This window comes from Cobetia sp. 2AS, from assembly GCF_029846355.1.
Lineage (GTDB): Bacteria > Pseudomonadota > Gammaproteobacteria > Pseudomonadales > Halomonadaceae > Cobetia > Cobetia amphilecti.
The window spans coordinates 288,358-346,028 of the sequence record NZ_JARWKQ010000001.1 but is presented as its reverse complement, the minus strand read 5'-3'; the positions used below and the strand labels follow the sequence as shown (position 1 = coordinate 346,028).

The 57,671-nt window shown below is 64.0% G+C and carries 49 protein-coding genes (2 of these 49 only partly in view); 9 read left to right on the top strand and 40 right to left on the bottom strand.

All coding sequences use genetic code 11. The features are described 5' to 3' along the window. The 4 genes from msbA to QD356_RS01495 form a co-directional block, all read right to left on the bottom strand. Window positions 1-1,521 carry the 5' portion of a lipid A export permease/ATP-binding protein MsbA gene (msbA, locus tag QD356_RS01510; protein WP_279876594.1) on the bottom strand. It extends 228 nt beyond the left edge of the window, so only the first 1,521 of its 1,749 coding nucleotides appear in the window; its start codon is at window positions 1,519-1,521; its stop codon lies off the left edge, out of view. 28 nt (window positions 1,522-1,549) lie between these two features. Continuing rightward, window positions 1,550-1,975: a biopolymer transporter ExbD gene (locus tag QD356_RS01505; protein ID WP_153635253.1), complete on the bottom strand. Its 426-nt coding sequence runs from the start codon at window positions 1,973-1,975 to the stop codon at window positions 1,550-1,552. Continuing rightward, window positions 1,972-2,751, bottom strand: a complete 780-nt coding sequence (locus QD356_RS01500; RefSeq protein ID WP_082388116.1) for a MotA/TolQ/ExbB proton channel family protein — start codon at window positions 2,749-2,751, stop codon at window positions 1,972-1,974. Before QD356_RS01500 ends, QD356_RS01505 begins: the two co-directional genes overlap by 4 nt. A gap of 107 nt (window positions 2,752-2,858) precedes the next feature. After that, entirely contained in the window at window positions 2,859-5,753 is a 2,895-nt protein-coding gene (locus QD356_RS01495; RefSeq protein WP_192838419.1) for a ComEC/Rec2 family competence protein, read from the bottom strand. Between the two features lie 201 nt (window positions 5,754-5,954). On the opposite strand from QD356_RS01495, the gene QD356_RS01490 reads away from it, so the two are divergent. Further along, complete coding sequence (locus QD356_RS01490) at window positions 5,955-6,536, top strand: DUF2062 domain-containing protein (RefSeq protein ID WP_043331907.1); 582 nt, start codon at window positions 5,955-5,957, stop codon at window positions 6,534-6,536. Window positions 6,537-6,631: 95 nt separating this feature from the next. Here QD356_RS01490 and QD356_RS01485 read toward each other — a convergent pair whose 3' ends face one another. Together QD356_RS01485 and QD356_RS01480 are read right to left on the bottom strand one after the other, a co-directional pair. Then, window positions 6,632-7,354 carry an ATP-binding cassette domain-containing protein gene (locus QD356_RS01485; RefSeq protein ID WP_054555014.1) on the bottom strand — a complete coding sequence of 241 codons (723 nt, stop codon included), beginning with the start codon at window positions 7,352-7,354 and terminating at the stop codon, window positions 6,632-6,634. 52 nt (window positions 7,355-7,406) lie between these two features. Next, window positions 7,407-8,651, bottom strand: a complete 1,245-nt coding sequence (locus QD356_RS01480) for a lipoprotein-releasing ABC transporter permease subunit (RefSeq protein ID WP_043332064.1) — start codon at window positions 8,649-8,651, stop codon at window positions 7,407-7,409. A 253-nt stretch (window positions 8,652-8,904) separates the two neighbouring features. Here QD356_RS01480 and QD356_RS01475 point away from each other — a divergent pair, with 253 nt between their 5' ends. The 3 genes from QD356_RS01475 to QD356_RS01465 all read left to right on the top strand — a co-directional run bounded on the left by QD356_RS01475 (window position 8,905) and on the right by QD356_RS01465 (window position 12,047). Further along, window positions 8,905-9,966: an agmatine deiminase family protein gene (locus QD356_RS01475; protein WP_192838418.1), complete on the top strand. Its 1,062-nt coding sequence runs from the start codon at window positions 8,905-8,907 to the stop codon at window positions 9,964-9,966. Beyond that, the gene (locus QD356_RS01470; protein WP_054555016.1) at window positions 9,966-10,886 is read left to right on the top strand and encodes a carbon-nitrogen hydrolase; all 921 of its coding nucleotides are present in this window, start codon (window positions 9,966-9,968) and stop codon (window positions 10,884-10,886) included. The genes QD356_RS01475 and QD356_RS01470 overlap by 1 nt, the downstream gene beginning before the upstream one ends. Window positions 10,887-11,177: 291 nt before the next feature. Then, window positions 11,178-12,047: a DNA replication terminus site-binding protein gene (locus tag QD356_RS01465; RefSeq protein WP_192838417.1), complete on the top strand. Its 870-nt coding sequence runs from the start codon at window positions 11,178-11,180 to the stop codon at window positions 12,045-12,047. Window positions 12,048-12,096: 49 nt separating this feature from the next. Here QD356_RS01465 and QD356_RS01460 read toward each other — a convergent pair whose 3' ends face one another. From QD356_RS01460 to QD356_RS01410, 11 genes are all read right to left on the bottom strand, one after another. Further along, on the bottom strand, window positions 12,097-12,429 hold the full coding sequence (locus tag QD356_RS01460) for a YrhK family protein (RefSeq protein WP_192838416.1): 333 nt from the start codon (window positions 12,427-12,429) through the stop codon (window positions 12,097-12,099). 129 nt (window positions 12,430-12,558) lie between these two features. After that, window positions 12,559-13,950, bottom strand: coding sequence for a Si-specific NAD(P)(+) transhydrogenase (gene sthA, locus QD356_RS01455; RefSeq protein WP_043331912.1), 1,392 nt, complete (start codon window positions 13,948-13,950; stop codon window positions 12,559-12,561). A 132-nt stretch (window positions 13,951-14,082) separates the two neighbouring features. Beyond that, window positions 14,083-14,334, bottom strand: coding sequence for a (Na+)-NQR maturation NqrM (gene nqrM, locus QD356_RS01450; protein ID WP_043331913.1), 252 nt, complete (start codon window positions 14,332-14,334; stop codon window positions 14,083-14,085). Window positions 14,335-14,585: 251 nt separating this feature from the next. Next, window positions 14,586-15,659, bottom strand: a complete 1,074-nt coding sequence (locus tag QD356_RS01445) for an FAD:protein FMN transferase (protein ID WP_225996470.1) — start codon at window positions 15,657-15,659, stop codon at window positions 14,586-14,588. A gap of 3 nt (window positions 15,660-15,662) precedes the next feature. Then, a complete protein-coding gene (gene nqrF / locus QD356_RS01440; RefSeq protein WP_043331915.1) occupies window positions 15,663-16,895 on the bottom strand; it encodes an NADH:ubiquinone reductase (Na(+)-transporting) subunit F in 1,233 nt (410 codons plus the stop codon). A 25-nt stretch (window positions 16,896-16,920) separates the two neighbouring features. Further along, a complete protein-coding gene (nqrE, locus tag QD356_RS01435) occupies window positions 16,921-17,541 on the bottom strand; it encodes an NADH:ubiquinone reductase (Na(+)-transporting) subunit E (protein ID WP_043331916.1) in 621 nt (206 codons plus the stop codon). Window position 17,542: 1 nt separating this feature from the next. Continuing rightward, window positions 17,543-18,211 (bottom strand): NADH:ubiquinone reductase (Na(+)-transporting) subunit D, encoded by a 669-nt coding sequence (locus QD356_RS01430; RefSeq protein ID WP_043331917.1) that lies wholly within the window; start codon window positions 18,209-18,211, stop codon window positions 17,543-17,545. 2 nt (window positions 18,212-18,213) lie between these two features. Continuing rightward, window positions 18,214-18,996 carry a Na(+)-translocating NADH-quinone reductase subunit C gene (locus QD356_RS01425; protein ID WP_043331918.1) on the bottom strand — a complete coding sequence of 261 codons (783 nt, stop codon included), beginning with the start codon at window positions 18,994-18,996 and terminating at the stop codon, window positions 18,214-18,216. A 1-nt stretch (window position 18,997) separates the two neighbouring features. Continuing rightward, on the bottom strand, window positions 18,998-20,230 hold the full coding sequence (locus QD356_RS01420; protein WP_043331920.1) for an NADH:ubiquinone reductase (Na(+)-transporting) subunit B: 1,233 nt from the start codon (window positions 20,228-20,230) through the stop codon (window positions 18,998-19,000). Next, entirely contained in the window at window positions 20,230-21,579 is a 1,350-nt protein-coding gene (locus QD356_RS01415; RefSeq protein ID WP_192838415.1) for a Na(+)-translocating NADH-quinone reductase subunit A, read from the bottom strand. Before QD356_RS01415 ends, QD356_RS01420 begins: the two co-directional genes overlap by 1 nt. A gap of 341 nt (window positions 21,580-21,920) precedes the next feature. Then, window positions 21,921-23,369: a glyceraldehyde-3-phosphate dehydrogenase gene (locus QD356_RS01410; RefSeq protein ID WP_043331922.1), complete on the bottom strand. Its 1,449-nt coding sequence runs from the start codon at window positions 23,367-23,369 to the stop codon at window positions 21,921-21,923. Between the two features lie 555 nt (window positions 23,370-23,924). On the opposite strand from QD356_RS01410, the gene mfd reads away from it, so the two are divergent. Then, window positions 23,925-27,452 (top strand): transcription-repair coupling factor, encoded by a 3,528-nt coding sequence (mfd, locus tag QD356_RS01405; protein ID WP_192838414.1) that lies wholly within the window; start codon window positions 23,925-23,927, stop codon window positions 27,450-27,452. A 220-nt stretch (window positions 27,453-27,672) separates the two neighbouring features. Here the strand turns inward: mfd and QD356_RS01400 are convergent, their stop codons facing one another. The 6 genes from QD356_RS01400 to QD356_RS01375 form a co-directional block, all read right to left on the bottom strand. Then, window positions 27,673-28,410 (bottom strand): S-methyl-5'-thioinosine phosphorylase, encoded by a 738-nt coding sequence (locus tag QD356_RS01400; protein ID WP_192838413.1) that lies wholly within the window; start codon window positions 28,408-28,410, stop codon window positions 27,673-27,675. Window positions 28,411-28,632: 222 nt separating this feature from the next. Further along, complete coding sequence (locus tag QD356_RS01395; protein WP_043331927.1) at window positions 28,633-29,214, bottom strand: hypoxanthine-guanine phosphoribosyltransferase; 582 nt, start codon at window positions 29,212-29,214, stop codon at window positions 28,633-28,635. Next, window positions 29,195-30,541: a mechanosensitive ion channel family protein gene (locus QD356_RS01390; protein WP_225996469.1), complete on the bottom strand. Its 1,347-nt coding sequence runs from the start codon at window positions 30,539-30,541 to the stop codon at window positions 29,195-29,197. Before QD356_RS01390 ends, QD356_RS01395 begins: the two co-directional genes overlap by 20 nt. 48 nt (window positions 30,542-30,589) lie before the next feature. Then, window positions 30,590-31,744 (bottom strand): beta-N-acetylhexosaminidase, encoded by a 1,155-nt coding sequence (gene nagZ / locus QD356_RS01385; RefSeq protein WP_192838412.1) that lies wholly within the window; start codon window positions 31,742-31,744, stop codon window positions 30,590-30,592. 259 nt (window positions 31,745-32,003) lie between these two features. Further along, entirely contained in the window at window positions 32,004-32,546 is a 543-nt protein-coding gene (locus QD356_RS01380; RefSeq protein WP_192838411.1) for a L,D-transpeptidase, read from the bottom strand. Then, entirely contained in the window at window positions 32,546-33,223 is a 678-nt protein-coding gene (locus tag QD356_RS01375; protein WP_043331928.1) for a TetR/AcrR family transcriptional regulator, read from the bottom strand. The genes QD356_RS01380 and QD356_RS01375 overlap by 1 nt, the downstream gene beginning before the upstream one ends. A 566-nt stretch (window positions 33,224-33,789) precedes the next feature. Between QD356_RS01375 and lexA the strand changes: the two genes are divergently transcribed. After that, a complete protein-coding gene (gene lexA, locus QD356_RS01370) occupies window positions 33,790-34,419 on the top strand; it encodes a transcriptional repressor LexA (protein ID WP_043332079.1) in 630 nt (209 codons plus the stop codon). Window positions 34,420-34,536: 117 nt separating this feature from the next. Here the strand turns inward: lexA and QD356_RS01365 are convergent, their stop codons facing one another. The 3 genes from QD356_RS01365 to topA all read right to left on the bottom strand — a co-directional run bounded on the left by QD356_RS01365 (window position 34,537) and on the right by topA (window position 38,150). Beyond that, complete coding sequence (locus QD356_RS01365; RefSeq protein WP_052384340.1) at window positions 34,537-34,776, bottom strand: hypothetical protein; 240 nt, start codon at window positions 34,774-34,776, stop codon at window positions 34,537-34,539. 252 nt (window positions 34,777-35,028) lie between these two features. Then, window positions 35,029-35,508 carry a DUF6586 family protein gene (locus tag QD356_RS01360; protein WP_192838410.1) on the bottom strand — a complete coding sequence of 160 codons (480 nt, stop codon included), beginning with the start codon at window positions 35,506-35,508 and terminating at the stop codon, window positions 35,029-35,031. Next, complete coding sequence (gene topA, locus QD356_RS01355; RefSeq protein WP_107335351.1) at window positions 35,508-38,150, bottom strand: type I DNA topoisomerase; 2,643 nt, start codon at window positions 38,148-38,150, stop codon at window positions 35,508-35,510. Before topA ends, QD356_RS01360 begins: the two co-directional genes overlap by 1 nt. 772 nt (window positions 38,151-38,922) lie before the next feature. Between topA and pyk the strand changes: the two genes are divergently transcribed. Continuing rightward, on the top strand, window positions 38,923-40,392 hold the full coding sequence (gene pyk, locus QD356_RS01350; RefSeq protein WP_043331933.1) for a pyruvate kinase: 1,470 nt from the start codon (window positions 38,923-38,925) through the stop codon (window positions 40,390-40,392). A gap of 79 nt (window positions 40,393-40,471) precedes the next feature. Then, the gene (locus QD356_RS01345) at window positions 40,472-40,945 is read left to right on the top strand and encodes a methylglyoxal synthase (RefSeq protein ID WP_054555025.1); all 474 of its coding nucleotides are present in this window, start codon (window positions 40,472-40,474) and stop codon (window positions 40,943-40,945) included. A gap of 318 nt (window positions 40,946-41,263) precedes the next feature. On the opposite strand, the gene QD356_RS01340 is transcribed toward QD356_RS01345, so the two are convergent. The 6 genes from QD356_RS01340 to QD356_RS01315 all read right to left on the bottom strand — a co-directional run bounded on the left by QD356_RS01340 (window position 41,264) and on the right by QD356_RS01315 (window position 47,935). Next, window positions 41,264-42,118, bottom strand: coding sequence for an isochorismatase family protein (locus QD356_RS01340; RefSeq protein ID WP_192838409.1), 855 nt, complete (start codon window positions 42,116-42,118; stop codon window positions 41,264-41,266). Between the two features lie 64 nt (window positions 42,119-42,182). Next, window positions 42,183-42,890 (bottom strand): prephenate dehydratase domain-containing protein, encoded by a 708-nt coding sequence (locus QD356_RS01335; protein WP_192838408.1) that lies wholly within the window; start codon window positions 42,888-42,890, stop codon window positions 42,183-42,185. A 95-nt stretch (window positions 42,891-42,985) separates the two neighbouring features. Next, window positions 42,986-43,738 (bottom strand): SDR family oxidoreductase, encoded by a 753-nt coding sequence (locus tag QD356_RS01330; RefSeq protein WP_192838407.1) that lies wholly within the window; start codon window positions 43,736-43,738, stop codon window positions 42,986-42,988. Window positions 43,739-43,933: 195 nt separating this feature from the next. After that, a complete protein-coding gene (gloA, locus tag QD356_RS01325; RefSeq protein WP_166019255.1) occupies window positions 43,934-44,485 on the bottom strand; it encodes a lactoylglutathione lyase in 552 nt (183 codons plus the stop codon). A gap of 118 nt (window positions 44,486-44,603) precedes the next feature. Further along, a complete protein-coding gene (gene oadA / locus QD356_RS01320) occupies window positions 44,604-46,436 on the bottom strand; it encodes a sodium-extruding oxaloacetate decarboxylase subunit alpha (RefSeq protein WP_192838406.1) in 1,833 nt (610 codons plus the stop codon). 83 nt (window positions 46,437-46,519) lie between these two features. After that, on the bottom strand, window positions 46,520-47,935 hold the full coding sequence (locus QD356_RS01315; protein ID WP_043331944.1) for an acetyl-CoA carboxylase biotin carboxylase subunit: 1,416 nt from the start codon (window positions 47,933-47,935) through the stop codon (window positions 46,520-46,522). Between the two features lie 193 nt (window positions 47,936-48,128). Between QD356_RS01315 and QD356_RS01310 the strand changes: the two genes are divergently transcribed. Next, window positions 48,129-49,118, top strand: coding sequence for a LysR family transcriptional regulator (locus QD356_RS01310; protein WP_043331946.1), 990 nt, complete (start codon window positions 48,129-48,131; stop codon window positions 49,116-49,118). Window positions 49,119-49,222: 104 nt separating this feature from the next. On the opposite strand, the gene lipA is transcribed toward QD356_RS01310, so the two are convergent. The 8 genes from lipA to mrdA all read right to left on the bottom strand — a co-directional run. Continuing rightward, complete coding sequence (gene lipA / locus QD356_RS01305) at window positions 49,223-50,215, bottom strand: lipoyl synthase (protein WP_052384342.1); 993 nt, start codon at window positions 50,213-50,215, stop codon at window positions 49,223-49,225. Further along, on the bottom strand, window positions 50,215-50,940 hold the full coding sequence (gene lipB, locus QD356_RS01300; protein ID WP_082388119.1) for a lipoyl(octanoyl) transferase LipB: 726 nt from the start codon (window positions 50,938-50,940) through the stop codon (window positions 50,215-50,217). The genes lipA and lipB overlap by 1 nt, the downstream gene beginning before the upstream one ends. A gap of 57 nt (window positions 50,941-50,997) precedes the next feature. Next, the gene (locus QD356_RS01295) at window positions 50,998-51,285 is read right to left on the bottom strand and encodes a DUF493 domain-containing protein (protein WP_043331948.1); all 288 of its coding nucleotides are present in this window, start codon (window positions 51,283-51,285) and stop codon (window positions 50,998-51,000) included. 196 nt (window positions 51,286-51,481) lie between these two features. Next, on the bottom strand, window positions 51,482-52,684 hold the full coding sequence (locus tag QD356_RS01290) for a D-alanyl-D-alanine carboxypeptidase family protein (protein ID WP_054555032.1): 1,203 nt from the start codon (window positions 52,682-52,684) through the stop codon (window positions 51,482-51,484). 102 nt (window positions 52,685-52,786) lie between these two features. After that, entirely contained in the window at window positions 52,787-53,818 is a 1,032-nt protein-coding gene (locus QD356_RS01285) for a septal ring lytic transglycosylase RlpA family protein (RefSeq protein WP_192838405.1), read from the bottom strand. Beyond that, window positions 53,815-54,858: a lytic murein transglycosylase B gene (gene mltB / locus QD356_RS01280; protein ID WP_043331956.1), complete on the bottom strand. Its 1,044-nt coding sequence runs from the start codon at window positions 54,856-54,858 to the stop codon at window positions 53,815-53,817. Before mltB ends, QD356_RS01285 begins: the two co-directional genes overlap by 4 nt. A gap of 71 nt (window positions 54,859-54,929) precedes the next feature. Then, window positions 54,930-56,078, bottom strand: a complete 1,149-nt coding sequence (gene rodA / locus QD356_RS01275) for a rod shape-determining protein RodA (protein ID WP_043331958.1) — start codon at window positions 56,076-56,078, stop codon at window positions 54,930-54,932. Then, window positions 56,068-57,671, bottom strand: the 3' portion of a protein-coding gene (gene mrdA, locus QD356_RS01270; protein ID WP_192838404.1) for a penicillin-binding protein 2. It continues 343 nt past the right edge of the window; 1,604 of the gene's 1,947 nt are visible here — the last part of the coding sequence; its start codon lies beyond the right edge, outside the window; the stop codon is at window positions 56,068-56,070. The genes rodA and mrdA overlap by 11 nt, the downstream gene beginning before the upstream one ends.

The window sequence follows — 57,671 nt, the reverse complement described above, 5'->3', positions numbered from 1 at the left end:
CAGCGCCGAGGTGGCCTCATCCAGCACCAGGATCGGCGAGTCCTTGTAGATGGCACGAGCGATGGCGATACGCTGGCGCTGACCACCGGAGAGCATCACGCCATTGTCGCCGACGATGGTGTCGTAGCCTTCGCTCATGCGCTCGATGAATTCGTGGGCATAGGCCGCGCGCGCCGCCTCTTCCACCCGTGCCTTGTCGACCTCACCGGTGCCATAGGCGATGTTGGCGGTCAGGTCGGCATTGAACAGGGTGACATTCTGCGAGACCAGCGCGATCTGCTGACGCATCGGGCGCAGCTTGAAGTCCTCGATGGCGACATCGTCGATCAGGATGCGGCCGGTGGTCGGTGCGTAGAAGCGCGGCAACAGGCTCATCAATGTCGACTTGCCCGACCCCGAACGCCCGACGATGGCGACCATCTGCCCCGGCTTCACCTCCAGATCGATGCCCTTGAGCACCTCCGGCTGATGGTCTGCATAGCGGAAGTGGACATTGTCGAAGCGCACACGGCCCTCGAGGCGACCCTCGGGTACCAAAGTGCCGTTGTCCGGCTCTGCCGGCGTATCCAGCAGGCCGAACAGTTCTTCCGAGGCCGCCATGCCCTTCTGGATCTCGCCATTGACTTCGGTCAACTGACGCACCGGCTTGGCCATCATCGAAGCGGCGGTGATGAAGCCGACGAACTCACCGGCACTCATGCCGGCCATCAGTTCCGGCGCCATCGCCAGCCACACCAGCGTGGCCAGTGCCACGGCGATCAACAGCTGGATGACCGGCGTGGCGGTGGCCTTGGTCAGCGCTTCCTTCATCTTCTGCTCGCGGTTGTACTCACTGACCGCCGCGAAGCGTGCCTTCTCGTAATCCTCGGCACCGTGGGTACGCACGACACGATGGCCGGACAGCGCCTCGGAGGCCACGTGGGTCACCTCGCCCATCGAGCCCTGGATACGCTTGGAGAGCTTGCGGAAACGCTTGCTGGCATAGCTGACCACCCAGCCGATCAGCGGCGTGACCGCGATGAACACCAGCGTCAGCTTCCAGTTGGTCCAGAACAGATAGCCCAGCAGGCCGAGCACGAAGAAGCCTTCGCGCAGGATGATGGTCAGCGCCTTGGTGGCCGCGCCGGTGATCTGCTCGACATGGTAGGTGACGCGCGTGATGAGATGGCCGGTGGAGTTCTCGTCGAAATAGCGCCCCGGCAAGTGCAGCATGTGGTTGAACACCGTGGTGCGCAGGGTGTGGACCACGTTGCGCGCCACATCACTCATGCAGTAGGTGCCCAGGAAGGTGCCGACGCCGCGCACGGCGAACATGCCGATCACGAACAGCGGCAGGAACAGTCTGAACTGGGCGTCAGGATTCTGAATGCCGTCGATCAGGCGCTTCATCATCTCGGCCAGCGCCGTACTCGAGGCACCGTAGATGATGTAGCCGACGACGGCGGCCAGAAACATCTTCCAGTACGGGCGAACATAGCCGAGCAAGCGGCGGTAATGAATCCAGGTGGAGTCGCGACTCACGGGGTCTCCATAGACTTGGGCGGCGCCCTCATGGGGCATCCGGTGATGATGATTCCGTCCCGATACGCGTACTGATGCGCACACGGGTGATACCCACTTCAGCGGCGGCGTCCAGCGCCGTGACCACCTTGGCGTGGGGCGTGCGGCCATCGGCTTCGAGGATCAACCCGAAGCGATCTGCCTGGTCCTTGTACTGCGCAAGTTGCGCTCCCAGTTCATCCTCGCCGAGGCTTGCCTCGCCGAGCGTAAAATCACCTGCCGCCCCGATGCTCAGGATCAAGGGCGCCTGCTCTACCGCGCTGGCCTGACTGGACTGCGGCAGGATGAGGTCCAGCGCTCGACGGCTATCGAAGGTCGTCGAGACCATGAAGAAGATCAGCAGCAGAAACACCACGTCGATCAGCGGGGTGAGATTGACCTCCACCGACTCACGCTGGCGACGCGGAAACCTCATGACGGCCTCCCGGCACCTGCCCCCTTGCCATCATCGCCACCATAGGGGTCATCGGCGTCACGACGCATGTAGGCCGGCAGGTCTTCCGGCAGGCGCTCATGGGGCTCCGGCACCTGGCCGGGGCGCTGGCCCGGGCGACGGTCGATGCCGTCATGGCTCTCGGCCAGCCCGAGCTCGCCCTGATGGTGCGAGATATACTCCACCACCTGCCCTGCCTGCTCCTCCATGTTGACGGTGATGTCCTCGACACAGCGCTGGAAATAGCGATGGAACATCAGTGCCGGAATCGCCACCGTCAAGCCGGACGCCGTCGTCACCAGCGCCTGGGAAATCCCGCCGGCCAGCTCCTGGGCGCGCTCGGCGCTGCCCGCATCGACGATCACGGCGAAGACGTCGATCATGCCGACCACCGTGCCCAGCAGCCCCAAAAGCGGCGTGATGGCGGCGATGGTGCCCAGCGGGCTCAGGAAGCGTTCCATGTCATGGATGACGGCCACGGCCGATTCCTGCATGCGCGCGCGTACCTGCTCATTGCCCAGGCGCGCATTGCGCAGTCCCGCCGCCAGCACGTTGCCCAGCGGCGAATGACTCTCCAGCCAGTAGACATTGACCTGTCCCTGGCTGATCAGTTCACACACCTGCTGTCCCAGACCCTTCGGCGCGATGCGTCGACGACGCAGCGTCCACAGGCGCTCGAGGATGATGGCCAGTGCCACGACGGAACATCCGAGGATGGGGAGCATCAAGACTCCCCCTGCGTACAAGGCTTCCAGCATGTGACCTCTCCCTTGGTCTCGATGCCTCTGCGGGCACCATTGTTGTCGTGTCAGATGTCACGCGCCATCCCTGTCGCGCAGGCCGTATGAATCCGCCATGCATCTGATCATTCAGCGGATTTTACCCCAAGGCACCTCACTCCGATACCGCCAGCCCTGCGCGCTGGTTGCAGCCGCTCCCCCTGCGGCCACCACTCCCAGTGCAAGGCACCATCCAGCCCGACATGCCAGAGACACTCGACATGACGCGCCAGACGCTCCACCACGTCCGGATGCGGATGACCATGCGGATTGTAGCGACCGGCGCTGACAATCGCGTGACGCGCCGCCAGGCTCTCAAGCCAGGCATCACCACTGCTGGAGCGGCTGCCGTGATGTGCGACCACCAGCAACGGCAAGCCGCGCCCGGCCAGGCGCTGGCGCAGCGTCGCCTGCAACTCACGCTCCTGCTGCTGGCCGATATCGCCGGTCAGCAACGCCAGCGGGCGCGCGCCATGTGCTATCAAGACCACACAGGAGTGCGCGTTGTCACGTCGGGCCTTCAACCCTGCTGGCGGCCACAGCATCTCAAGGCGCACGGGCTGGCCCTGCAGCTGACCGAGGGTGATGCTGCGCCCGGCGACACACTCCCGCATTGCCACCTCATCGAGCCAGCTTACCTGACGCTCCAGTCGCGCCCGCTGCCCGGCCGGCACCCACAAGGCGGCGGTCTCCTCGGCAGACAGGGCCTGCAGTCCACCGGCGTGATCGCCATCCCCGTGACTCATGATCACGCCGATAGGCTCTCCCGCCACGGATGGCGCCCCCGGCAAGCGGGCGCTGGCATTGCGCGACGCCGCCCCCAGGTCGTAACGCCAGTGCCTCGGCACCTGCCGTGACGCGCCTGTCGAGTCACTCGCACTCGACGCCAGATGACTGTGCAGCGACAGCGCCAGCCCCTGCCCGACATCGTGCACCGTCAGACTGAGCGCGGGCGCCCGGGGCGAGAACGAGGCGGATTCTGTCGCGCGCGTGCCGGCGTCCCGCCCGACGGTGGCCAGCGCAGTCGGTGACCACGGCAAGGCCAGCGCCGCCAGCGACAACCCCCAGCAGAGTGCCACGCTGCCACACAGGCGCTTCAGACGGCCATCAAGGCCCGGCACCCCCTCCGCCAGCCAGGCACCCAGCAGGGCCATCAGCGCGAGCGTCAGGATCAAGGCCGAAGGAGTGGCGTTTGACAGACCCGCCGCCATTGGCGCCTGCGGCCAGCGCCCCTGCGTCGACGCCAGCGAAGACAAGGTCTCCATCGTCTGCGCCATGCCCTGTGCCAGCAGCTGCCATAGACCGCCGCTGAACACACCATCGGCGAGCATCGCCGCGGGCCGTGACGGGACGAGCCCCGTAAACAGCAACAGCTGCTCGAGTCCCGCAAGCCCCCAGCCCAGCATGCCAAGCGGCACGATCAATAGCGTCACCAAGGGCGCCATCAGCAGATTCATCGGCAGCGACAACCAGGACAGCTGGCCGCGCGAAAGCAGCAGGGCCGCGCCCATGACCAGCGTCAGCAACCACTGGCTGCGCAACGTGGCCAGACACCAGCCGCGCATTCCCCGCGGTCGCGAGCGGCCCTGCCAGGCCAGCAACAACACCGCCACGGCGATGAACGACAACCAGGTGCCCGGGCGCCACAGCGCCAGCGGGTCCAGCCCCAGCACCAGAATCAGCGCCAGCATCCAGACCTGCCAGACACCCAGCCCGCTGCGGCCACTCGCCATCCAAAGCCCGACCGTCACCATCAAGGCGGCGCGCAGGGCCGGAGGCGCCAGGCCTGCCAGCAAGGCGAAACTCCAGGCCGCCAGACAGGCAAGCCACCAGGGCGCGACGCTGAATCGCCATCCGCCCGGGCGCCAGAGACGCAGCACGCCGAAACTCAGCCCCAGCACCAGGCTTGCCATCAATCCGACATGCAGCCCCGACACCACCGCCAGATGCGTCAGCCCGGTGGCGTTCAGCGTGTCCCAGTCGTCATGGGTCAGTGCCGAGACCTTGCCCAGCGTCAATGCTGCCAGCCAGCGACAGGGCGAACCCGGCCAGTCGACCAGTGCCTCGCCCTCGCCTTCGCCGCAGCGCTGCCACAGAGCCTGCTCGGCATGCAGGCGCAGTGCTGCCAGCCCGCCTGGTGGCGCCAAGCGCTGCGCCAGGGACAGTTGGCGCACGTAACCCGTGGCAACGATGCCTTCGCGCCATAGCCAGGCGACACGATCAAACTCCGCTGGGCTCGCTGAGCGCCCGAAGGCCGGGTTGCTGGTGCCATGAGGCGGCACCAGACGCACGACCATGCGCCAGCGCTCACCGGCCTGCCAGGGAGTCGCCAGCGCCTCGCGTGTCGCTACATCGCGGGGCAGCTTGCGTGGCCAGTAGCGCCGAAGCTGGACTCGCTGATCCAGCAGCCGCTGACAGGCGGCCTGACGCCCGGCATCCGCGCCGGGGGCCTCCGTCGGCTGGAAGAGATCACAGCGCGAGACACGCAGCACCAGGCGCACCGAGTCATCAGGGGTCGGCAGTGCGCGATTGACCTGCTCGACCCGGCCTTCCAGCCATAGCTCCTGGCGCGTCAGCGCCTCCACCATCACGAGCGGCTGCTGCAGAAGGCCGATCACCAGCCCAACCCCCAGCGCTGTCGAGAGCCGCAGGCTCAAGGCCCCGAGCCGAGAACGGCGTGACTCAGCGTCGGGAGCAGGGCGCGGGAAAGCACGGGCAGGAATGGCGGCCAAGGCCCCCGCCACCATCAGCCAGCAGAGCAGCAAGGCGGCCAACAGCAGGTTGTCGCTCAGCGTCATGAAGGCGGCCCAGCCATGCGCCCCACCCTCTTGCGCGCCGAGCCCTGCCGATGAGCGTGACTGCCAATCCGCGTCCCACTCGCCCTGGCGTGACAGCCAGATGCCCACCACCAGTCCCGCCAGCAGCTGGGCCAGCGAGGCCGGTGACAGCCAGAATCGAGCGGGATGGGACGATTTATTCACGGTGGCGCCTGACATGTTGCTGGCCTCTTGCAAGGTCACCCATGGCGCAGCCCGTCAGGCATGGCGCGGGCTTTGCTGTGCTCAGTGCCGAATCGAGACACGCGGGTTGCAGATCACGAACCGGATAACTGCGCAGTCAGCATGGCAGTCCTGTAGCCATGTATGGATAATGGCCGGCGTTGAATGCCAAATGGCCAAGTCATGCCTCGTCGTCTACTCAAGCGGCTCATGCCGGAACCGGATGCCCTCAAGCGCAAGAAGTCGCTGCGCTTCATGCATCACCTGATCGCCGATCCCGCACTGTGGGCGTTGTCGCGACGCACTGTGGCCAATGCCTGCATGGTGGGGCTGTTCTGTGCGCTGCTGCCGATTCCCTTCCAGATGGTGGTGGCCGCCTTCGGTGCCTGGGCACTGCGCTGCAACCTCGCGCTGTCGGTGGGCCTGGTGTGGGTGACCAACCCGCTGACCATGCCGGTGGTCTACTACGCGACTTACCGCGTAGGTGCCTGGATGCTGGACACGCCCGCACGCGTAATGCCGGACCAGGTCTCCGCGGCCTGGTTCGCCAACCAGCTGGAAGACATCCTGCCCGCCCTGGCGCTGGGTTCGCTAGTCAGCGCCGTCGTCCTCGCGCTGCTGGCCAACATGCTGGTCCGCCTCTTGTGGCGCTATCAGGTGGTGCGCAACTGGCGCAGCCGCCGCAAGGCGCGCCTGGCCGCCAGACGTTGCAGCAAGGAGCAATCGTCACGCCAGAACGCTGAGCAGGACACCGACAAGCTCTGAACGCTGCCGACAGACACGCATGAAAAACGCCCCGCCACCTCTCGATGGCGGGGCGTTTGGCTTTCTGGCTAGCGTGAATCAGTCAGCGGCTCGACTCAGTCCTCGTGCAGCTTGCCGCCGTCCAGGCGCAGCACACGGTGCTGGTGCGCGGCCAGACCGTTGTCGTGGGTCACGATGATGAAGGCTGCCTGCGCTTCGCGCGCGATGTCATCCATCAGCTCGAGAATGCGCGCCGCCGTGGTCTGATCCAGGTTGCCGGTCGGCTCGTCCATCAGCACCAGGCTCGGGTCGGTCACCAGCGCACGCGCGATGGCGACGCGCTGGCGCTCGCCTCCGGACAGCTCGCCCGGCTTGTGATCGGCACGCGGTGCCATGCCGACCCGCTCCAGCAGCTTGCGCGCCTTGACGGCGGCCTCGGCGCGCTTGTGGCCACGGATGATCAACGGCATCGCCACGTTCTCTTCGGCACTGAATTCCGCCAGCAGATGGTGGAACTGATACACGAAGCCGATGTGCTGATTGCGGAAGCTGCCCAGCGCCGACTCGCTGAGTTCGGACAGGCGCTGGCCGGCTACCTTCACGATGCCCTGGCTGGGATGGTCCAGCCCGCCGAGCAGGTTGAGCAGCGTGGTCTTGCCGGAGCCGGAGCTGCCAACGACGGCGACTCGCTCACCGGCATGCACGCGCAGCTCCAGCTCGTCGAGCACCTGCACCTCTTGCGGGCCCTCATCATAACTGCGACTCAGGCGCTCACAGATCAGCATCGGCTTGCCGTGGGCCTGACCCGGCGCGTGAGTGTCAGAAGCCGGCGTCGGCATGGCGGTGTCTCCAGCAGCGGAACGGATGGATGCATCAGACGGTGTCGACGGATTACTCATAGCGCAGCACCTCCGCCGGCTGGATGCGCGAGGCGCGCCAGGCCGGATACAGCGTCGACAGGAAGCTCAGCACCAGCGCGGAGCCGATGATGATGCCCATGTCGCTCATCTCGAGGCGCGACGGCAGATAGCTGATGAAGTAGACGTTGGGGTCCAGGAACTGGATACCGAAGGTCGACTGCACCCAGGCGATGATGTCGGAGACGCTCAGCGCCAGCGCCACACCGGCGATAGCGCCGATGATGATGCCCATCACGCCGATGGTCAGCCCCTGCACGATGAAGATGCCCATGATGGAACCGGGCCTGGCCCCGAGGGTACGCAGGATGGCGATGTCAGCGTGCTTGTCCGTCACCATCATCACCAGCGTCGAGACGATGTTGAAGGCCGCAACGGCGACGATCACCATCAGCAGCAGGCCGATCATGTTCTTCTCCATCTGGATGGCGGCGAACAGGTTGCCGTGGGTACGCTTCCAGTCCATGCCGCGATACTGCGGCCCCAGCTGACTGACGATGTCGCGGGTGACCTGATCGGCGCTGAACAGGTCATCGAGCTTCAGGCGCACCCCCTGGACGTCGCCTTCCTTGAAGCGCGCCAGCTTGGCCATGTCCGAGATATCGGTGTAGGCAAGGCTGGCATCGACGTCCGCGCCTACCTTGAAGATACCGGTCACCGTGAAGCGCTTGAGGCGCGGGAAGATGCCCCCGGGCGTGATGGAGGCCTCGGGCACCAATAGCGTGACGCGATCCCCCACGCCGACGCCCAGGTTGCGCGCCAGCAGCTCGCCCATCACGATGCCCCAGCTGCCAGGCGTGAGATCCGCCAAGCTGCCCTGCACCATGTGCTCGCTGATGATCGAGACCTGGTCCTCCGCGGACGGATCGATGCCGGTGACCAACGCACCCTTGTTACGGCCGTTGGTGGTGAACATGCCCTGTTGCTCGATATAGGGCGCCGCACCGACGACATGCGGCTTCTCGCGCAGCTTGCCGGCCAGCGTCTCCCAGTCGGTGACGCTGTCACGCGCCTCGACGCGCACATGCGGCACCATGCCCAGCACGCGGGTGCGCAGCTCGTGGTCGAAGCCGTTCATCACCGACAGCACCAGAATCAGCACGGCGACGCCCAGCGACAGCCCCAGCATCGAGGTCAAGGAAATGAAGGAAATGAAATGGTTACGGCGCTTGGCGCGGGTATAGCGCAGGCCGATCAGAAAGGGTAGGCGATCCAGCAGCATCGAAGTCGATTCCTTGGGTCAGGGTCGCGGGCCATGATACGCATTCCGCAGGCTCGGCGCATGGAGCCATATTCGAACGCAGTTTGCCAGCCTTCGTCTGTGGCCAACATGAACCGCCAGCATGGCAAGACATGTGTAAGTCAGACACCACAGGGCTAGCGTCGGCGCATGGCTCTGCTATCATCGCGCGCCGAGTCCGCGGCATTGCGGCTTGCGCCTTTATCGTTACCTCTTCATCAGGGAGATGCCCATGGCCACCCGTCTGCTCGCCGAATGGCACCCGCAGGACGCCATCCAGCTCAGCTGGCCCAGCCCGCACAGTGACTGGAGCGAGATGCTCGAGAGCATCGAAGCCACCTGCGAGGCCATGGTGATCGCCATCAGCCGCTATCAGCACGTGCTGATCAGCGTCAGCGATGAGGCCACCCGGGAGCGCCTTGCCGCGCGCTTCGCCGGTTTCGGCGTGCCCGCCGAGCGCCTGCATCTTTTCGTGGCGCCGCTGGATGACACCTGGACGCGCGACCATGGCCCCATCACCGTCGAACGTGATGGCCAGCCGGTGCTGCTCGACTACACCTTCACCGGCTGGGGCGGCAAGTTCGAGGCCGCCCGCGACAACGCCCTGACCCGCGCCCTCGCCGCGCAGGGGGCCTACGCAAGCCCGGTGGAAAGCCGCGACTTCATCCTGGAAGGCGGCGGCATCGAGAGCGACGGCCAGGGCACCCTGCTGACCACCGAGGCCTGCCTGCTCAACGACAACCGCAATGCCGGCCTGAGCCGCGCCCAGGTCGAGGCGCAACTCAAGGCCGATTTCGGGGTCAAACGCGTGCTGTGGCTCGCCAATGGTCATCTGGAAGGCGATGACACCGACAGCCATGTCGACACCCTGGCGCGCTTCTGCGACCCGCGCACCATCGCCTATGTCCGCTGCGATGATCGCGACGACCCGCATTACCCGGCGCTCAAGGCGATGGAAGCCGAGCTTGAAGCACTGCGCGATGCCAATGGCGACCCCTACTTCCTGGTGCCGCTGCCGTGGCCGGATGCCTGCTTCGATCCGGACGACAGCCATCGTCTGCCGGCGACCTACGCCAACTTCCTGATCATCAACGGGGCCGTGCTGGTGCCGACCTACGCCGATCGTCACGACATGATCGCCCTCAAGGCCCTCGCCAGCGCCTTCCCCAAGCGTGACATCATTCCGGTCGATTGCCGCGCCGTGATTCGCCAGCATGGCAGCCTGCACTGCATGACCATGCAACTGCCCAAGGGCACGCTGGCCACCTCGAACACCTCTCAAGGAGCACTGTGATGACTGCTTCCCGCCGTACACTCAAGGTCGGTGTCGTCCAGCAACAGGGCTGGCCCGACAAGGACACAAGCCTGGCGGCCAGCGAAGCCGCCATTCGTCGCCTTGCCGCCGATGGCGCTGAGCTGGTGATGCTGCAGGAGCTGCATGCCAGCCACTACTTCTGCCAGACCGAAGACACCGAGATCTTCGATCTCGCCGAACCCCTCGAAGGCCCGACCACCCAGCGTCTGGCCGGCCTGGCCGCCGAACTCGGCCTGGTGATCGTCGGCTCCATCTTCGAGCGCCGCGCGGCGGGCGTGTATCACAACACCGCCGTGGTGCTCGACAAGGCCGCTGGCCTGGTCGGCACCTTCCGCAAGATGCACATCCCGGATGATCCCGGCTTCTACGAGAAGTTCTACTTCACGCCGGGCGATGCACCCAGCGCACAGTCCCCGCGCCGTGGCTTCGAGCCCATCGACACCTCGGTCGGCCGTCTGGGCGTGCAGGTCTGCTGGGACCAGTGGTACCCCGAAGGCGCACGCCTGATGGCGCTGGCCGGTGCCGAGATGCTGCTCTACCCCACCGCCATCGGCTGGGACCCGCGCGACGATGAAGCCGAGCAGACGCGCCAGAAGGATGCCTGGACCCTGATCCAGCGCAGCCACGGCGTCGCCAATGGCGTGCCGGTGATCGTCGCCAACCGGGTCGGCCATGAAGCGGACCCGACGCCTGCCAGCGAAGGCATCCAGTTCTGGGGCGGCAGCTTCATCTGCGGCCCACAAGGCGAGCTGCTGGCGCATGGCGGCACCGAGCCCGAGGAGCTGCTGGTCGAGGTGGACCTGGCGCGCGGCGAGGACGTGCGCCGCATCTGGCCTTACCTGCGCGATCGTCGCATCGATGCCTATGGTGATCTCACCGAGCGCTATCGCGACCGCTGAGCCCATCGGGCTTTTGCAGGTGCCGGCCTGACAACAGCGCCCTGTCGAGATCACACAGACCCCCGCAGAGACAGGAGGGCGCCCAGCGTGGCGCCCTCTTCCATTTCAGTCTGTCTGCACCGGCGCAGCCGGCCTATCCCGTCACTCCATCCCGGGTGATTGATTCTCTCGGAACCCCTCTTCTGTCCGCGCATGCCGCCATGGTCTGACTTGCCATCCCGGTCACGCTAGGCTAAACAAGATAACGCGATAAAAAATCACGTCTCCCTTGCTGCAATCAGGACGCAGAGCATGCCCGAATACCAGTTGATGGCCAGAATAGAAGCGGCCTTCGATACGCAGATCAGTGCCGCCGATCAGGTCATCACCGCGGTCAGAGAAGAGAATTCGCCACTCTGGCGACTGGATGGCGTCAGTGCCGATAGCGAATGGCTCAGCCAGGCGTTGCAGGACGTGTGGTATCAGGATGGCCAGGACGGCCGAGTCACCCGCCCCTATCTGGGCGTGGTCGCCGCAGGCCCAACGGTGATCGAGCGCGTCGCGGCGCTCAACGCGGCCAAGGAGCAGCTGGCGGAGCTCTTCGCCGAGCTGCGCGAGAAGTATCCCGACCAACTGGCCGAGCTGAAGGCGATTCTGCCCTTCCGCCATCCGGGGCTGAATCAGCACCTGAGGGGCGATGGGCTGGCGCGACTGCATCTCAAGCAGTGCTGGCGGAGAGTGCCGGTGGCAGAGGCACCGGTGGCGCGAGTGCGCTTCGCCTGGTACAGCTCCGGGCGCTCGATCCAGCGCGTCAGCGTGGCGGAGTGTGAAGCCTTGCTGATGAAGCTGGATACCGAGGCCGAGCACGTACGCCTGCAGCTCAAGCTGCTCGCTGGCTTGCCATCGGATGAGATTCTGGCCCGCATCCAGCCCCAGGCACCGCTGATGCGCGCCAACCTGTTCTACCGTGGGCCGGTGATGCGCGAAGACGGCGAGCTACGCACGCGCCGCGCGCTGAATGTCTCTCTGCCGCTGTTCCTGCCGCATGATGACCTGCGCCTGCCCGCTCTCAACCAGCCAAGCCCGACGCCGCCCACCGAGCGCACCCGCGCCCGCCGCGGCGACGTGCGCATCGAGGACACGCCCTTCCTCAAGAGTCTGCGCGTGCATCGCTATCGCTGAGCCAGAGAGCCAGAGAGCCGGTGAGACAGTCAGGCCGTGAAGACGCCCGCTAGAGGTCCAGCGCCGATTCGGGCATCCGCTTGAGGTGCATGCGGCGCGCCAGGCGAATCACCGGCTTGAGCGTCAGCTGCAGCGAGCCGATCATGAACAGCCAGATTCCCAGCGTCATCCACTCTTCCCAGAAGAAGCACACGCTGCCGATCGTGAACAGCAGGCCCAGCACCAGCTCATTGATGATGCTGGCCAGCTCATAACGGCGATGGATGATCAGCTCCTCATGGCCAAGCCGCAGCGTGAGGTCCGAGGTCGGATCATCCTGCAGTGGCTCGCGTGACTGCGTGCCCGACTGGCGAGTGTCGTGTTGCTGTGAATCATCCTGCATGCGTCATTTCCTCAAGGCTCATCAACAAGGTTTCCCAGTTGGGAGCCCGAAAACCACAAGGCCCCGACATCATTGATGTCGGGGCCTTGTGGTGTGCCTTCAAGTCAGCGGGTGCAAGGCCCCCGCCGCTCAGAACAGACGGTTGAGTCCATTCATGGCCGCGACCCGATAGGCTTCCGCCATGGTCGGGTAGTTGAAGGTGGTGTTGACGAAGTACTTGAGCGTATTCGCCTCCCCCTTCTGCTGCATGATGGCCTGACCGATGTGCACGATCTCGGACGCCTGGTCACCGAAGCAGTGGATGCCGAGGATTTCCAGCGTATCGCGATGGAACAGGATCTTGAGCATGCCGACGGTATCGCCGGTGATCTGGGCGCGGGCGGTGTCCTTGAAGAACGCCTGCCCCACTTCGTAGGGGATGCGCGCCTCGGTCAGTTCGGACTCGCCACGCCCCACCGAGCTGATCTCGGGGATGGTATAGATGCCGGTCGGCACCTCATTGACGAATTTGAACTCTTCACCCAGCAGGTTGGCCGAGGCGAAGCGGCCCTGATCGTAGGCGGCGGATGCCAGGCTCGGCCAGCCGATCACATCACCCACCGCATAGACGTGGTCCAGCTCGGTGCGGTATTGATCATCGACGGTCAGCTGACCGCGGCCGTTGGCCTGCAGCCCGACATTCTCGAGACCAAGGCTGTCGGTGTTGCCGGTGCGGCCGTTGGCCCACAGGAAGGCGTCTGCACGCAGCTTCTTGCCGGATTTGAGGTGCACGACCACACCGGACTCATCGCCCTCGATGCGATCGTATTCCTCGTTGTGACGCACCAGCACGCCGTTGTTGCGCAGGTGATAGGACAGCGCGTCGGAAATCTCGTTATCCAGGAAGGAGAGCAGACGATCACGCGTATCGATCAGGTCGACCTTGACGCCAAGGCCGGAGAAGATCGAGGCATACTCGGAGCCGATGACACCGGCGCCGTAGATGATCAGCGTGCGCGGCGTGTGTGACAGCCCCAGGATGGTATCGGAGCAGTAGATGCGCGGGTGGCGGAAGTTGACGTCCGCCGGGCGGTAGGGACGCGAGCCGGTGGCGATCACGACCTTCTCCGCGTGCAGCTCCTCGACCCCTTCATGGGCATCGCGCACCACGACGGTGTGCTCGTCCTTGAAGCGCGCGGTACCGAAGAACACATCGATGCGATTGCGGGCGTAGAAGCGCGTACGCATCTCGACCTGCTGCTCGATGGTGCGACGTGAACGCTCCAGCACCTTGGGGAAGGAGAACCAGCGCGGCTCGCCGATATCGCGGAACATGCGATTGGTGTTGAACTCGATGATCTGCTTGACCGCGTGGCGCAGCGCCTTGGAAGGGATGGTGCCCTTGTGGGTGCAGTTGCCGCCCACGGAAGATTGAGCCTCGATCACGGCGACACGCTTGCCATGCTTGGCCGCGTTGACTGCCGCGCTTTCCCCTGCCGGACCGGTACCGATCACGACGACATCGTAGTTATAGACTGCCATGAGACTCGCTTTGCTCCTTGATTGTTCGTAGACCGGCCCTGACACGTACGGTCTCACCTCGCGGTGACACTGCCATGTCAGGGCCGGTAGCAGGCCTTGCGGCCGGCGGGCTCTGAGCCATCAGAGCAGAAATCAGCGACGTGCGGCGTCGTAGGCCAGATCGCTGGCCGGCTTGCCGCCACTCTCTGCCATCAGACGCTGGCGATCCTGCTCCTTCTCGCACTCCTCGTCCTTGCCGCCACAGATGTCACAGCCATCCTTGAGCCCGAGGTTGTTGAGACCACCGCAGGAGCCGGCGATCGGCTTGCGGCCCATCAGGACACCGACGGCCATCACGCCAATCAGCAGCAACATCGCGGCGAACACCAGTAACCAGATCGTCATGTCATTCCTCCCGGGGCATGGCCCCATTGTGAACCTCTCGCACGGGTCGGCTCCAGCGCAGCTTGCCCCCTGTCGATCCTGTGGATCCTGTGGATCCTGTGGATCATTCAGGACAGCATCCAGAAGATGCCATGCAATCCGAGCACCCGACCTTGTCGGAGGCGTGTCTCGACAGATGGCAGATGAGAAAGCCCGGCCGGCTGCCTCTCGGCAGACCGGCTCTCGGCAGACCGGCTCTCGATAGACCGGGCTCAGGCGCCGGCTTCATCTGCGGGCTTCATGTCGCCTGTCGCCGGCGCGTCCTTCAGGTAGGGCGCAAATGCCGGACTCCAGGACTGTTTGAAGCCATCATCCGTTTTGACAATGAAATAGGCGGCAATGTTCTCGCGAATTGCGATCGTCATTGCCTTCTCGGCGCCCAGCACGTTGAGTGCCGTGGCCCAGGCGTCCGCACTCGCGCAATCCGGCGTGATCACGGTGACCGAAGCCAGACTGTGCTGGATCGGTCGACCGGTACGTGGATCGATCGTGTGCGAGTAACGTACGCCGTCCTGCTCGAAATAGTTGCGGTAATCACCGGAGGTGGCAACCGCGGCATTGCCGGGATCGATGATCCGCTGCACCGAGCGCTCGAAGGACTTCGGCGCTTCGATGGCGATACGCCACGGCTTGTGGCCGGGCTTCTCACCCTTGACGCGGATCTCGCCACCGACTTCGACCAGATAGTTCTCGATGCCATTGGCCTCGAGCACATCGGCGACTCGGTCCACCCCATAACCCTTGGCGATCCCCGACAGGTCGGCATACACCGGCTTGCGCTTGATCACCGTATTGCCATCGAGCTCCAGCGCCAGATGATCGACCTTCTCGAGCGCCCGCGCGATCTGTTCATCGCTCGGCGCCTTGTCGAGACGCTCATCCGGACCGAAGCCCCACAGATTGACGGCCGGGCCGACGGTGATATCGAAGGCCCCGTCGGAGCGCTTGCCGATATCCTGCGACTCGGCCAGCACCTGTGCCAGGCCATCCGACAGCGTGATCGGCGTATCCAGCGGCGCCTGATTGAGCTTCGAGAGCTCCGAGGCGTCCTTGTAGGTCGACATCTGCCAGTCGACCTTGTCGAGCGCCTCGAGGCTCGCCTGCTTGAGCGACGCCACCTCATCGGCATCCAGGTCCGCAGCTACCGTGACATGGAACCCGGTGCCGAAGATGGGGCCGGCGAAGCGATGCAACTCAGGGTTGCTGGAATTTTCACAGCCTGCAACCAGCAGGGCCAGCCCCATGAGGGCCGGCCCTGCCAGTCGTCTTGCGACGCGTGACATCATCGATCAACCACCGAAGTCATCGAGCAGGATGTTCTCCGGCTCTACACCCATGTCGGTGAGCATCTTGACGACGGCGGCGTTCATCATGGGCGGCCCGCACATGTAGTACTCGCAATCCTCAGGCGCCGGATGGTCCTTGAGGTAGTTTTCGTACAGGACATTGTGGATGAAGCCCGTCGGGCCTTCCCAGTTGTCCTCAGGCTGCGGATCGGACAGCGCCAGGTGCCATTCGAAGTTCTCGTTCTCTTCGGCCAGCTTGTCGTATTCCTCGTTGTAGAACGACTCACGCATGGAGCGTGCACCGTACCAGAACGACATCTTGCGCTTGGAATTCAGACGCTTGAGCTGATCGAAGATATGGCTGCGCATCGGCGCCATGCCGGCACCACCACCGATGAAGACCATCTCGGCGTCGGTGTCCTTGGCGAAGAACTCACCGAACGGCCCCATCACGGTCACCTTGTCACCCGGCTTCAGAGAGAAGACGTAGGTGGACATCAGACCCGGCGGATGCTGGGAATTCGGCGGCGGAGTGGCGATACGGATGTTGAACTTCAGGATGCCGTACTCTTCCGGATAGTTCGCCATGGAGTAAGCGCGGATGACCGGCTCTTCGTTCTTGTGCTGAACGTTGAACAGACCGAACTTCTCCCAGTCACCACGATACTCTTCTTCGATGTCGAAGTCGGAGAACTTGATGTCGTAGGCCGGCGCTTCCAGCTGCACGTAACCACCGGCGCGGAAGTTGACTTCCTCGCCTTCCGGCAGCTGCAGGTTCAGCTCCTTGATGAAGGTCGCGACGTTCGGGTTGGCGGTGACGGTGGTTTCCCACTTCTTCACGCCGAAGATCTCTTCCGGCACTTCGATCTTCATGTCCTGCTTGACCGGGACCTGGCATGACAGGCGCCAGCCTTCCTTCTTCTCACCCATGGTGAAGTGGGATTCTTCGGTCGGCAGGATGGAACCGCCGCCTTCCGAGATCCGGCACTTGCACTGGGCACAGGAGCCACCGCCACCACAGGCGGAGGACAGGAAGATGCCGTTGGCGGCCAGGGTCTGCAGCAGCTTGCCGCCGGCCTGGGTCGTCAGGGTGTTGGCGGGGTCGTTGTTGATCTCGATCTGGACGTCACCACTCGAGACCAGCTTGCTGCGTGCCGCGAGAATCACGAGCACCAGGCCGATAACGACCACGGTGAACATGACGACGCCGAGCACGATGATGGAGGTATCTACCATTTCGATTTCCTTATGCTCGGTTGCGTTACAGCTGGACGCCGGAGAAGGACATGAAGCCCAGCGACATCAGGCCAACGGTGATGAAGGTGATGCCCAGACCCTGCAGGCCAGCCGGCACGTCAGAGTACTTGAGCTTCTCGCGGATACCGGCCAGTGCAGCGATGGCCAGTGCCCAACCGAAGCCGGCACCCACGCCATAGATGACGGACTCACCGAAGGTGTAGTCACGCTGCACCATGAACAGGGCCGCACCGAGGATGGCGCAGTTGACCGTGATCAGCGGCAGGAACACGCCCAGCGCGTTGTAGAGCGCCGGCACGAACTTGTCGAGGAACATCTCGAGGATCTGGACGATCGCCGCGATGACGCCGATGTAGGACAGATACCCCAGGAAGGACAGGTCGATGCTTTCCGCACCTTCCAGACCCGTCCAGGTCAGTGCGCCTTCACGCAGCAGGTAGTTCAGGATCAGGTTGTTGACCGGGACGGTCACCGCCAGCACGACGATGACGGCCACGCCCAGACCGATCGCGGACTGGATCTTCTTGGACACCGCCAGGAAGGTACACATGCCCAGGAAGAAGGCCAGTGCCATGTTCTCGACGAACACGGCCTTGATGAACAGGCTCAGATAGTGTTCGAACATGTTACACAGCCTCCTTGATCTTGGTGTTGGCGGTAATCTTGTACTCCGCCTTCTCGACCTGCTCCGGGTAGATGCTGCGCAGCACCCAGATGAACAGACCGATGACGAAGAACGCGGACGGCGGCAGCAGCATCAGGCCGTTCGGGATGTACCAGCCACCGTCGTTGACGGTCTGCAGGATGGTCACGCCGAACAGGGAGCCGGAACCGAACAGCTCACGCACGAAGCCGACCACCAGCAGGATCACGGTGTAACCGAGACCGTTGCCGATACCGTCGATGAAGCTCATCGTCGGGCCATTCTGCATGGCGTAGGCTTCAGCGCGACCCATCACGATGCAGTTGGTGATGATCAGACCGACGAAGACCGACAGCTGCTTGGACGTCTCGAAGGCGAAGGCCTTCAGCGACTGGTCGACCACGATGACCAGCGAGGCAATGATCGTCATCTGCACGATGATGCGGATGGACGACGGGATGTGATTGCGGATCAACGAGATGAACATGCTGGAAAACGCTGTCACCAGGCACACCGCGATACCCATGATCAGGGCGGTGTTCATCGAGTTGGTCACCGCCAGCGCGGAGCAGATACCGAGGATCTGCAGCGCGATGGGGTTGTTCTTGAAGATCGGCGTCGTCAGGACACCTTTAGGAGTTTCGGCTGCCATCATTACGCTCCTTTGACGTCACGGAACTGGGTCAGGTACTTGGCGAAGCCATTCTCACCCATCCAGAACTGCAACAGGTTGGTCACGCCGTTGCTGGTCAGGGTAGCCCCTGACAGCGCATCGACCTGGTACTTGGCATCCGGAGAAGACGGATTCACGCCGCCCTTCTTCAGGTGCACTTCCGGGTCCATGCTGCCTTCGGGATAGATCTTCTTGCCATCCCACTGGGCCTTCCACTTCGGGTTGTCGACTTCGCCGCCAAGCCCCGGAGTTTCGCCCTGCTGGTAGAAGGAGAGACCGACCACGGTGTTGCCGTCACCCTTCAGTGCCAGGTAGCCGTACATCATTGACCACAGGCCGTTGCCGCGCACCGGGACGATGATCTCGTCCGGCTGCTCGACATCGCCGACCAGATAGACCACGGAGTACTGCTCACGACGCTTGATGCCCGGCAGGTCTTCGTCGCCAGACAGGGTGCGTGAGGTGGCCGGGTCCTTGGACATCTTGGCCTGGTCGTACTTCTCCGGGTCGATGTCGTCGACGTATTCACCGGAATCCAGGTCCACCACCTTGGCGGTGACCTTGTCACGGAACTGCTGACCGATGTCCTCACCCGGCTGCAGCAGCTCGGCGACCGCGAGGATGTTGCTCTTGCGGTCCAGCTCGGCATTGGTCATCTGCATCGGACGCAGCACGACCGCTGCGGTGGAAACCACCACCGAGCAGACGATGCACAGCCCGAGCGCGACGCCGAGGGTTTTCTTGATGGAGTTGTTGCTGGCCATGTCAGACGGTCTCCTCGTTCGCGATGCCGGCAGTCTCGCGCTTGACGCGGCGCTTGATGTTGGCCTGCACGACGAAGTGGTCGATCAGCGGAGCGAACAGGTTGGCGAACAGGATCGCCAGCATGATGCCCTCCGGGAAGGCCGGGTTGGCGACACGGATCAGCACGGTCATCACGCCGATCAGTGCACCGAATACCAGCTTGCCCTTGTTGGTCATGGACGCGGAGACCGGGTCGGTGGCCATGAAGACCATACCGAAGGCGAAGCCGCCGATGACCATGTGCCAGTACCACGGCATCTCGAACATGGCATTGGTGTCGCTGCCGATGGCATTGAACAGCGCCGAGGTCGCGATCATGCCCAGCAGGACGCCCAGCATGATTCGCCACGAGGCGATACGCGTCCACAGCAGCACTGCGGCACCGAGGAAGATCGCCAGTGTGGAGACCTCACCCACCGAGCCCGGAATGAAGCCGAGGAAGGCGTCGGTCCAGCTCATCTGCTGCATCAGGGCACCCATGCCATCCTGCGCGGCAGTGGAGAGCGCGGTCGCACCGGTGAAGCCGTCTGCCGGCACCCATACCGCGTCGCCGGAAATGCTGGCCGGGTAGGCGAAGTACAGGAAGGCACGGCCGGACAGTGCCGGGTTGAGGAAGTTCTTTCCGGTACCGCCGAAGACTTCCTTGCCGATCACCACACCGAAGGTGATACCAAGCGCGACCTGCCACAGCGGAATGGTCGCCGGCAGTGTCAGGGCGAACAGTACCGAGGTGACGAAGAAGCCTTCGTTGACCTCGTGGCCGCGACGCATCGCGAACAGCACTTCCCAGAACCCGCCGACCGCGAAGGTCACCAGATAGATAGGCAGGAAGTAGGTGGCCCCCAGGATGAAGTTGGCCCACACGCTGCCGGCATCGTGGCTACCCGCCAGCAGCATGACGATGGCTTCACGCCAGCCGCCCAGTGCGCTGTAACCGCCAGCGATGGCCTCGTTGGCCTGCAGACCGGCGTTGTACATGCCAAAGAACATGGCCGGGAAGGTACACATCCAGACCGTGATCATGATGCGCTTCAGGTCGATGCCATCACGCACGTGGGTGGTGCTGCGCGTGACGCTCGCCGGCGCATAGAAAATGGTGTCCACGGCTTCGTAGAGCGCGTAGAACTTCTCGTACTTGCCACCTTTGTGGAAGTGCGGCTCCAGGTTATCCAGAGTCTGTCGAATGCCCATCATCAGACCTCTTTCTCGATCGTGGTGAGGTTGTCACGCAGGATGGGACCGTACTCGTACTTGCCCGGGCACACGTAGGTGCACAGCGCGAGGTCCTCTTCATCAAGCTCCAGGCAGCCAAGCTGCATGCCGGTCTCGATATCACCCACGATCAGCGAACGCAGCAGCTGCGTCGGCAGAATGTCCAGCGGCATGACCGCCTCGTACGCGCCCACCGGCACCATGGCACGCTCGGAGCCGTTGGTGGAGGTGTTCGGGCGGTAGTCGGTCAGACCGGTCAGCTTCGACAGGTAGATACCCAGCACCGAGTGACGCTTGGCGCCCATCGACAGCCAGCCCATAAAGGCGCGCTTGTTGCCTTCCTCGAGCAGGCTCACCTGATTGTGGTAGCGGCTGACGAAACGCAGCGCCCCTTCACAGGTCAGGCCGGAGAACACGGAACCGGAGATGACACGCGTGTCTTCCGGCTGCTCGACTTCGCCCTTGAGCAGCTCTTCGGTGCTGGCGCCCAGACGGGTGCGCAGCAGACGCGGCTTGGTGGCACGCGGGCCACCAACGGCGATGACACGCGTGGTGTCCAGGCGACCTTCCGCCAGCAGCGTACCGATGGCGACCACATCCTGATAACCGACATGCCAGACCTGACGCTGCAGGCTGACCGGTGCGAGGTGATGGATGTGCGTGCCCGGCAGACCCGCCGGGTGCGGGCCCTTGAAGGACTCGCTGACCACACCGGAGACGTCGCCACCCGGGATATCAGCACCCGGCGCCTGACACAGGAACACCTTGCCTTCGGTCAGACGCGTCAGTGCGACGAGCCCCTGACGGAAAGCGGCTTCCTGGCCCTTGAGCACCACGGCCGGATCCGCGGACAGCGGATGGGTATCGATGGCGGTGACGAAGATGGCTGCCGGCTTGGCATCCAGCGCCGGCACACGCGAGAACGGGCGGGTACGCAGCGCCGTCCACAGGCCGGACTCGACCAGCTGGTCGACCACGACCTGACGTTCGAGACCTGCAATGGCGGCATCGCCATGTGCAGTGAATTCCACAGCTTCGCCCTGCGCGTCGATCTCGATGACCACGGACAGAAGCTTGCGCTTCTCGCCACGATTGATCTCGACCACAGTACCGGCAGCAGGCGCGGTGTAACGGACGCCCGGGGTCTTCTTGTCAGTGAACAGGAGTTGCCCCTGCTTCACCGTGTCCCCTTCACGGACTTCCATCGTCGGCTTCATGCCGACGTAGTCAACACCCAGGATCGCTACGCGACGAACGGGCTGCGCATCCTCGATACGCTGCTCCGGCGCCCCGGCGATGGGGAGATCCAGGCCACGTTTGACTTCGATCATAGACTCGCCCAATTGTCGGATCTGATGTTGTTCAGGAAAGATCACCCATCGTAGATACGCCTCGAGGCCGACAATTGACCAGGCAACCTCGCGATTTTCGCGTATCAGGCAATGTGAATGCTTTTCTTATCAGACGGTTGGAGGTGTAGCCCAGAGATTGGACCGGCCCAAAAAAATCCGGCTCATTATAAAGATGCGAGGCCGGAAAGACCATACGACACTAAAGTGGTGCACACGCCGAAAACGCCAACGCCCCCGCCATCATTGAGGGCGGGGGCGTTGTAACAGCAGGTATTTATTTCAATTTTTCGCAACTCACGCCACAGACGCGGCGCATTGACTCAGCGCGTCGGGAAGTAGCTGAAACGCACGTTGGACATGTGCTGCAGAATACGCACCACCTGACAGCTGTAACCGAACTCGTTGTCGTACCACACGTACACGACGGCCTGCTTGTCGGTGACGATGGTCGCCTGGCCATCGACGATGCCGGAATGACGATTGCCGACGAAGTCCGAGGACACCACTTCACAGGAATCGACGTAGTCGATCTGCTTCTGCAGCGAGGAATGCAGCGAGGCGGTGCGCAGGAAGTCGTTCATGCGCTCGGCGTCGCTGGCGGTGTTCAGCGTCAGGTTGAGGATCGCCATCGAGACATTGGGCGTCGGCACACGGATCGCGTTGCCGGTCAGCTTGCCGGAAAGCTCCGGCAGCGCCTTGGCGACGGCCTTGGCGGCCCCGGTCTCGGTCAACACCATGTTGAGGGCCGCGGCACGGCCACGACGGTCACCACTGTGGAAGTTGTCGATCAGGTTCTGGTCATTGGTATAGGAGTGCACCGTCTCGACGTGCCCCTGGCTGACACCGTACTCGTCGTGCAGCACCTTCAGCACCGGCACGATGGCGTTGGTGGTACAGGAGGCCGCGGAGATGATGCGGTCATCATCGCTGATGTCGGTGTGGTTGACGCCGTAGACGATGTTCTTCAGATCACCCTTGCCCGGCGCCGTCAGCAGCACCTTGGCCACGCCCTTGCACTCCAGGTGCTGACCCAGGCCCGCTTCGTCGCGCCACTTGCCGGTGTTGTCGACCACGATGGCGTTGTCGATGCCGTGCGCGGTGTAGTCGATCTCGGTGGGCGAATTGGCGTAGATGATCTTGATGTAGTTGCCGTTGACGATCAGCGCCGAGTTTTCCTCATCGACGGTGATGCTGCCCTCGAAGGGACCGTGCACCGAGTCGCGACGCAGCAGGCTGGCCCGCTTTTCCAGGTCATCCTTGCTGCCACGCACCACGATGGCGCGCAGACGCAGCAGGTTACCGCCGCCAGCCTTCTCGATCATGATGCGCGCCAACAGGCGACCGATACGCCCGAAGCCATACAGGACGACATCCTTCGGGTCGCCGCCCATGCCGCCTTCGACGTAGCCACCGACGATGTCAGCCAGCTCACGCTTGAGGAAGGCGGTGATGTCCGTCTCGTCAGAGCGCTTGAAGGCGACCGCCAGCTTGCCGATGTCGACGTGGGCCGGGCCCAGGTTGAGCTCGATCATCGCGCGCACCAGCGGGAAGGTGTCTTCCACTGACAGCTCGACGCCTTCGGCCTTGCGCACCCAACGGTGGTTCTTGAGGATGCGCACCATCGAGCGATTGATCAGCGAACGCCCGTAGATGGAGGGCACGACGTTGAAGCGGCGGTAGAGATCTCCCAACAGCGGGATCATCTGCTCCGCGAGGGCTTCATTGTCCTGCCACTGCTTGAAACAGGCTTCGAGATTCTCTTGGCTCACGGGTGCATCCTCTCACGTGCGGGCAAATAATGATGGTCGTCACCGAGCGCTTGGCGACGCCGGACAAGGCCAGCTGAGTATGCGTAACGCGGCTATGCACCACAATGAAAGGATGGTCGCACGCAGGGTAGTAGTGCTACAGAATCAACGATTTGACTACAAAAGCGTTTCCCCCATCCCACGCTCGGCCATCTGTGTCCACGGTGCTGAAAAGCGCATCACTTGCCCCCATATAGCGACTGACTTGCTATGATCAAGCGCGACTCCTTTCATGGCGGCGACTGACGTTGCAGCCCCTTGCGCTGCGACAGCTTGCGTTGAAGCGCGCCTGCCTTGTCGCTCTCCGGAGTATGCCGCGCGCTTTTGAGCGTGCCGTGCACCCGAGAGACTGCCTTGCGCCCATGAGTCGCTCAGCGTCATCTGCATGCGTGGGCCGCTCACCGTGAGCGACTGACCCAGCACCTTATTCACTCGGGCCCTGCCCGTGACGTCATCCCGTGCCGTGAACGCCGCAAGGCGTTGCGCCCAAGCCCAGGACACAAGACACCAGAGCCCATGTTCGAGACTCCGCTGACGCCCCCGTTGCCGCGCTCGCGCCGCGAAACCACCTTCTGGATGCTCAATGACCCCAGCGCCGCGGCGCTGGCGCTGGCGCGCCTGGCCGATGCCGATGAAGCGCCGCTGATGGTCATCACGCCGGACACCGCCAGCGCCCAGCGCCTGGAAGCCGACCTGCGCTTCTATACGCGCCATCCCGAGCGCCTGCTGCCCTTCCCCGATTGGGAAACGCTGCCCTACGACAGCTTCTCGCCGCACCAGGACATCGTTTCGGAGCGTCTGCGCACCCTGCGCACCCTGCAGACCAGCCGCCGCGCCATCGTGCCGGTGCCGGTCAACACCCTGATGCAGCGCCTCGCGCCGGTGGATTACATCGCAGGCCAGGTCTTCAGTCTCGCCAAGGGCGACATCCTCAATCGCGAGGACTTCCGCTCACGCCTGTCGCGAGCCGGTTACCGCGCGGTGGAGACGGTCTACGAGCCGGGCGAATACGCCCTGCGCGGCGCATTGATCGACCTGTTCCCCATGGGCAGCGAGCAACCGCTGCGCATCGACCTGTTCGATGACGAGATCGACACCCTGCGTGCCTTCGACCCTGACACCCAGCGCAGTGGCGACAAGGTCGAGGCGATCGAGATTCTGCCTGCGCATGAATACCCGCTGACGCGCGGCGCCATCGCCTGCTTCCGCGAGGGCTTCGAGACGCTGTTCGATGTCGACCCGCGCCAGTGCATTCTCTACAACGACGCCATCAAGGGCATCCCCTCACCGGGACTCGAGCAGTACCTGCCGCTGTTCTTCGACGAGACCGCGACGCTCTTTGATCACATGGGCGACGAGCTGCGCATCGCCATGCTGCCCGGCGTGCGCGAAGCGGCCGAGAGCCACTGGGACGCCATCACCACCCGCTACGCCAATCTGGGCGTCGACCCGACACGCCCGCTGCTGCCACCACACCGCGCCTTCGTGCCGGTCAATGAGCTGCTGGGCCTGATCAAACAGCATGAGCGCATCGAGCTGGTACGTGAGCCCAATGCCCACGCCATCGAGTTCGGCCACCAGACCCTGCCGAGCCTGGCCATCGATGCGCGCAGCGCCGACCCGACCCAGGCCCTGGCCAGCTTCCTCAAGCAGCGCCTGAAAGGCGAGCATGCCCAGCGCGTGCTTTTCGTCGCCGAGACCCAGGGCCGCCGCGAAGTCGTCGAGGAGCAGCTCAACCCGCTGCTGCGCGGCTTCGGGCTGCGTAGCCTGGATGACTTCGCAAGCTTCGAGCACTTCGTGGATAGCCCCGCCGTCGTCGGCCTGACCGTCGGTGGCCTGACGCATGGCACCTGGGTGGCCAGCGCGCAGGCAGAAGATGCCCTGTCCAGCGATGACACCGACAGCCACAAGGGGCTGGTGGTCATCACCGAGACCGAGCTCTACGGCGAAGTGGTACGTCAGAGCCGCCGCCAGGCGCGCGCCACCGATGACAACGAGCTGGCCGTGCGCCACCTCTCGGAGTTGCGTGAAGGCGCGCCGGTGGTGCACCACACCCACGGTGTCGGCCGCTATCTGGGGCTGGAGACCATCAACGCCGGGGGTCAGGAGGCCGAGTTCCTCGCGCTCGAATACGCCGATGGCGCCAAGCTCTACGTACCGGTGGACAGCCTGCACCTGATCTCGCGCTATTCCGGGGCCAGTGACGAGCTGGCGCCGCTGCACAAGCTGGGCTCCGAGCAGTGGGAGAAGGCCAAGCGCAAGGCGGCCGAGAAGATCCGCGATACCGCCGCCGAGCTCTTGGACGTCTATGCACGCCGCGAGGCGCGTGTCGGCCATGCCTGCGACTTCCCCGCCGAGGACTACGCACGCTTCGCGGCCAGCTTCCCCTTCGAGGAAACGCCGGACCAGGCGCAGACCATCGGCGCGGTGATCCAGGACATGTGCGCGCCCCAGCCGATGGACCGCGTGGTATGTGGCGATGTCGGCTTCGGCAAGACGGAAGTCGCGATGCGCGCCGCCTTCCTCGCCGTCAATTCCGGCCGTCAGGTGGTGGTGCTGGTGCCCACCACCCTGCTCGCCCAGCAGCACTACGACAACTTCCGCGATCGCTTCGCCGACACCGCGGTGGAGATCGCCCTGCTGTCGCGCTTCACCAGCGGCAAGGGCCAGGAAGCCTCGCTCGAGCGCATCAGGAACGGTCAGGCCGATATCGTGATCGGCACTCACAAGCTGCTCTCCAAATCGCTGGAGCTGCCCAACATGGGGCTGCTGATCATCGATGAGGAGCACCGCTTCGGCGTCTCCCAGAAGGAGCGTCTCAAGAGCCTGCGCGCCGAGGTCGACATCCTGACCCTGACTGCCACGCCGATTCCGCGCACGCTGAACATGGCGATGAGCGGCATCCGCGACCTGTCCATCATCGCCACGCCGCCGGCGCGCCGCCTGTCGGTGAAGACCTTCGTCCAGCAGCGCAACGACGGCGTGGTCAAGGAAGCCATCCTGCGCGAGCTGCTGCGCGGCGGGCAGGTCTACGTGCTGCACAATGAGGTCAAGACCATCGAGGAGAGCGCCGCGCGCATCGCGGAGCTGGTGCCGGAGGCCAATGTCGGTGTCGCCCACGGCCAGCTGCCGGAGCGCAGCCTGGAGCGACGCATGTCGGACTTCTATCACAAGCGCTTCAACGTGCTGGTGTGCTCGACCATCATCGAGACCGGCATCGACATCCCGAGCGCCAACACCATCATCATCGAGCGCGCCGACAAGTTCGGCCTGGCCCAGCTGCACCAGCTGCGTGGCCGCGTCGGGCGCTCGCATCACCAGGCCTACGCCTACCTGCTGACCCCGCACCCCAAGGCAATGACCCGCGATGCGGTCAAGCGCCTGGAAGCGATCAGCGAATCCCAGGACCTCGGTGCCGGCTTCACGCTGGCCTCCCATGACATGGAGATCCGCGGCGCGGGTGAGCTGTTGGGTGACGAGCAGTCCGGCCAGATGGAAACCATCGGCTACTCGCTGTACATGGAGATGCTGGATCGCGCCGTGAAGGCCATCAAGGCGGGCAAGACGCCCAATATCGAGTCACCGCTGGATGAAGGCGTCGAGGTCAGCCTCAATCTGCCGGCACTGATTCCGGCCGATTATCTGCATGATGTCCAGCAGCGCCTGATGATGTACAAGCGCATCAGCAACGCCGAGAACGCAAGCGACCTGCGCGAACTGCAGGTCGAGATGATCGACCGCTTCGGCCTGCTGCCGGAACCGGTCAAGACGCTGTTCCGCCAGACCCAGCTGCGCCAGCGCGCCCAGGCATTGGGCATCATCAAGCTGGAGGCCGGCGCCAAACGTGGTCGCATCATCTTCGGCGCCCAGACGCCGGTCGATCCACTGACGCTGGTCAACCTGATCCAGCGCCAGTCGGATGTCTACAAGCTGGAAGGCGCCGACACGCTGCGCTTCGCCACTGATATGGATGACGCCGAGGCGCGCTTCAGCTTCTGCGAGACCTTGCTGGACCTGCTCAACGCCAAGACCAAGGCGGCCTGACGCGCCCTGCACTGCCAGGCGCCTGGGCTCGAACTTGGGCATGAACTTGAGCATGAGCTAGAGCTTGAACGAAAAATGAAAACGGCCTGCATCGCGGATGCAGGCCGTTTTTCGTGCGGGCATACCCTCTACACGCTCTACGCCCTCTACACGCCCTCCCCACACCACCGCCTACCTACAACCACCGCCTGCACCATCTCTCCTCCTGAGATCAGGCAGCTCAGGCACGGCGTGCCAACAGCGTCGCCAGCAAGCGCTGCACCCTGGGCATGCCGGCCTCGATCACGGATTCCGTGCCTGCGCGGGTCGGCTCCTCTTCGCCGACGCCCGCGGCATGGCTGATCACCAGACACAGGCTGGCGTATTCCATCTCGAGCTCACGGGCCAGCACGGCCTCGGGCATGCCCGTCATGCCGACCAGCGTATTGCCATCACGCGCCATCAGGCGGATCTCGGCGGCAGTCTCCAGCCGCGGCCCCTGCACCACGCCCAGCACCCCACCGGCCGTGAGGGGCAACCCCGCCTCGGCGGCCGCCGCATGCAGCTCCTCACGCCAGACCCGATGATACGGCCAGGCGAACGACACATGCTGGAACGGCTTGAAACGCCCATCGAAGAACGAACCCTCGCGGCCGGTGGTGTAATCGATCAGCTGGTCCGGCACCACCAGCGTGCCCGGGGCCAGCGTCGGGTCGATGCCGGACACGCAGTTGACTCCCACCACATGGGTCGCGCCCGCCTGCTTGAGCGCCCACAGGTTGGCGCGATAGTTGATGCGATGCGGCGGCACCTTGTGCGGTTGACCATGACGGGCCAGAAACAGCAGCGACTGCCCATTCAAGCGCCCCTCCACGACACCACAGGAGGCCGCCCCCAGGGGCGTTTCCTGCCCGCCGCGCCTGAGCACTTCCATGCCTGACCAACTGCCGAACCCCGTTCCACCGATCACCGCCAGCATCGCCCGCCTCCTTGCCACCCATGTGCAGGAATCTCTCGGGACCGGGCACTCCGATCCTCAGCGAACGCTACTCCGAGCCGACCGACGACGACAAGCACAATCGTCACGCTCTGCGCCAGGAGAACAGAAAAGGCCCCGAAAACGACACCACCCGCCGCGGTTGCCCGGGCGGGTGGTGAACGAGTGTCATATCGCGGGATGGCGGCTGCCATCCAGCAAATCTTACAGGCCCTTGGGCGCGTAGATGCCCGGCGCGTTACGCCAGTAGCCCTTGTAGTCCATGCCGAAGCCGAACAGGAAGCGGTCTTCGACGTCGAGACCACAGAAATCGGCCTTGAAGCCCGGGTAGGCCTTGCGGTCATGCTTCTTGTCGACCAGCACACAGCTGGACACGCTGCGCGCGCCGGCTTCACGGCAGTACTCGAGGATCGCGGCCAGGGTGCCACCCTCATCGAGGATGTCATCGACGATCACCACGTCGCGACCGGCCATCGGCAGCTCCGGGTTGACGCGCCAGAACAGCTCGCCGCCGCGCATCGCGCCACGGTAGCGAGTGGCGTGCAGATAATCGACTTCCAGCGGGAAGTCGAGGCGGGTCAACAGCTGGCCAGCGGTGATCAGGCCGCCGTTCATCACGCAATAGAAGATCGGCATGCGATCGCCGAGGCGTTCCGTCAGCTCAACGGCCATGCGGTCGAGTGCCACTTCAAGGTCAGCTTGCGGGATCAGGCAATCGGCATTGTCCATCACCTCACGCATTTCGTCATGCAGGGCGGTGAGGGTCTCAGGCGTCGGAGTCAGCATCGGGAGTTTCCTGGGTGTCACTGGCCTCATCTCCACGCCGGACGGGCGCAGAGGAGGATGTAGCAGCGGCGGTTGAATCAGAACGGCGGCGGGACCCGCGCGTCTGCGTGTCTGATGACGCCGCGGCATTCTCAGCCTCGGCGTCGTGTTCATGGTGGCGTCCTTCGAAGGACAGTACATCGGCAAAGTGCAGACGCTGCCCCGGCAGAGCCACCTGGGCATCATGCTCACGGATGATGTCGTGCATCTTGAGCAGGACATCCTGCTTGATCGCGTGGTACTTCACCCAGTCGGTGGTGCGTGTGAAGACATAGACGAAGAAGTTCAGCGAATGCTCACCGTAGGTGGTGAAGTTCACGATCTGGGTGCGCGTCTGGTCGATCTCGTCATGGCCTTCCAGCATCTCGCGTACCGCGGCAACGATGGGGCCGACCTGGGCGGCATCCTCATAGCGCAGCCCCACGGTCTCGAAGATGCGGCGATTGTACATGCGCGACGGATTCTCCACCGAGATGCTGGTGAAGATGGCGTTCGGCACGTAGAGGGGCCGCATGTCGAAGGTGCGGATACGCGTCAGGCGCCAACCGATATCCTCGACGGTGCCCTCGATCTCGCGGTCCGGTGAGCGGATCCAGTCGCCGACCTTGAAGGGCCGGTCGAGATGGATCATCAGGGCACCGAAGAAGTTGGCCAGCAGATCCCGCGCCGCAAAGCCGACCGCGATACCGCCGACACCCCCGAAGGCCAGCACCCCGGACAACGAGACGCCGAGATTCTGCAGGATGGCCAGCCCCACCAGCACGACCACGACCGCCCGCAACAGCTTGCTGATCGCCGAGGCCGTGGTGGCATCCATCGCGTTGACGTTGGTGCCGGGCGGCGGCATGGTGCGCAGCGCCTCGAAGCGCTTGACCATGCGAATCAACGCCCAGGCCAGCGCCAGCAGGGTCACGATCTGGCGCGCCGTGCCCAGGTACTTCTCGGCCCCGCCAAGGCTGAACTGGCCGGCGATGATGCCGAGCGCCAGCACCCCCCCCATGCTGTAGAGCCAGAATGACAAGGGATGACGCAGGCCATGCACCAGGGCGTCATCCCACAGGTTGCGGCTCTTCTCGGCATGCGCCGCCAGGCGGGTGAGCACCACTCGCTCGATGAGGTGCAGCAACAGCACCGCCAGCAGCAGCAGAGCGAGATTGATGCCCCACAGCGGCAGACCAAAGGTCTGCTCGACCCATTGGCGCAGCGGCTCGACCCATTGATTGATCATCTCTTCGGCAGGCGCTGCCAGTTTGTCGGCAGCAGCCTCGGTGGCGGATTGCTCAGCCATGGGAATTCCTTGCCAGTCTTCGACTCGAAAAAGGCACCGCGTGCCTGGTTATTGCGCGCTACCGGGCTCAGAGGCCGACCGTGCGTCAGATGCGTCAGACGCCTCGGCAGCGCCTAGCGTGCCCGAGGGCATGGCAGCCTGCTGTGATGCCTGACTGGCCGCCATCGATTCGAGCCGCGCGTGGGTGCGCCGCCAGCGCGCCAGCCCCACCAGGCCATCCAGCGTCGGGCGAGCTCGCGCATAGCGCAGACGCGCCTGGCGCTTGCCACGGTGGCGCTGCTCATCGTCATCGAGGCTGTCGAGCACTTCGCGCGCGGCGGCCGGGTCATTGCAGACCAGCGCCATGTCGCAGCCGGCGTCCAGCGCCAGGCGCGCACGCTCTGCCGGGCCGCCTTCCGCGACGGCCGCCGCCATGCCGAGGTCATCGGAGAAGATGGCGCCCTTGAAGCCGAACTCTTCGCGCAGCAGACCCAACCAGCTGGGCGAGAAGCCCGCGGGACGAGCATCGAAATCCGGATAGATCACATGCGCCGGCATCACGCCGCCCAGACGCTCGGCGAGGGCCGCGAAGGGCTTGAGGTCATGCTCGCGCAGCTCGCGGAATGGCCGCGGGTCGACCACGCGCTCCAGATGGGTATCTGCCGAGATGCCACCATGCCCCGGGTAATGCTTGCCGACGGCGGACATGCCCGCCTCCTGCAGCCCGTCGATGAAGGCGCCGCCCACCGCGATGACGTCTTCCGGCGTGGCGCCGAAGCTGCGATCGCCAATGATGGTCGAGCCCGCCACATCGATATCCAGTACCGGCGCAAAGGTGATATCACAACCGATGGCTGCCATTTCCATGCCCAGCAGCCAGCCGGCATCGCGTGCCAGACCCAAGCCTGCGGCCTGGGCGTCTTCGCCGCAGCCATCACAGTCACGCCCGAGACAGCACTGTGCCAGGCTGCGCATCGATGGCAGGCGTGTCACGCCCTCGCGCAGACGCTGGACGCGCCCGCCTTCCTGATCGATGGCGATCAGCAGGTGCGGATTGACGCTGCGAATCTCGCGGCTCAGCTCCAGCACCTGCTCGGGAGAGGCGCAATTGCGCGCAAACAGGATGACGCCCCCGACGGCAGGGCGTGCCAGCAGTTCACGTTCGTCGCGGGCGAGGGTCAGCCCCGCAACATCGACCATTACGGAGCCCAGTGGCTGTGTCATGTCATCCTTCCTGTCCATGGCCTGCGGCAGTGATGTCCCGTGAAGAGAGGAATCACGACCGCCAGGACTTCATGTCTTTTACGGGGCTCGGCAGCCTGGAAGAAACGTGATGAATCAGGCTGCCAGCGCGAGGAAAGGCGCAATTCTAGCCGACTGAACCCCTATCGAACAGTCGCGGCCAGCTGCGCCCCGGCAAGGGGCTGTCACGTAGATTCCGGTGACAGCTCATGGAGGGTATCAGACTCGGACACCAACGCCTTCAGGCATGCAGCAGCACCGGAGTGCCGGGCACAGCCTCGGCAAAGAGTCGCAGCAGGTCGTCATCACGCAAGCGAATGCAGCCGTGGGACGCCGCTACCCCCATGGGCTCCGTGCTGGGCGTGCCATGAAAATAGATGTAGCGACGCAGGCTATCGACCCGCTCGCCGCGGGCATTGCGACCACGATTGACGCCGAGCTCGCGGCCGCTGAGCCACAGAATGCGCGTCAGGATCCAGTCTCGCTCAGGATGCTCCAAGGCAAGCTCGGGCGTGAACACCTCGCCCGTGAAGCGCCGGCCGCGATAGACGGCGCCACGCGGATTGCCCGCCCCGATGGCGGCACGAATCACATGCCAGCCGGTTGGCGTGCAACCGCTGCCGTCGAGCTCGCCGATACCGTTGAGGCCGCTGGAGATCGCGCAGGCGTGCACCAGCGCATCAGAGCTGGCCGCGGGGGGCGGCGCATCACGACTGCCACTCGGCGCGTCATTGCGTATCTCAAGGCTCTGGCGCGAGAGGTCCACCGCTACCCAGCAGGCCATCAGCTGGCCGCCTGGGTGACCGCCTCACCATCCCCGAGCGAGGCAGGCAGCGGCGCTGCCATCGCCGCGACCACCACCGGCCGCATGTGCTGGATCAGCTCACGCACCGTGGTGTGATGGCCGTACTCGGCCTCCTCGATATCGCGCAGCGCATCCAGGCCCGAGAAGGTGAAGATCACGCTGCCGAGCATGAAGTGCAGACGCCAGAAGCGCTCGTTGTCCGGCAGATCAGGCGTCGCCAGCTTCAGAAGCTCGGCGAAGCGGCTGAAGACCGTGCCGTAGTGCTCGCGGATATAGCGCCGCATGTGGCCCTGACCCTGGGTATAGGCCAGCCCGAGCAGGCGCATGAAGGTACGCAGGCTGTTGCGCTCGGCCGGCACCTCCAGCACGGTACGCGCCATCACCTCCAGCAGGACCTCCAGCGGCACCTGACGCCCGGCGTATTGCTGCTCGACGCTGTCGAGTGCCGCGTGGAAACGCTCACTGAACGGGTCGAGATAGCGCGCGAAGACCGCCTGGATCAGCGATTTCTTGGAGCCGAAGTGGTAGTTCACCGCCGCCAGATTGACCTTGGCCTTGCTGGTGATGTTGCGCAGTGAGGTCTCGGCGAAGCCGCGCTCGGCGAACAGCACCTCGGCAGTATCGAGGATGCGGGTAACGGTATCGGTCTGGGCCATGGGCGGAACCCTTGTCAGGTAGAAAAGGACTGGAGTCGTAGGTCACGGCGCAAGCCCCGCGCGGCGACTCTCTCATGAGGTGGTGCAGGTTCACCGCAAGGCGCGTTCGATCATGACACCCGTGAGCACTACCATCGGCGAACATTCGTTTGAAACACTTTGATTCTAGCGCGCCATGCCATGACTGACAATTCTCTCGCGTTTCAAACGCCAGAGGTTTAGCCAAGCCTGATATTCCCTCAACGCTGACCGTGCTGATTCAAGGACTCGTCATGCTCGGTGACTGACCACCCCGCCAGAGCCAGGCAGGGTTCATCTCCAGACATTCATCTCCAGAAATTCACTTCCAGACATTCACTTCCAGACATTCCCTTCAAGAAAGAATGCCTCGGATATCGGCAGGAAAAGTCGCCAGACAGCGATAACCCGGCGACTACCTGCCCTATGAGGCCACCACGCAAGCCACGATGCCTTGCATGACCGCCATGACTGGATACAATGACAGTTGTATGGATGCACACCCCGTGCCGTCAGCTCAAGATGCCCCCCAGGCCAAAGGCAATGCCATGACCCAGCCGCTTACTCCGCGCCAGCAGGATGTCTTCGACTTCATCATCAAGACCATCAAGTCCTCTGGCTACCCGCCGACGCGGGCCGAAATCGCCCAGGCGCTGGGCTTCCGCTCGCCGAATGCCGCCGAGGAGCATCTGCGCGCCCTCAAGCGCAAGGGCGCCATCGAGATGGTGCCGGGCACCTCACGCGGCATTCGCGTGCCGTCGCTGGCTGACGTCGACGACAGCGCCAACGATGGTCTGCCGGTGATCGGGGAAGTGGCCGCCGGCAGCCCGATTCTTGCCAGCGAGCATATCGACCGTCACTGCCCGCTGCCGAGCGACTACTTCTCGCCGGCTGCCGACTACCTGCTGCGTGTGCGCGGCGTGTCGATGAAGGACGTGGGGATTCTGGAAGGCGACCTGCTGGCCGTGCACCGCACCAGCAGCGTGCGTGACGGGCAGATCGTGGTGGCACGTCTGGGGGATGAGGTCACCGTCAAGCGCTTCCGCCGTGACGGGCATTACGTGTGGCTGGAAGCCGAGAACGAGGACTTCTCGCCGATCAAGGTCGACCTGCGCACGGACAGCCTGGAGATCGAGGGTCTCGGGGTGGGCGTCATCCGCGATGGTGGCCTGCACTGAGGCCTTGACCAGCAGCGCTTTTCTCGCAGAGTTCTGAGCAGCAGAAAAGCCGCACGCATTGCACAAAAAAACCCGCCTCGAGGCGGGTTTTTTTGTGCGCGAAGCGCGAGCGATGAATCAATGCACGATGCCTTCTGACTGCTCGTCCTCGTCTTCTTCGCCATCCCAGAGGCGAGTCCGGGTGATGGCGTGGTCGATCATCTCACGCGCGACCTCGAAACGATTGTCACGCAGCAGATCAGCGGCCTCGTCCGAAATGCGAATGCTGAGCAGCGGCTCACCTTCGCTTTCCGCGGCGCGCAGAATCACTTCACCATCTTCCATTTGCACAATTTCAAGTACGGCGGGATCGGACACGTCATTCCTCCTGCACGGCATCTCGCGAGATACCGGCGTCGTTGTAATCGTCAGCGCGACGGCTGGCAAGCCCGGCACCGCGTTGCCATCAGCGACGCAGAAAAAAGTACGACCACAGCCAGAGCCATGGTCGTACCGGAGAATGCAGGGCTTGCCACAATGCGATCAGTCTAGCACCCGTGAAGGCGAAACGTCACCCGCTTGCCATGCGCCAGTCATCACCAGCGTGCAGCACCAGATCAACGCCTTGACCTACCACTCGACACTCGACTCGCGCAGCTGCGGCAGCAGCGCCTTGAATGCCGTGATGGCGGCGCTGAGACGCTCGGCCAGCGAGGCGCTCGAGGCTGCCGCGATGATCAGACCATCACCACGCGAACGCGATTCCTCGCGGCGAGCGACGCCGCCCTCTTCATGCAGGCGGGTCACATCCGCGACCAGCTCAGACAACCAGCTGTCGGAGCGCTCCAACAGGCTGCGCAGCTGCTCGACCTCTGCGATGGGCGTCGGCGGCGACGCCAGGCGCTCGCGCCAGCTACTCTGCGGCCAGCGCGCCGTCACGGCACACTCTTCCAGCAATGACGCCAGCGCCAGCTCCAGCAGAGCGAGCGCGCCCTCTTCACCGGCCATGCGACGCGCCACGGCATGCTCATCGTCGCCAGAGGCTGCTGACTGGGCCAGCAGCAACTCGGCCTGATACAGCAGCTGATTGGTACGGGCACGCTGGCTCATCAGCTCTTGGCTCCCTTGCGCTTGTCCTCGACGACCCAGCGGCCGTTGTCGTAGGTCGCCTTCCAACCGGTCGCCTTGCCTTCCTCATCGGTCATGACGTACTGAGCCTTGACCTTGCGCGAGAAGCGAATCTGCGCCGGACGTCCGTCCGGGTCCTGATCCGGGGCTTCGAGAATGAAGTGATACTTCTCCGGCAGCTCGTCGGCATGCGCCTTGAGCTCCTTGACCAGCGGCGGACGCGTCTCGCGATTCTTGGGGAATTGGCTGGCCGCCAGGAACAGGCCACTGGCGCCATCGCGCAGCACGTAGTGGTCCTCGACCTTGACGCAGGCAAGCTCCGGCATCGGAATCGGGTCCATCTTCGGCGGCGCCACTTCACCGGACTTGAGCAGCTTGCGGGTGTTCTTGCAATTCTCGTTGGTGCAGCCGAAGTACTTGCCGAAACGCCCGGTCTTGAGCTGCATGTCGGAGCCGCACTTGTCGCACTCGATCACCGGGCCATCGTAGCCCTTGATGCGGAACTGACCTTCCTCGACCTCATGACCGACACAGTCCGGGCTATTGCCGCAGACGTGCAGCTTGCGCTGCTCATCGATCAGGTAGCTGTCCATCGCGGTGGCGCAGATCGGGCAGCGACGCTTGGCGCGCAGCGCATCCGTCTCGGCATCTTCACCGGCATCGGCCGCCACGGCTTCATCGCCCGGCAGCAGATCGATGGTGGTCTTGCAGCGCTCCTTGGGCGGCAGGTTGTAGCCGGAACAGCCCAGGAAGACCCCGGTCGAGGCGGTACGGATCTGCATCTCACGCCCACAGGTCGGGCAGGCGATGTCCGTCGGCACCGGCTGGTTGGGACGCATGCCCTCTTCGGACTGGGCGTGGTCCAGCTCGGCCTTGAACTCGGCGTAGAAGGTGTCCAGCAGCTCGCGCCAGTTGCGCCCGCCGTTGGCCACCTCATCGAGATAGTCTTCCATGCGCGCCGTGAAGCCGAAGTCCATCAGGTCCTTGAAGGACTCGCTGAGGCGATCGGTGACGATGTCGCCCAGCTTCTCGGCATAGAAGCGACGGTTTTCCAGCGCCACGTAGCCACGGTCCTGGATGGTGGAGATGATGGCGGCATAGGTGGACGGACGACCGATACCGCGCTTCTCCAGCTCCTTGACCAGGCTGGCCTCGGTGTAACGCGCCGTGGGCTTGGTGAAGTGCTGCAGCGGCTGCAGCTCGACCAGGTCCAGCTTCTCGCCGATGGCGAGGTCCGGCAGCGACTGGTCCTCTTCCTTCTTGCCCATCGGCTTCATGACACGCGTGTAGCCGTCGAACTTGAGCACACGACCCTTGGCGCGCAGCTCGTAGCCATCCACTTCGATGGTCAGCGTGGAGGACAGGTATTCGGCCGGCAGCATCTGACAGGCCACGAACTGACGCCAGATCAGCTCATACAGACGCTCGGCGTCACGCTCCATGCCGGCGAGATCTGTGGCGCGGCGCGACACTTCGGAAGGACGAATCGCTTCGTGCGCTTCCTGGGCGCCTTCCTTGCTGGAGTAGACGTTGGCCGCTTCCGGCAGGTAGTTGCTGCCGTATTCTTCGCTGATGAAGTCGCGCGCCGTGGCCACCGCGTCCGCCGACAGATTAGTCGAGTCGGTACGCATGTAGGTGATGTAACCCGCCTCGTAGAGACGCTGGGCCATCATCATGGTCTTCTTGACCGAGAAGCCGAGACGACCACTGGCCGCCTGCTGCAGGGTCGAGGTGATGAACGGCGCGTTCGGCTTGGAGCGCGTCGGCTTGTCTTCACGATTGGTGATCGCGAGCTTGGCCGTGCGCAGCGCCGCGATGCGATCCATCGTCTCCTTCTCGCTGGTCGGACGGAAGGCCTTGCCATCCTGACGCGCCAGCTCGAAACGGATCGCTTCACCACTGGCGGCGGCCAGCTCAGCGTGGACATCCCAGAACTCTTCGGGGATGAAGGCGCGGATCTCGCGCTCACGCTCGACGATCAGACGCACGGCAACCGACTGCACACGACCAGCGGACAGGCCACGAGCGACCTTGGCCCACAGCAGCGGCGAGACCATGAAGCCGACGACGCGATCCAGATAGCGGCGTGCCTGCTGGGCATGCACGCGATCCATCTTCAGCTCGCCCGGCTCATCGAAGGCCGCCGTAATCGCCTTCTTGGTGATCTCGTTGAACACCACGCGCTTGTAACGCGAATCGTCGCCACCGATGGTCTCGCGCAGGTGCCAGGCAATCGCCTCACCTTCGCGGTCCAGATCCGTCGCGAGATAGATGGTGTCGGCTTTCTCGGCCAGACGCGTCAGCTCGGAAACGACCTTTTCCTTGCCGGGCAGGATCTCGTAATGCGCCTCCCAGCCATTTTCCGGGTCGACCCCCATGCGGCGGATCAACTGGGTCTTGGCCTTCTGCGCCTTGTGAGCCGCCTTGACCTCGGGCGACATCTTGCGAGTCTCCGCCGCCTGACGGGCACGTTCCTTGGGGTCGGTGGCCTGCTTGCCGCTACCGCTGGTCGGCAGGTCGCGGATGTGCCCGACACTCGACTTCACCACGAAGTCGTTGCCGAGATACTTGTTGATGGTCTTGGCCTTGGCGGGCGACTCGACGATCACCAGTGACTTGCCCATGGTTGCTCGCATCTCCTGGCCGGCGCTGATTGCGCCGGCGAATGACTCGTCGCGCTGGGTTTTGTCCCAGCCGAAAAATGCGCCTACCCTACCCCAGCATTTCAGCGCTGACCAGCAATGTTGAGACTGACGCCTCGTCAGGGCGGCTCGACAGGTCGCCTCTGCGACAGCCTCGAGACATGCCCTGCCACCCGCCATGTCAGCATGCGGCTTGCGCCGAATGACATCGACAGCCATCAGGCATGTGGTCGTGGCAATCCGGCATTCCAGCCGGACTTGAGCATAGGTCATCAGCGCATGGCAGCGGTCAACGGGCCCGGTACACGGGGCCGGTACAGGGTCTGCGCTGGGCCGATGAGCGAAGATTTCGCTCAGCAGGGTATTGCCACTATATAGGTAGCACTGGAATGGCTGTCAGTGAAAGCCAGCCGGCGGACATTGGCGTGACGGGGCGGTCACCACGACGCTGCCGCAGAGAGCATGCGACGCCTGGCCGTCAGGCGTCGAAATGAGGGGCCGCGCCCGCATGGCGTAGCGCGGCATACCCTAGCGCCCCAGCCCATGTCCGCGTACCCGCGACAACGTATTCGCAACAATCGCTCGGCATTCTTCACGTCACCCCTTGCAGTCCCGATCGTGATCACGAGAATGGACAACGACAGCCGACGATACTCGACAGGCTCCCTTTCAGCCTTCAATGTAGTAAAATGACAACAACCTGGTTTGCGTTTTCAGCCAGTCCATCACGCCAGTGTTCAAGGAGTATGCTTTCATGCCGCACGCGTTCAACGGCCCGATCCGCCGCACCAAGATTGTCGCCACTCTCGGCCCTGCCAGTGACAAGCCGGGTGTGCTCGACGCGATGATTCGTGCCGGAGTCGATGTGGTACGCCTCAACTTCTCCCACGGTAGCCCCGAAGACCACCGCATGCGCGCCGAGGCCGTACGTCAGGCCGCTGCCGCCCAGGGCCGCAGCGTCGCCGTACTGGGCGACCTGCAGGGTCCGAAGATCCGCATCGCGCGCTTCAAGGATACCGCCGTCAAGCTGAGCGAAGGCCAGCCGTTCATCCTCGATATCGGCCTGGGCCGTGATGAAGGTACCGTCGAGCGTGTCGGCTGTGACTACCAGGAACTGGCCGATGACGTGGTCGCGGGCGACGTGCTGCTGCTCGACGATGGCCGTGTGGTGCTTGAGGTCAATGAGCTCAAGGGCAACGAGATCCACACCACCGTCAAGGTCGGCGGCAAGCTGTCCAACAACAAGGGCATCAACAAGCAAGGCGGTGGCCTGTCTGCCGAAGCCCTGACCGACAAGGACAAGGCTGACCTGAAGACCGCCATCGATATCGGCGTCGACTATCTGGCCGTGTCCTTCCCGCGCAGCGGCGCCGACATGCAGCTGGCACGTGAACTGCTGGGCGAGGAAGGTCGTGACATCGGCCTGATCGCCAAGGTCGAGCGCGCCGAAGCCGTGGCCGACGACGCCGTGCTGGATGGCATCATCCTCGCCAGTGAAGGCGTGATGGTGGCGCGTGGCGATCTGGGCGTCGAGATTGGCGATGCTCAGCTGATCGGCGTGCAGAAGCGCATGATCCGCCGCGCGCGCAGCCTCAACCGCGTGGTCATCACGGCCACCCAGATGATGGAATCCATGATCAGCGCGCCGCTGCCGACCCGCGCCGAAGTCTTCGACGTCGCCAATGCCGTGCTCGACGGCACCGACGCCGTGATGCTGTCGGCCGAGACCGCCGCCGGCGACTTCCCGGTCGAGACCATCGAGACCATGGATCGCGTCTGCCTGGGCGCCGAACGTGAGCGTGCCGCGCAGGAATCCCAGCACCGCATCCACGAAGGCTTCAGCAAGACCGACGAGACCATCGCGCTGTCCGCGATGTATGCCGCCAACCACCTGACTGGTGTCGTGGCCATCGTGTGCATGACGGAATCCGGCTATACCCCGCTGATCGCCTCGCGCATCCGCTCTGGCCTGCCCATCGTCGGCCTGGCGCAGGACCAGAAGACCCAGCGTCGCATGGCCCTCTACCGTGGTGTGGTGTCACTGCCCTTCGATTCCAGCGAATTGCCGGCGGCAGAAATCAATCGTCGCGCCATCGCGGAGCTGGAAGCCCGTGGCATCGCGACTCGCGGTGACCTGGTGATCCTGACCCGTGGTGACCAGATGAACGCACATGGCGGCACCAACACCATGAAGATCGTCACTGTCGGCAGCACCATCGACTGATCGGCCTCGCTGGCCTCCCGCCCCGGGCCTTTCAGGGCGGGAGGCCAGCGACATTGCCCCATCCTCAGGAGGTCAGGGAATGAGCGAACAACGACCCAAGCGCCAGGCACGGCGCACCCTGCCAGCACGCAAGCGCATTGCGCTGGTGGCGCACGATGGCAAGAAGGATGAAATGCTGGCGTGGGCCAATCGCTGGCGCGATGAGCTGTCCCGCCACCAGCTGCTGGGCACGGGCACCACAGCCCGCCGCATCAGCAAGGAGCTGGGCCTCGAGGTCGAGGGCTTGCTGAGCGGCCCGCTGGGCGGTGATCAGCAGATCGGCGCGCGCATCGCCGAAGGCAATCTGGACCTGCTGGTCTTCCTGTGGGATCCGTTCGCGCCGATGCCGCACGATCCTGACGTCAAGGCGCTGCTGCGCCTGGCGGCATTGTGGAACGTGCCGGTCGCCAGCAATGCGGCCAGCGCGGACTTCCTCTTCCACTCGAAGTTGATCTCCGAGGAAGTCGAAGTGGCCGTGCCGGACGCCAATGACTGGGTCAGCACCCGCGCCTGAATGACGCTGGATGTCGCCCCATGAAAACGCCGCCTGCTCGCAAGAGAGGCGGCGTTTTCATGGCCAGATGTTGTAATCAAACTACCTTTTGCGCAGACGGGCAGTATTGCCTGCGCGGCATCTGACGAAATTGCTGCCTTCCTGCCACCTTCCCAGCTCTTTCTCTCTCCACTTCCCCGCTATCCCGCTATCCCGCTATCCCGCTATCCCGCTATCCCGCTATCCCGCTATCCCGCTATCCCTCTATCCGGCGACGCTATTCGAGAGACGCAGCTCAATCCATAACAGTAGCTCACAAGATCTGTTCAAGAAGTCAGCTCAAGAAGTCAGCTCAAGCTGACTGGCGATCACCGCACCACGCGCCGCCATGCAGTAAAGCCCGATGTGATGACTGTCTGCCTGGGGATGCGTCGCCGTATCGGGGAGCCCCAGCTGCGCGACCACTTCGGCCGGCAGGTCGTAGGTGGCACAGCCGGGCTCCAGCACCACGATGTCACGCACCTTGCCCAGCAGGCCGTGATTGCGCGCCGACAGCAACGTCAATACCAGGTCCATCACGCAGATATCGGTACAGATGCCTACCACGACCAGGGTTTCCAGCCCTTCGTCGCTCACCCACTCCTGCAGCGCATTGACCTGGGTATGGGGATCAATCGCGCCGACATAGCCATTGATGCAGTCCTTGCGCACCAGCGTGGCCTGCGGCTCCTCCTCCAGCCAGGCAAGTTCCGCCACCAGCTCATCCTCGCCGCTGCCCTGCTCACAATGGGCGGGATAAGGCGGCTCCGGCTTGCCCGGCGCATGGGAATCAATGAAGGCCAGCAAGGGGCGATTGCGCTCACTGAAGGTCCGCGCCAGCGTATCGCTGAGGGCGATCATCCTGCTGACCTGAGCATTGGGCGTCTGAGGCGCCAGCGCACCGCCTGCGACCTGACAGAAGCCGTTGATCTCATCGACGATGATCAGCCCGGCCGTCGGCAGCGAGATCGGCACCACGGCCGGCCGCACCGGCAGGCGGGCATCAAGCTCGCCGGGGGTCTTCCACTCGGCGGGAGTGGCAGGAATGCGTTGCACCACGCAGGACGCCGCGGCATCGGATGAAGTCGCGGCGTCCTGCGTCTCTGGTGTAGAGGATGCGGAGGATGTAGATGAGCGCTGGTCGGAAGACACCATGCAAAAAGGCCTCTGATGACGAATGGCCTTCAGCATAACGGAACTCAGGGCCGAGCGGCGACCCTCACCCGGCGGGCTCGCTGGTACCGGACAGCACGGCGTTGCCCTGCCCTTCATCCACCGTGGCATCACAGGAAAAGCACTGGCCGCGCACCCGCGAGTGGTCACGCCTCAGCACCGCGAATTGCGCCACACGGCCGGGGTCATCCTCGATGCGCTGGGCGAGGCACACAAGCCCCGGGCGGCGCGCCAGCGATGGCGGCGCGATGGCCAGCGTATCGCTGCGACTCTCTGCCATGTCCAGCGCATCCGCCATGTGCAGACACTCCACCCGCTCGACCTCAGGCAGGTTCTGCTGCAACCAGGCATCGCACTCTTCGAACAGGGCCTCGCGTGCCACGATACGCCTCACCGCCGACGGCGAAGCCCCGGGCGGCCCCAGCAGACTGAGACTGATGGCACGGAAGACGCGCCGCTCGACGCAGATGCCCGTCCAGAATGCCAGCGCCTGATGCGTGGTGCGCACCGGACGCTGATGCCCACGCGACCAGGGCACCACGGCGGTATCGATCTCGCCTTCCGCCAGCGCCCTGATGACCTCATCGATGCCTGCGTAAGCCTTGAGCTGGGCGTCGTTGGCATAGAGCTTGAGCGCGCACTCGCGCGAGTAACCCCCAAGGTGCCCGGGATAACCCACGCGCAAACCATCGGGAGCCGGGATCACGCCCTGCGGCGAGATATCGCCGTGGACTTCGCTAGCTGTCACCTTCATACCAGCCCCTCATGCCAATGTCTGAACAAACCTCATCCTGACAACAGCATAGCCGCAAACATGGGCGGTGTTAGGCAAAACCCACCTCGGTGACCTCAGGCAAAGCCGCCATTGGCACCGATGACCTGACCACTTACCCAGCCGGCATCTTCGCTGGCAAGCCAGGCCACCACGGCTGCGACATCCTGCGGGTCCGCAATGCGCCCCAGCGCCGCCATGCCCTTGAGGCGCTCGATGGTCTCTTCACTCTTGCCATGACGAAACAGGCCGGTGTCCGTCGGGCCCGGCGCCACGGCATTGACCGTGATGCCTCGCTCGCCGACTTCCTTGGCCAGCACCCGCGTCAGCTGGTCCACCGCGGCCTTGGAAGCCGCATAGGGCCCGTAGGTCGCGAACATCTGCCGCGTCACCGAGGTGGACATGTTGATCACGCGTCCGTCATCGCGCAGATGCCGCGCCGCCTCACGCATCAGATTGAAGGAGCCGGTCAGATTGGCCTGCATCAGGTGGGCGAAGTCGTCATCCGTGAAATCGGCGATGGGCTTGTAGATGCTCATGCCGGCATTGTTGACCAGGATATCCACGCCGCCGTACACGCGCCGGGCTTCGGTGAACAATTGTGCCGCGTCGCTGCTGACACCGACATCGGCCTGTACGGCGATCGCCTTGCCGCCCCGCGACTCGATATCCGTCACGACCTGCAAGGCGCCATCACTGTCGCTGCGATAGTTGACGATGACGTGAGCGCCGTCCGCCGCCAGGCGCTGCGCGATCCCGGCACCGATCCCGCGTGAAGCCCCACTGACTACCGCCACCTTGCCGCTCAACCGCTGTGCATTCTCGGACATAGCTGTCTCCTCTTTCGTCATGGGCGATCGATCTCAAGGACCATCAATAATGAGCGCCTTGCGAGTGTCAGTCAGACCTCATCATTGCAGCAAGCGAATGCCGCTGACACCCCTGCAACGTGGGGTTTCGTAGAAACGAAAAACCGCCACCCCGGGCATGCCGGCGGTGGCGGTTGTTTACAGCGGCGGCCTGCCTCAGGCTTCGCCGTTGGCCTGACGCTCGAAGGTATCGGCGCGCAGGATCTCGATCCAGTAGCCATCGGGGTCCTTCACGAAGGCCAGTCCCTTCATCTTGCCATCATCGGGGCGCTTGACGAACTCGACGCCCAGCGACTCGAAACGCTCGGCAGCCGCGTAGACATCCGGCACGCTGACCCCGATATGGCCGAAGCCCTGCGGTTGGGCGTTGCCGTCATGGTAGGCGAAGTCCGGGTCATTCTCGGTGCCCCAGTTATGGGTCAGCTCCAGCATCGCCTCACGCCCGAAGGTGTAGGTGGTGCGCTTGAGGTCATCACCGGGCACTTCACTGGCCTGGTCGTCATCCAGATAGGCGAGGAAATAGAGGCTGAACTGCATTTCCGGGAAGTCGAGCTTGCGCACCAGACGCATGCCCAGCACGCGGGTGTAGAAATCCAGGCTGCGCTCGGGGTCCTTGATGCGCAGCATGGTCTGGTTGAAGACGTAGCCACGGGTGGCCGGGTCAATCTGCTCACTCAGTCCGGGAACCTGCTCGAAATGTGTTGCCATGTTGGTCCTTCCACAGGAAAGGACGGCAGAGCCTCGAAGATGCCCGGCCGCCCCTGGTGATCGTATAGCTGTCAGATGGTGACGGCGGCCAGATTTTGCAACCTCGCCGCCGCTGCCATCACGCGATCTCGATCAGCACTTCCCCCGGCGTGACACGATCGCCACGCGCGACATGAATGGCCTTGACGGTACCGTCGACACGCGCGGCGATCTCGGTCTCCATCTTCATCGCCTCACTGATCAGCACCGACTGGCCCGCGGTGACGCTGTCACCGACCGCGACCAGCACCTCGACGATGTTGCCCGGCATCGCGGTGGTGACATGGCCCGGCGCCGAGGCGCTGGCACGTCCGCCGCTCTGGCCGCCCGCCACGTAATCGTCCTTGGCCTCGAACACCACCTCTTCCGGCATGCCGTCCAGGGTCAGATAGACGTGACGCTTGCTGCCCTTGGCGCCGCCGACGCCGGTGATCTGCACCGCGTAGGACTCGCCGTGCACGTCGATGACGAATTCGGTCGGCACGCCAGAGGTCACCGGACGCTCCGCCTCGCCCTGGGGGATGATTTCCGGTGTGAGCGTGCCGGCACGGCGCTCATTGAGGAAGTCACGTCCCAGCTCCGGGAACATGGCGAAGGTCAGCACGTCCTCGGGGGACTCGGCCAGCTCGCCCAGCTCCTCGGTGAGGCGCGTCATCTCCGGCGCGAGCAGGTCGGCCGGGCGCCCGACTTCCACCGGCGCGTTGCCGATGGCACGTGAGCGGACTTCTTCGTTGACCTGTGCCGGCGCCTGGCCATAACCGCCCTGCAGGTAGCGCTTCACCTCGTTGGTGATGCTCTTGTAGCGCTCGCCGGTCAGCACGTTGAGAACCGCCTGGGTGCCGACGATCTGCGAGGTCGGGGTGACCAGCGGCGGATAGCCGAGATCGGCACGCACACGCGGGATCTCATCGAAGACCTCACGGATGCGTTCCAGGGCGTTCTGCTCCTTCAGCTGGCTGGCCAGGTTGGACATCATGCCGCCGGGGATCTGACTGATCTGGACCGAGACATCCTCGCGGGTGAATTCGCTCTCAAAGGCCGAATACTTGCTGCGCACCTCGTGGAAGTAATCACCGATCTCGCGCAGCGACTCCAGCTCAAGGCCGGTATCCCACTGGGTGCCGCGCAGCGAGGCCACGAAGGATTCGGTGGCCGGATGGCTGGTGCCGCCGGCGAAGGCCGAGATGCAGGTGTCGATGTGGCGACAGCCCGCCTCGACGGCCTTGATCTGGCATTGCGGCGCCAGGCCCGCCGTGGCGTGGCTGTGCAGGTGGACCGGCACCTCGACCGCCTCGACCAGCGCGCTGACCAGGTCATAGGTCGCGTACGGCGTCAGCAGGCCGGCCATGTCCTTGATGGCGATGGAATCGGCACCCATCTCGACCAGCTTGCGCGCCTGCTCGACGTACATCTCCAGCGTATGCACCGGGCTCACGGTGTAGCAGATGGTGCCCTGGGCGTGCTTGCCGGCCTTCTTGACCGCGCGCATGGCGGTTTCCATGTTGCGCAGGTCATTCAGGGCATCGAAGACACGGAAGATATCGATGCCACCTGCCGCAGCGCGCTCGACGAAGGCCTCCACCACGTCATCGGCGTAGTGACGATAGCCGAGCAGGTTCTGGCCGCGCAGCAGCATCTGCAGCGGGGTATTGGGCATGGCTTCCTTGAGCGCCTTCAGACGCGCCCAGGGGTCTTCCTTCAAAAAACGCACGCAGGCATCGAAGGTCGCGCCGCCCCACACTTCGAGACTGTAGAAACCGGCCTGATCGAGCCGCGCGGCAATCGGCAGCATGTCCTCGGTGCGCATGCGCGTCGCGATCAATGACTGGTGGCCATCGCGCAGCACGACTTCGGTGACCTTGACGCGCTCGGCGTGATCGACGGCGGGAGTGTTGGGAGTTGCAGCTGTCATGTCTGGGGTCCTTCTAATTGTTGGCTACGTGAACCGGGGGAAGATCAGGGAAGATTCACGACATCAGGGGCATCAGGTGCGCATCAGAGACCGGCGTGGGCCGCGATGGCCGCCGCGATCGCCAGCGCCGTCTGTTCCGGCAGGCGCTTGACCGAGTACTGGGTCAATTCCGGGTGAGCGGCCACGAAGCCGGTATCGAAGTGTGCATTGCGGAAATCAGGGTGCTTGAGGATTTCCTGATAGTAAGGCGCCGTGGTCTTAACGCCCTGCAGACGCATGTCATTGAGGGCACGTGAACCACGATTGATGACCTCTTCCCAGGTCAGCCCCCACACGATGAGCTTCAGACACATGGAGTCGAAATACGGCGGGATGGTGTAGCCGGTATAGATCGCGGTATCGGTACGCACGCCAGGCCCGCCCGGCGCGTAGTAGCGCGTGATGCGCCCGAAGCTTGGCAGGAAGTCGTTCTTGGGGTCCTCGGCGTTGATGCGGAACTGGATCGCATAGCCGTGATGGCGAATGTCTTCCTGACGGAAGGCCAGCTTGTGGCCCCAGGCGATGCGGATCTGCTCGCGCACGATGTCCACGCCGGTGATGGCCTCGCTGATGGTGTGCTCCACCTGCACGCGAGTGTTCATCTCCATGAAGTAGATCTCGTTGCCCTTGACCAGAAACTCCACGGTACCGGCGTTGCGATAGCCGACGGCGCGGGCGGCACGTACCGCCATCTCACCGACGTAGGAGCGCTGCTCCGGTGTCAGCTGCGGGCTGGGAGCGATCTCGATCAGCTTCTGGTTGCGACGCTGGATGGAGCAGTCACGCTCGAACAGATGAATCACGTTGTCGTGATTGTCGGCCAGGATCTGCACCTCGATATGCAGCGGGTCGACCACGCAACGCTCGAGGAACACATCGGCACTGCCGAAGGCCTTGGTGGCTTCCGAGATCACACGACCCCAGGCTTGCTCGAGCTGATGAGCATCATCACAACGCCGGATACCGCGCCCCCCACCGCCTGAGGTAGCCTTGAGCATGACGGGGTAGCCGACCTGCTCGGCGACACTCAGCGCCTCCTCGACATCGGCCAGATTGCCTGCCGAGCCCGGCGTCACCGGCACGCCGGCCGCCTTCATGGCATCACGGGCCTGGGTCTTGTCACCCATGCGGGCGATGACACTGCTGGCCGGCCCCACGAAGGCGATACCCGCCGCTTCACAGATGGCCGCGAATTCGGCGTTCTCCGACAGGAATCCGTAACCCGGATGGATGGCGTCACAGCCGGTCTCGCGCGCGAGATCGACCAGGCGGCGGGCATCCAGATAGCCGGCCAGCGGGTCTTCGCCGATGAAATGCGCTTCATCGGCGCGTTTGACGTGCAAGGAGAAACGATCAGGTTCGGTGTAGACAGCGACTGAGCGGATGTCCATCTCGGCACAGGCGCGTACAATGCGCACTGCGATTTCCCCTCGGTTGGCAATCAGCAACTTGCGAAACATGGTGACTCTCCCGGACGTGACGCGTGATCTTGTTGTGGTGCTCTGGTCGTGCACTTGTCATTGACCGCCAGACGCGACAACGGCGCTGACAGACACGAGGTAGCATGCGTTCCACGCTACCCAGCGAGAGACCAATAGAAAAGTTGATATTTTTTTGCCAATCTATAAGTAAAACCTTATGACTGGGTGTGTCATGTCGCGTCCAAACTTGTTGAATCGCTTAACTTTCAGACAGTTACAGGTGTTCCAAGCGGTTCATCGCCAACAGTCCTACTCCCGTGCGGCCGAGCAACTTGGCCTGACGCAACCCGCCGTCAGTGCCCAGATTCGTCAATTGGAGCAGGCACTCGAGCAATCGCTGTTCAAATATGCCGGCAAGACGCTACATATCCTGCCGGCGGCTGATGCCCTGGCGAACTCGGTGCAGTCGATCTTCGGCGAGGTCTCGAGCCTGCAGATGGAGCTGTCGGAGATCGCCGGCACCATCCGCGGCGAGCTCAATCTGGCTGCCGTGTCCACCGCTCAGTACGTGGTGCCGCATATTCTGGCGCGCTTTCGGGCGCGGTATCCGGAAGTGTCGGTGCGCCTGCGCGTCTGCAATCGTGGTCAGGCGCTCGAGCGCCTCGCCGAGCGGCGCGATGATCTGGTGATCATGGGCATGGTGCCGGATGACGCCAATCTGGCCTTCATGCCGATTCTCGACAACGAGCTGATCCCCGTCGTCTGGCCCGGTCATCCGCTGCTGGAGGTCAAGGGCATCACCCTGGAAGACCTCGCGCAGTACTACATGCTGATGCGTGAACCCGGCTCCGGCACGCGTACCGCCTTCGAGGAGTTCGCCGCACGCGAGCGCGTTTCACTGCGCCATACGCTGGAGCTGGGCTCCAATGAGGCCATCAAGCAAGGCGTGATGGCGCACCTGGGCGTGGCGATCCTGCCGCGACTGTCGGTTCAGCTCGAGCTGGCCTCAGGCTTGCTGGCCTCGCCCTCGCTGCCGGGCTTCCCGCTCAGACGCAGCTGGTGCACCGTCTACCCCAAGGACCGCTACCCCACGCCGGTCACCGAGCTGTTCCTGCGCTTCGTGCGCGAGCTGCTGCCGGAACTCAATGCTCACTTCAGCGCGCCGATGGAGCCCATCCCCGGGCACAGCGTGGCCTGCCTGCCGCTGGCGACCGAGCAATGAACATAGCGCCCTGATGGCGCAAGCCACATGAAAAAACCGCCATGGAGACAAGCTCCATGGCGGTTTTTTCGTTCAGGCAACTGACGTCATGTCAGCAGTGCGGCTTACTTCACTTCCACACCGTGCGCCTGCTTGTCGGCGTGGTAGGAAGAGCGCACCAGCGGGCCGGAGGCGACATGCGAGAAGCCCATCTCGCGCGCCTTCTGGCCGAGCCAATCGAAGGTGTCCGGGTGCACCCAGCGGTCGATGGGCAGGTGGTTGCGCGACGGCTGCATGTACTGACCCAGGGTCAGCATGTCGACACCGTGGTTGCGCAGGTCCTGCATGACTTCGAGCACCTGCTCGTCAGTCTCGCCGACACCCAGCATCAGACCGGACTTGGTCTTCACTTCCGGACGACGCTCCTTGTAGCCCTTGAGCAGATCAAGTGACCACTGGTAGTCGGCACCCGGACGCACGCGACGATAAAGGCTCGGCACGGTTTCCAGGTTGTGGTTGAAGACGTCCGGCGGCGTCTGCTCGAGCACGTCCAGCGCGACCTGCATGCGGCCACGGAAGTCCGGAACCAGCACTTCGATCTCGGTGCCATCGCACTTCTCGCGAATCTCGCGGATGCACTCGGCGATGTGGTTGGAGCCACCGTCGCGCAGGTCATCACGGTCGACGGAGGTCACGACGACGTAATTCAGGCGCATCTCGGCGATGGCCTCGGCCAGCTCGCGCGGCTCGTCGGCATTCAGCGCGTTGGGGCGACCGTGCGCCACGTCGCAGAACGGGCAACGACGGGTGCAGATGTCACCCATGATCATGAAGGTCGCGGTGCCGCCACTGAAGCACTCGCCCAGGTTCGGGCAGGAGGCTTCTTCACAGACCGTGTGCAGGCCGTGCTTGCGCAGCGTCTGCTTGATGCGCGTGACTTCCGGCGAGGCCGGCATGCGCACACGCAGCCAGTCCGGCTTCTTGGGCAAGGTCTCGGTGGGAATCACCTTGACCGGAATGCGGGCAACCTTCTCGGCGCCGCGCAACTTCACGCCACGCTCCTTGCGGGCAGGAGCAGCGGAGGGAGCGGGCTTCGTGGTAGCGATGGTCTCGGTCATCAGTTCTGTCCTGCTGTTCGAGAAATGTCAGCCAGTGCCGCGGGCAGGCCGCTCACCGGAGTCAGGGTCACATCGCCCAGGCTTGCGCCCAGACAACGCACCAGGCGGTCACGCTCGCTGGCAAGATCCACCGGTGCGCGAACGAGATCGCGCAGCTGGGTCATCGCCATGCCGGCATAGCCGCAGGGATTGATGCGCCCGAAGGGCGCGAGGTCCATGTCCAGATTGATCGCCACGCCATGGAAACTGCAACCACGCCGGATGCGCAGTCCCAGCGAGGCGATCTTGGCCTCTTCCATCGAACGACGCGGGTCATCGCCACGCTGCGCCGACTTCTTCACATAGACGCCAGGCGCGTCCGGACGCGGATAGGCCTCGATGCCATGCTCGGCCATCGCCGCCACCACCGTCTCTTCCAGCGCCGTCACCAGCTGGCGAACGCCGATGCCGCCCCGCTTGACGTTGAGCAGCGGGTAGAGCACCAGCTGGCCGGGCCCATGATAGGTCACCTGGCCGCCACGGTCGGTCTGCACCACCGGAATGTCGCCCGGCATCAACAGATGCTCCGGCTTGCCCGCCTGGCCCTGGGTAAAGACCGGCGGGTGCTCCACCACCCACAGCTCGTCCGGCGCATCGGCCGCACGCGTATCGGTGAAGTGGCGCATGGCCGACCACACCTCATCATAGGCCTTGAGGCCGAGGTGGTAGACGTGAATCGTGTTCATGCATGCGCTCCTGTCATCAAGGCGCAAGACAAGGAAATCCAGCGTTTCATGCCTGGATCACAGCACCATGTGGATGCGACCGGTGGCCTTGAGGTCACGGTGCAGCGCATCCAGCTGATCGGTACCGGTGGCACGGATCACCACACGGATGCTGCGGTAGTTGCCGTTCTTGCTGTCCTGCCAGGTGATGGCCGTCGCATCGAAGCCCGGCGCATGCACTTCCAGGATATTGCAGACCACTTCGACGAGATCTTCTGCGGCGGTGCCGACGATCTTGAGGGAGAAATCACACGGGAATTCAATCTTCGGGGGCGTCTGCCCACCAGCTGCTGGCGTCTTGGCCATGGGGATAGCCCTTCAGGTAACTCTATTTCCGACCATTCTACTCAACAAAGGGCGATCCGTCAGCCGGATCGCCCTTTGTTGAGTACACGACCGCGATATTCAGGGGCGCGCGCCTGGCACCGCCAGCACGCACGCCCCACTGTCATCACTGAATCATGTCATCGGCCGCGTCACTTCGCACAGCCAGACGACTGACTCAGTTGAACAGGCCGTGGAAGAACAGCATCAGGGCATCCCACAGACGCTTGAACAGGCCGCCCTGCTCCACCGGCTCCAGTGCGACCAGCGGTTCTTCGGCCAGCACCTTGTCGTCCAGCTTGATCTGCAGGGTACCGTACTGCTCGCCGGCTTGAACCGGGGCCTTGATGGTGTCCTTGAGATCAAGACGCGCGGTCAGCTTGTCAGCCTGGCCACTCGGCACGGTCAGGAAGACGTCCTGAGCCATGCCCAGACGCACCTGGTCCTTCTCGCCACCCCAGACACGCGCCTGATTGAGCACCGCGCCCTTGTCATAGAGCTTCTTGCTCTCGAAGTAACGGAAGCCGTAGGTCAACAGCTTCTGGGATTCCTGCGCACGCGCCTCTTCGGACTTGGTACCCATCACGACACTGATCAGGCGGGTATCTTCCTTCTTGGCGGATGCCACCAGGCAGTAGCCGGCTTCTTCGGTGTGGCCGGTCTTCAGGCCATCGACATCCTTGTCACGCCACAGCAGCTTGTTGCGGTTCGGCTGCTTGATGCCATTCCAGGTGAAGTACTTCTGGGAATAGATCTCGTAGTGATCCGGGTAGTCCTTGATGATGCGACGCGCCAGAATCGCCAGGTCGTGCGCCGTGGAGTAATGCTCCGCGTGCGGCAGGCCAGTGGCGTTCATGTAATGGGTGTTCTTCATGCCCAGACGCTTGGCGTGCTGGTTCATCAGGTCGGCGAAGGAACCTTCGCTGCCGCCGATGCGCTCGGCCAGCGCGACGCTGGCGTCGTTGCCGGACTGGATGATGACACCGTGCAGCAGGTCATCGACGGTGACGCTGGTGCCTTCGCGGATGAACATGCGCGAGCCACCCGTCTTCCAGGCATTGACGCTGATGCGGACCTTCTCGTCCGGGCTCAGCTTGCCGTCGTCCATCTCGCTCTCGACCAGGTAGGCCGTCATCATCTTGGTCAGACTGGCCGGCGGCAGGCGCTTGTCGGCGTTGTGCTCGACCAGGATGCGCCCGGAATTGGCGTCCATCAGGATCCAGGAAGAAGCCGCCAGCTGCGGCGCCGCCGGAATCAGGGTATCCGTCTCGATGGCGTGGGCCGGGGTGGCGGCAACGCCTGCGAACAGCGCAATGCCGCTGGCCGCCATCAGCGCGGAGAATCGACGCCGAAGAGGAAGAAGTCGGGCTTTCAGGGACATGTTGGAATCTCTTTGACACTCATGCATAAGCCGAGGCTTGCGCCTCGGCCAGGTTGCGCCTCTTCACGAAGCGCATGATGGATGAAAACGGGCCTGCGGCCCTTATCGCTCTGCCGTGACGCTGAAGGCCCCGGCATAGCCAGCATCGGCCAGCGCCGACTTGAGCGATTCAATACGGACATTGTCTTCCAGCGGGCCGACCTGAACCTTGTAGAGGTCGCCGCTGCCCAGCACGCGAGTCGGACGTCCCAGACGGGAGCTGACACTGGCACGAATGCTGTCGGCCTTGCTCAGATCACTGACCGCCGCGACCTGCAGGAAGGTAGCTTCCCCGTTCGCCACGGAGGACGTGCTGCTCGGCGCAGCAGAGGCTACCACGGGCTTGGCGGCAACGCTCGCGCCGGAAGCGCTCGAGGCCACGGAACCGCCGGTTGCCTGCATCGCGTCAAGCCCGGCAATGCCTTGCTCGCGGCGCACCGCCTGGCTGCGCGCCAGCAGACGCTCGGACTCTGCTGTGCCCTGGGTCGGACTCGGGCCCGGCTTCCAGGTCGTGGCGTCGAGGGTCTCGACACGCACGTGCCCGGTACCGTGGCCCAGCATGTCCAGTCGCCATGCCGCGCTGTAGGACAGGTCGATCAGGCGGTCTTCATGGAAGGGGCCGCGGTCGTTGACCTTGACGATGACCTGCTTGCCGTTGTCCAAATTGGTGACACGCGCATAGGTCGGCAATGGCAGCGACTTGTGGGCCGCCGTCATGGTGTACATGTCATAGATCTCGCCACTGGCGGTGGCGTAGCCATGAAACTTCTTGCCGTACCAGGAAGCAGTGCCCTCGGCCACGTACCCGCGCGGATCATCCATCACGCGATAGGTCTTGCCCCATACCTCGTACTCGCTGCGATTGCCGCTGCGGGTATAGGGTTCGACACGTGGCACCTCATCGGGCACCGCCGAGACATCCGGCGCATCATCGGGATAGGCATCGCTGTCCATCTCGTAGCGGCCATTCTTGCCCGCCTTCTTGCCGGTGCTCGCCGAGGCACCATCACTGACCTGGGTGCCACCCCCACTGCTGGCACAGCCGGCCAGCAGGGCAAGCGCGAGGGTCAGCGGTAGCGCGCGTGACCAGCTCATCCCGCACCTCCGTCCTCGAGACGACGCTTGATCGCCCGGGAGAGCTCATCGACGGCCATCGCATACATGTGGCTGTGGTTGTAGCGCGTGATGACGTAGAAGTTGTCGAAGCCGACGGCGTAGCGATAGCCCTGCTTCAGGTCCAGCGCCAACGGAATCACCTGGGTATTGCCGGCCACGTCGTCTGCCACCTGGACACCGGCCGCCTCGAGCGCGGAAACGCTCATGTACGGCTTTTTCGTCTTGTTGAAGGTGACGGAGGACGGCGGCGTCCCGGGACCATCCGCGGCGCTGACCACCGGCGCACCGGCCTTCCAGCCATGACGCGCGAAGTAGTTGCCGACGCTGCCGATGGCATCGACCGGGTTGTGCCACAGATCACGCACGCCATCGCCATCGAAATCGACCGCATAGGCCTGATAGCTGGTCGGGATGAACTGCGGATAGCCCATCGCGCCGGCGTAGGAGCCCTTGATGGAGAGCGGGTCGATGCCCTGCTCAATCGTCAGCTGCAGGAAGGCCGCCAGCTCGCCACGGAAGAACTTGCCGCGACGCGGGTGATCGAAGGCCAGCGTGGAAAGTGAATCGATCACGCGGTGAGTGCCGGTGTGCTTGCCGAAGAAGGTCTCGACACCGATGATGGCGGCGATGACTTCCGGGGGCACACCATACTCGGCCTGGGCGCGATCGAAGGTCTCACGATGCTCGGCGATGAACTTCACACCGGCTTCGATGCGTGATTGCTTCATGAAGATGGCGCGGTACTGGTCCCAGCGCAGATGACCTTCCGCCGGACGCGACATGGCATCCAGCACCTTCTGGCTGTAATCGGCCTGGTTCATCAGCTCGGTCACGCGATCGCGATCCAGCCCCTTGGCCACCAGCTCGTCGACCAGCTTGGCCGTTTCCGGGTGAGTCGCCGGGGCGAAGCCATCAGGCGCCGCCTTGGCCACGCCTGACATTCCCAGCAGCGGTGCCACCATCACCAGGGCTGCGCCCCAGTGCTTCAGACGTCGCCCACGCGCATTGATCACCGTCATCGACTCTCTCCTTGCCTGTCTGCGAGCTTGGGCTCGCGAATGTCCTTGCCACTCGGCAACTGGCCGCCACGTCATCGCGACAATAGGCGCCGGTGGGTATGAATGCTCATGAGAATACCGAAGCCTGCCAGCAAGGTCACGCTGGAGGTCCCACCATAACTGACCAGCGGCAACGGGACGCCAACGACCGGCAAGATACCCGATACCATGCCGATGTTGACGAAGACGTAGACGAAGAACGTCAGGATGATCGCGCCCCCCGTCAGCCGAGCAAAACTGTCCTGGCCATTGTTGGACATCACCAGCCCGCGCAGCACGATCAGCACGTAGAGCCCCAGGAAGAAGCTCATGCCGATCAGGCCGAACTCCTCCCCGATGACCGCGACGATGAAGTCGGTATGGCGCTCCGGCAGAAACTCGAGCTGGGACTGGGTCCCCAGGGTATAGCCCTTGCCGAAGATGCCGCCCGAGCCGATGGCCGTCTTGGACTGGATGATGTTCCAGCCCGCGCCGAGCGGATCAGACTCCGGATTGAGGAATGTCAGCACACGGCGACGTTGATAGTCGTGCATCACCATCCACAGAAGCGGCAATGCCGAGGCGATCAAGGCGCCGAAGAAGGCGATCAGCTTCCAGGAAAGCCCCGCCAGCAGGATCACGAACACCCCCGCCGCGGCGACCAGCAACGAGGTGCCGAGGTCCGGCTGGCGCGCGATCAGCAGCACCGGCGCGACGATGATCACGGCGCAGATGGCCAAGTCTCGCCAGCGAGGGGGCAGCGGGCGCTGCCCGAGCCAGCAGGCGACCATCATCGGCATCGCCAGCTTCATCAGCTCAGAGGGCTGGAAGCGCACCACCCCGGGGATGACCAGCCAGCGCTGGGCGCCCATGCCGACATCCCCCAGCACCTCCACCGCCACCAGCATCAGGAAGCCGGCGCCATAGGCGACCGGCGCCCAGCGGTAAAGCGTCGCGGGTGACAGCTGGGCGAGCCCGATCATGATCACCAGTGCCAGCGCCTGACGTGAGGCCTGGCGCAGCGTGAAGTCGATATCCTGGCCACTGGCGCTGTAGAGCACGATCAGCCCGCAGCCGAGCACGGCCAGCAGCAACAGCAACAGCCAGGGGTCGAGGTGGATACGCTCCCACAGGCTGGTGCGGCGGCGATGACTGAGATCTCCACCTACACCACGCATCGAGCGCTGATAATCAGTCGGCATCGTTCTCTCCTTGCTCACCCTCGCCCGCCGGTGCCTCCGGGGGTGCCAGAGCGGCAGCCAGCGTGAGCGCCGCCTCACGCGCCTCGGGGTCAATGCGCGGCAACAGCCAGTAATCGGTGACGGCGCGCGCCATCGGGCCGGCCACGGAGCTGCCGCCCTGGCCGTTCTCGATCACCACGGAGACGGCGATCTCCGGGTGCTCGACCGGCGCAAAGGCGGCGAACAGGGCGTGGTCACGCAGACGCTCCGCGAGCTCCTTGCCGTTGTATTTCTGGTCCTGTCCGAGGGTGAAGACCTGCGCGGTACCGGACTTGCCGGCCATGCGGTACTTGAGGCCGGGCCCGACATACTTGCGGGCCGTGCCTTCTCGCCCGCTGACCACGTCCTCGAGGGCGGAGATGACATCGTCCCACCACGCCGGATTGTCCAGCACCACATCCGGCTTCTCCTCGCTTCTGGGCAACAATACCGTCTCGTCACCGATGCGCTTGGCCAGGTGAGGCGTCACGTGCCTGCCGCGATTGGCCAGCACGGCCTCCGCCGAGGCGAGCTGCAACGGCGTGGCAAGCCAGTAGCCCTGACCGATACCGATGGAGATGGTCTCGCCGGGGTACCAGGGCTTGTCGTAGCGATTGCGCTTCCATTCCTTGGACGGCATCAGACCGGGCAGCGCGCCCTGCACATCCAGCGCCGTCTGCTCACCGAAGCCGAACTTGTGCATGTACTCGCTGATGCGGTCGATCCCCAGGCGATAGGCGACGTTGTAGAAGAAGGTGTCATTGGACACCGCAATGCCACGCCGCATGTTGACGCGCCCATGCCCCCAGCGCAGCCAGTTGCGATACTTGTGGCTGTCATTGGGCAGCTGGAAATAGCCGGGGTCGTAGAAGGTGGTGCTGGTGGTGATGGCACCGTTCTCCAGCCCCGCCAGCGACATGAAGGGCTTCACGGTCGAGGCCGGCGGGTACTGGCCGCGAATGGCACGATTGAACAGCGGCAGGTCGATATCATTCTGCAGCGCACGATAGCTCTTGACGCTGATGCCGGTGACGAACTCATTGGAGTTGAAGCCCGGCACGGAGGCCATCGCCAGGATGTCGCCCGTCTTAGGCTCGATGGCCACGATGGCACCACGTCGCCCCTTGAGCAGCCGATAGGCGAGATCCTGCAGGCCGCGGTCGATGGTCAGCGTCAGGTCCTTGCCCGGCACCGGATCGATCCGCGACAGCTCACGCAGCACGCGGCCCCGCGCATTGGTTTCCACCTTGCGCAGGCCCGCCTGACCGTGCAGCTCCTCTTCATAGAAGCGCTCGATACCGGTCTTGCCGATGAAGTGGGTGCCCGAATAGTTGCCCTTGTCGAGGGTCTTGAGCTCGGCCTGATTGATGCGCCCCACGTACCCCAGGGTATGCGACAGCGGCTTGGCGTCCGGGTAGTAGCGCAGCAGCTGCGCCTCGACCTCGACGCCGGGCAGGCGATAGCGATTGACGGCCAGACGCGCGATCTGCTCCTGACTCAATTCACTCATCAACAAGGCGGGCTGATAGGGGCGTTGACGCTGACGCGAGCGTTCCTTGAAGTCTTCGACTTCAT

Excerpts from the sequence above, each read along its gene's own strand:
- gloA (WP_166019255.1), bottom strand. The coding sequence starts at position 44,485 with ATGGCAACACATTTCGAGCAGGTTCCCGGACTGAGTGAGCAGATTGAC.
- QD356_RS01475 (WP_192838418.1), top strand. The coding sequence starts at position 8,905 with ATGGCCACCCGTCTGCTCGCCGAATGGCACCCGCAGGACGCCATCCAG.
- QD356_RS01380 (WP_192838411.1), bottom strand. The coding sequence starts at position 32,546 with ATGGCCTGCTGGGTAGCGGTGGACCTCTCGCGCCAGAGCCTTGAGATA.
- QD356_RS01425 (WP_043331918.1), bottom strand. The coding sequence starts at position 18,996 with ATGGCCAGCAACAACTCCATCAAGAAAACCCTCGGCGTCGCGCTCGGG.
- rodA (WP_043331958.1), bottom strand. The coding sequence starts at position 56,078 with ATGCCGACTGATTATCAGCGCTCGATGCGTGGTGTAGGTGGAGATCTC.
- QD356_RS01395 (WP_043331927.1), bottom strand. The coding sequence starts at position 29,214 with ATGCTGACTCCGACGCCTGAGACCCTCACCGCCCTGCATGACGAAATG.
- QD356_RS01360 (WP_192838410.1), bottom strand. The coding sequence starts at position 35,508 with ATGAGCCAGCGTGCCCGTACCAATCAGCTGCTGTATCAGGCCGAGTTG.
- lipA (WP_052384342.1), bottom strand. The coding sequence starts at position 50,215 with ATGACCGAGACCATCGCTACCACGAAGCCCGCTCCCTCCGCTGCTCCT.
- QD356_RS01465 (WP_192838417.1), top strand. The coding sequence starts at position 11,178 with ATGCCCGAATACCAGTTGATGGCCAGAATAGAAGCGGCCTTCGATACG.
- QD356_RS01500 (WP_082388116.1), bottom strand. The coding sequence starts at position 2,751 with ATGCTGGAAGCCTTGTACGCAGGGGGAGTCTTGATGCTCCCCATCCTC.
- sthA (WP_043331912.1), bottom strand. The coding sequence starts at position 13,950 with ATGGCAGTCTATAACTACGATGTCGTCGTGATCGGTACCGGTCCGGCA.
- QD356_RS01295 (WP_043331948.1), bottom strand. The coding sequence starts at position 51,285 with ATGGCCAAGACGCCAGCAGCTGGTGGGCAGACGCCCCCGAAGATTGAA.
- nqrE (WP_043331916.1), bottom strand. The coding sequence starts at position 17,541 with ATGTTCGAACACTATCTGAGCCTGTTCATCAAGGCCGTGTTCGTCGAG.
- QD356_RS01310 (WP_043331946.1), top strand. The coding sequence starts at position 48,129 with ATGTCGCGTCCAAACTTGTTGAATCGCTTAACTTTCAGACAGTTACAG.
- QD356_RS01445 (WP_225996470.1), bottom strand. The coding sequence starts at position 15,659 with ATGATGTCACGCGTCGCAAGACGACTGGCAGGGCCGGCCCTCATGGGG.
- QD356_RS01290 (WP_054555032.1), bottom strand. The coding sequence starts at position 52,684 with ATGTCCCTGAAAGCCCGACTTCTTCCTCTTCGGCGTCGATTCTCCGCG.
- QD356_RS01390 (WP_225996469.1), bottom strand. The coding sequence starts at position 30,541 with ATGGCTGAGCAATCCGCCACCGAGGCTGCTGCCGACAAACTGGCAGCG.
- nqrM (WP_043331913.1), bottom strand. The coding sequence starts at position 14,334 with ATGACGATCTGGTTACTGGTGTTCGCCGCGATGTTGCTGCTGATTGGC.
- QD356_RS01285 (WP_192838405.1), bottom strand. The coding sequence starts at position 53,818 with ATGAGCTGGTCACGCGCGCTACCGCTGACCCTCGCGCTTGCCCTGCTG.
- QD356_RS01400 (WP_192838413.1), bottom strand. The coding sequence starts at position 28,410 with ATGCTGGCGGTGATCGGTGGAACGGGGTTCGGCAGTTGGTCAGGCATG.
- lipB (WP_082388119.1), bottom strand. The coding sequence starts at position 50,940 with ATGAACACGATTCACGTCTACCACCTCGGCCTCAAGGCCTATGATGAG.
- QD356_RS01335 (WP_192838408.1), bottom strand. The coding sequence starts at position 42,890 with ATGAAGGTGACAGCTAGCGAAGTCCACGGCGATATCTCGCCGCAGGGC.
- QD356_RS01315 (WP_043331944.1), bottom strand. The coding sequence starts at position 47,935 with ATGTTTCGCAAGTTGCTGATTGCCAACCGAGGGGAAATCGCAGTGCGC.
- QD356_RS01345 (WP_054555025.1), top strand. The coding sequence starts at position 40,472 with ATGAGCGAACAACGACCCAAGCGCCAGGCACGGCGCACCCTGCCAGCA.
- topA (WP_107335351.1), bottom strand. The coding sequence starts at position 38,150 with ATGGGCAAGTCACTGGTGATCGTCGAGTCGCCCGCCAAGGCCAAGACC.
- QD356_RS01470 (WP_054555016.1), top strand. The coding sequence starts at position 9,966 with ATGACTGCTTCCCGCCGTACACTCAAGGTCGGTGTCGTCCAGCAACAG.
- QD356_RS01430 (WP_043331917.1), bottom strand. The coding sequence starts at position 18,211 with ATGGCAGCCGAAACTCCTAAAGGTGTCCTGACGACGCCGATCTTCAAG.
- nqrF (WP_043331915.1), bottom strand. The coding sequence starts at position 16,895 with ATGGTAGATACCTCCATCATCGTGCTCGGCGTCGTCATGTTCACCGTG.
- QD356_RS01340 (WP_192838409.1), bottom strand. The coding sequence starts at position 42,118 with ATGGTGTCTTCCGACCAGCGCTCATCTACATCCTCCGCATCCTCTACA.
- QD356_RS01415 (WP_192838415.1), bottom strand. The coding sequence starts at position 21,579 with ATGATCGAAGTCAAACGTGGCCTGGATCTCCCCATCGCCGGGGCGCCG.
- QD356_RS01490 (WP_043331907.1), top strand. The coding sequence starts at position 5,955 with ATGCCTCGTCGTCTACTCAAGCGGCTCATGCCGGAACCGGATGCCCTC.
- QD356_RS01375 (WP_043331928.1), bottom strand. The coding sequence starts at position 33,223 with ATGGCCCAGACCGATACCGTTACCCGCATCCTCGATACTGCCGAGGTG.
- QD356_RS01485 (WP_054555014.1), bottom strand. The coding sequence starts at position 7,354 with ATGCCGACGCCGGCTTCTGACACTCACGCGCCGGGTCAGGCCCACGGC.
- lexA (WP_043332079.1), top strand. The coding sequence starts at position 33,790 with ATGACCCAGCCGCTTACTCCGCGCCAGCAGGATGTCTTCGACTTCATC.
- QD356_RS01330 (WP_192838407.1), bottom strand. The coding sequence starts at position 43,738 with ATGTCCGAGAATGCACAGCGGTTGAGCGGCAAGGTGGCGGTAGTCAGT.
- mfd (WP_192838414.1), top strand. The coding sequence starts at position 23,925 with ATGTTCGAGACTCCGCTGACGCCCCCGTTGCCGCGCTCGCGCCGCGAA.
- QD356_RS01460 (WP_192838416.1), bottom strand. The coding sequence starts at position 12,429 with ATGCAGGATGATTCACAGCAACACGACACTCGCCAGTCGGGCACGCAG.
- nagZ (WP_192838412.1), bottom strand. The coding sequence starts at position 31,744 with ATGACACAGCCACTGGGCTCCGTAATGGTCGATGTTGCGGGGCTGACC.
- oadA (WP_192838406.1), bottom strand. The coding sequence starts at position 46,436 with ATGACAGCTGCAACTCCCAACACTCCCGCCGTCGATCACGCCGAGCGC.
- QD356_RS01505 (WP_153635253.1), bottom strand. The coding sequence starts at position 1,975 with ATGAGGTTTCCGCGTCGCCAGCGTGAGTCGGTGGAGGTCAATCTCACC.
- pyk (WP_043331933.1), top strand. The coding sequence starts at position 38,923 with ATGCCGCACGCGTTCAACGGCCCGATCCGCCGCACCAAGATTGTCGCC.
- mltB (WP_043331956.1), bottom strand. The coding sequence starts at position 54,858 with ATGACGGTGATCAATGCGCGTGGGCGACGTCTGAAGCACTGGGGCGCA.
- QD356_RS01420 (WP_043331920.1), bottom strand. The coding sequence starts at position 20,230 with ATGATGGGCATTCGACAGACTCTGGATAACCTGGAGCCGCACTTCCAC.